53 protein-coding genes, 1 tRNA gene, 2 riboswitches and 1 other annotated feature (2 of these 57 cut by a window edge) are annotated in these 57,671 nt (G+C 47.6%); of the genes, 46 read left to right on the top strand and 8 right to left on the bottom strand.

Annotation, left to right across the window (positions count from 1 at the left end; translation table 11 throughout):
* From HQN90_RS25790 to HQN90_RS25780, 3 genes are all read left to right on the top strand, one after another.
* Positions 1–250, top strand: the 3' portion of a protein-coding gene (locus HQN90_RS25790) for a GerMN domain-containing protein (RefSeq protein WP_173224052.1). It extends 800 nt beyond the left edge of the window; 250 of the gene's 1,050 nt are visible here — the last part of the coding sequence; its start codon lies beyond the left edge, outside the window; its stop codon occupies positions 248–250.
* Between the two features lie 199 nt (positions 251–449).
* Positions 450–1,208, top strand: a complete 759-nt coding sequence (rph, locus tag HQN90_RS25785) for a ribonuclease PH (protein ID WP_079419178.1) — start codon at positions 450–452, stop codon at positions 1,206–1,208.
* Positions 1,192–1,845: an XTP/dITP diphosphatase gene (locus HQN90_RS25780; protein ID WP_173224050.1), complete on the top strand. Its 654-nt coding sequence runs from the start codon at positions 1,192–1,194 to the stop codon at positions 1,843–1,845. The genes rph and HQN90_RS25780 overlap by 17 nt, the downstream gene beginning before the upstream one ends.
* A 52-nt stretch (positions 1,846–1,897) precedes the next feature.
* Here the strand turns inward: HQN90_RS25780 and asnB are convergent, their stop codons facing one another.
* On the bottom strand, positions 1,898–3,742 hold the full coding sequence (gene asnB, locus HQN90_RS25775) for an asparagine synthase (glutamine-hydrolyzing) (protein WP_173224048.1): 1,845 nt from the start codon (positions 3,740–3,742) through the stop codon (positions 1,898–1,900).
* A 178-nt stretch (positions 3,743–3,920) separates the two neighbouring features.
* Between asnB and HQN90_RS25770 the strand changes: the two genes are divergently transcribed.
* The 10 genes from HQN90_RS25770 (at position 3,921) to HQN90_RS25730 (ending at position 12,651) form a co-directional block, all read left to right on the top strand.
* A complete protein-coding gene (locus tag HQN90_RS25770; RefSeq protein ID WP_079419172.1) occupies positions 3,921–4,277 on the top strand; it encodes a hypothetical protein in 357 nt (118 codons plus the stop codon).
* A gap of 46 nt (positions 4,278–4,323) precedes the next feature.
* Positions 4,324–4,437, top strand: a complete 114-nt coding sequence (locus HQN90_RS25765) for a DUF4023 family protein (protein ID WP_079419170.1) — start codon at positions 4,324–4,326, stop codon at positions 4,435–4,437.
* A 97-nt stretch (positions 4,438–4,534) separates the two neighbouring features.
* Positions 4,535–5,008 carry a MarR family transcriptional regulator gene (locus HQN90_RS25760; protein WP_173224046.1) on the top strand — a complete coding sequence of 158 codons (474 nt, stop codon included), beginning with the start codon at positions 4,535–4,537 and terminating at the stop codon, positions 5,006–5,008.
* Positions 5,009–5,164: 156 nt separating this feature from the next.
* Positions 5,165–6,403 carry an MFS transporter gene (locus HQN90_RS25755; protein WP_173224044.1) on the top strand — a complete coding sequence of 413 codons (1,239 nt, stop codon included), beginning with the start codon at positions 5,165–5,167 and terminating at the stop codon, positions 6,401–6,403.
* Between the two features lie 138 nt (positions 6,404–6,541).
* Positions 6,542–6,673 carry a hypothetical protein gene (locus HQN90_RS39400; protein WP_275942620.1) on the top strand — a complete coding sequence of 44 codons (132 nt, stop codon included), beginning with the start codon at positions 6,542–6,544 and terminating at the stop codon, positions 6,671–6,673.
* 120 nt (positions 6,674–6,793) lie between these two features.
* A riboswitch (cobalamin riboswitch) is annotated at positions 6,794–7,000 on the top strand.
* Positions 7,001–7,193: 193 nt separating this feature from the next.
* A complete protein-coding gene (locus HQN90_RS25750) occupies positions 7,194–8,780 on the top strand; it encodes an ABC transporter substrate-binding protein (protein ID WP_173224042.1) in 1,587 nt (528 codons plus the stop codon).
* Positions 8,777–9,745 carry a nickel ABC transporter permease gene (gene nikB / locus HQN90_RS25745; protein ID WP_173224040.1) on the top strand — a complete coding sequence of 323 codons (969 nt, stop codon included), beginning with the start codon at positions 8,777–8,779 and terminating at the stop codon, positions 9,743–9,745. Before HQN90_RS25750 ends, nikB begins: the two co-directional genes overlap by 4 nt.
* The gene (locus tag HQN90_RS25740; protein ID WP_173224038.1) at positions 9,738–11,528 is read left to right on the top strand and encodes an ABC transporter permease subunit; all 1,791 of its coding nucleotides are present in this window, start codon (positions 9,738–9,740) and stop codon (positions 11,526–11,528) included. Before nikB ends, HQN90_RS25740 begins: the two co-directional genes overlap by 8 nt.
* Complete coding sequence (locus tag HQN90_RS25735) at positions 11,515–12,273, top strand: ABC transporter ATP-binding protein (RefSeq protein WP_173224036.1); 759 nt, start codon at positions 11,515–11,517, stop codon at positions 12,271–12,273. Before HQN90_RS25740 ends, HQN90_RS25735 begins: the two co-directional genes overlap by 14 nt.
* Positions 12,274–12,285: 12 nt before the next feature.
* Positions 12,286–12,651 carry a (2Fe-2S) ferredoxin domain-containing protein gene (locus tag HQN90_RS25730; protein WP_173224034.1) on the top strand — a complete coding sequence of 122 codons (366 nt, stop codon included), beginning with the start codon at positions 12,286–12,288 and terminating at the stop codon, positions 12,649–12,651.
* Positions 12,652–13,273: 622 nt separating this feature from the next.
* Here HQN90_RS25730 and HQN90_RS25725 read toward each other — a convergent pair.
* From HQN90_RS25725 to HQN90_RS25710, 4 genes are read right to left on the bottom strand one after another with little or no spacing between them, the layout of a single operon-like run.
* On the bottom strand, positions 13,274–14,110 hold the full coding sequence (locus HQN90_RS25725) for an energy-coupling factor ABC transporter ATP-binding protein (protein ID WP_173224032.1): 837 nt from the start codon (positions 14,108–14,110) through the stop codon (positions 13,274–13,276).
* A complete protein-coding gene (cbiQ, locus tag HQN90_RS25720; RefSeq protein WP_173224030.1) occupies positions 14,107–14,910 on the bottom strand; it encodes a cobalt ECF transporter T component CbiQ in 804 nt (267 codons plus the stop codon). Before cbiQ ends, HQN90_RS25725 begins: the two co-directional genes overlap by 4 nt.
* On the bottom strand, positions 14,907–15,191 hold the full coding sequence (locus tag HQN90_RS25715) for an energy-coupling factor ABC transporter substrate-binding protein (protein WP_079419150.1): 285 nt from the start codon (positions 15,189–15,191) through the stop codon (positions 14,907–14,909). Before HQN90_RS25715 ends, cbiQ begins: the two co-directional genes overlap by 4 nt.
* Complete coding sequence (locus HQN90_RS25710) at positions 15,188–15,961, bottom strand: energy-coupling factor ABC transporter permease (protein WP_173224028.1); 774 nt, start codon at positions 15,959–15,961, stop codon at positions 15,188–15,190. The genes HQN90_RS25715 and HQN90_RS25710 overlap by 4 nt, the downstream gene beginning before the upstream one ends.
* A gap of 147 nt (positions 15,962–16,108) precedes the next feature.
* A riboswitch (cobalamin riboswitch) is annotated at positions 16,109–16,299 on the bottom strand.
* Between the two features lie 681 nt (positions 16,300–16,980).
* Between HQN90_RS25710 and HQN90_RS25705 the strand changes: the two genes are divergently transcribed.
* The 5 genes from HQN90_RS25705 to HQN90_RS25685 all read left to right on the top strand — a co-directional run bounded on the left by HQN90_RS25705 (position 16,981) and on the right by HQN90_RS25685 (position 19,631).
* Entirely contained in the window at positions 16,981–17,475 is a 495-nt protein-coding gene (locus HQN90_RS25705; RefSeq protein ID WP_173224026.1) for a hypothetical protein, read from the top strand.
* Positions 17,476–17,629: 154 nt separating this feature from the next.
* The gene (locus HQN90_RS25700) at positions 17,630–18,067 is read left to right on the top strand and encodes a hypothetical protein (protein WP_173224024.1); all 438 of its coding nucleotides are present in this window, start codon (positions 17,630–17,632) and stop codon (positions 18,065–18,067) included.
* 191 nt (positions 18,068–18,258) lie between these two features.
* Positions 18,259–18,462: a hypothetical protein gene (locus HQN90_RS25695; protein ID WP_173224022.1), complete on the top strand. Its 204-nt coding sequence runs from the start codon at positions 18,259–18,261 to the stop codon at positions 18,460–18,462.
* A 152-nt stretch (positions 18,463–18,614) separates the two neighbouring features.
* On the top strand, positions 18,615–18,866 hold the full coding sequence (locus HQN90_RS25690) for a hypothetical protein (RefSeq protein ID WP_173224020.1): 252 nt from the start codon (positions 18,615–18,617) through the stop codon (positions 18,864–18,866).
* A 492-nt stretch (positions 18,867–19,358) separates the two neighbouring features.
* On the top strand, positions 19,359–19,631 hold the full coding sequence (locus tag HQN90_RS25685) for a hypothetical protein (protein ID WP_173224018.1): 273 nt from the start codon (positions 19,359–19,361) through the stop codon (positions 19,629–19,631).
* Between the two features lie 124 nt (positions 19,632–19,755).
* On the opposite strand, the gene HQN90_RS25680 is transcribed toward HQN90_RS25685, so the two are convergent.
* Positions 19,756–19,829, bottom strand: a tRNA-Arg gene (locus tag HQN90_RS25680).
* Between the two features lie 180 nt (positions 19,830–20,009).
* On the opposite strand from HQN90_RS25680, the gene HQN90_RS25675 reads away from it, so the two are divergent.
* The 6 genes from HQN90_RS25675 to HQN90_RS25650 all read left to right on the top strand — a co-directional run bounded on the left by HQN90_RS25675 (position 20,010) and on the right by HQN90_RS25650 (position 26,646).
* Entirely contained in the window at positions 20,010–20,900 is an 891-nt protein-coding gene (locus tag HQN90_RS25675) for a hypothetical protein (RefSeq protein WP_173224016.1), read from the top strand.
* Between the two features lie 108 nt (positions 20,901–21,008).
* The gene (gene tig, locus HQN90_RS25670) at positions 21,009–22,310 is read left to right on the top strand and encodes a trigger factor (RefSeq protein WP_173224014.1); all 1,302 of its coding nucleotides are present in this window, start codon (positions 21,009–21,011) and stop codon (positions 22,308–22,310) included.
* Positions 22,311–22,508: 198 nt separating this feature from the next.
* Positions 22,509–23,099: an ATP-dependent Clp endopeptidase proteolytic subunit ClpP gene (clpP, locus tag HQN90_RS25665; protein ID WP_079419350.1), complete on the top strand. Its 591-nt coding sequence runs from the start codon at positions 22,509–22,511 to the stop codon at positions 23,097–23,099.
* 12 nt (positions 23,100–23,111) lie between these two features.
* Positions 23,112–24,380, top strand: a complete 1,269-nt coding sequence (clpX, locus tag HQN90_RS25660) for an ATP-dependent protease ATP-binding subunit ClpX (protein ID WP_079419134.1) — start codon at positions 23,112–23,114, stop codon at positions 24,378–24,380.
* A gap of 96 nt (positions 24,381–24,476) precedes the next feature.
* On the top strand, positions 24,477–25,574 hold the full coding sequence (gene ispG, locus HQN90_RS25655) for a flavodoxin-dependent (E)-4-hydroxy-3-methylbut-2-enyl-diphosphate synthase (protein ID WP_173224012.1): 1,098 nt from the start codon (positions 24,477–24,479) through the stop codon (positions 25,572–25,574).
* A gap of 280 nt (positions 25,575–25,854) precedes the next feature.
* Positions 25,855–26,646, top strand: a complete 792-nt coding sequence (locus HQN90_RS25650; protein WP_173224068.1) for a divergent polysaccharide deacetylase family protein — start codon at positions 25,855–25,857, stop codon at positions 26,644–26,646.
* Here the strand turns inward: HQN90_RS25650 and HQN90_RS25645 are convergent.
* Entirely contained in the window at positions 26,639–27,310 is a 672-nt protein-coding gene (locus HQN90_RS25645) for an N-acetylmuramoyl-L-alanine amidase family protein (RefSeq protein ID WP_246362840.1), read from the bottom strand. The two genes, HQN90_RS25650 and HQN90_RS25645, sit on opposite strands and share 8 nt — an antisense overlap.
* Before the next feature lie 179 nt (positions 27,311–27,489).
* On the opposite strand from HQN90_RS25645, the gene lonB reads away from it, so the two are divergent.
* The 16 genes from lonB to hemL all read left to right on the top strand — a co-directional run bounded on the left by lonB (position 27,490) and on the right by hemL (position 46,315).
* Complete coding sequence (gene lonB / locus HQN90_RS25640; protein WP_173224008.1) at positions 27,490–29,208, top strand: ATP-dependent protease LonB; 1,719 nt, start codon at positions 27,490–27,492, stop codon at positions 29,206–29,208.
* A 151-nt stretch (positions 29,209–29,359) separates the two neighbouring features.
* On the top strand, positions 29,360–31,705 hold the full coding sequence (lon, locus tag HQN90_RS25635; RefSeq protein ID WP_173224006.1) for an endopeptidase La: 2,346 nt from the start codon (positions 29,360–29,362) through the stop codon (positions 31,703–31,705).
* 23 nt (positions 31,706–31,728) lie between these two features.
* A complete protein-coding gene (yihA, locus tag HQN90_RS25630) occupies positions 31,729–32,373 on the top strand; it encodes a ribosome biogenesis GTP-binding protein YihA/YsxC (protein ID WP_173224004.1) in 645 nt (214 codons plus the stop codon).
* Positions 32,374–32,617: 244 nt separating this feature from the next.
* Positions 32,618–33,205, top strand: a complete 588-nt coding sequence (locus HQN90_RS25625) for a non-ribosomal peptide synthetase module (RefSeq protein WP_079419346.1) — start codon at positions 32,618–32,620, stop codon at positions 33,203–33,205.
* A 307-nt stretch (positions 33,206–33,512) separates the two neighbouring features.
* On the top strand, positions 33,513–33,920 hold the full coding sequence (speD, locus tag HQN90_RS25620; protein ID WP_079419122.1) for an adenosylmethionine decarboxylase: 408 nt from the start codon (positions 33,513–33,515) through the stop codon (positions 33,918–33,920).
* 118 nt (positions 33,921–34,038) lie between these two features.
* On the top strand, positions 34,039–34,575 hold the full coding sequence (locus HQN90_RS25615; RefSeq protein ID WP_173224002.1) for an S-adenosylmethionine decarboxylase: 537 nt from the start codon (positions 34,039–34,041) through the stop codon (positions 34,573–34,575).
* 158 nt (positions 34,576–34,733) lie between these two features.
* Positions 34,734–36,137: a glutamyl-tRNA reductase gene (gene hemA / locus HQN90_RS25610; protein ID WP_173224000.1), complete on the top strand. Its 1,404-nt coding sequence runs from the start codon at positions 34,734–34,736 to the stop codon at positions 36,135–36,137.
* Positions 36,138–36,170: 33 nt separating this feature from the next.
* Positions 36,171–37,001: a cytochrome C assembly family protein gene (locus HQN90_RS25605; protein WP_173223998.1), complete on the top strand. Its 831-nt coding sequence runs from the start codon at positions 36,171–36,173 to the stop codon at positions 36,999–37,001.
* Positions 37,002–37,005: 4 nt separating this feature from the next.
* On the top strand, positions 37,006–37,740 hold the full coding sequence (locus tag HQN90_RS25600; protein WP_173223989.1) for a precorrin-2 dehydrogenase/sirohydrochlorin ferrochelatase family protein: 735 nt from the start codon (positions 37,006–37,008) through the stop codon (positions 37,738–37,740).
* Between the two features lie 24 nt (positions 37,741–37,764).
* Positions 37,765–38,712, top strand: coding sequence for a hydroxymethylbilane synthase (gene hemC, locus HQN90_RS25595; RefSeq protein ID WP_173223987.1), 948 nt, complete (start codon positions 37,765–37,767; stop codon positions 38,710–38,712).
* 5 nt (positions 38,713–38,717) lie between these two features.
* Positions 38,718–40,247, top strand: coding sequence for a uroporphyrinogen-III C-methyltransferase (gene cobA / locus HQN90_RS25590; protein WP_173223985.1), 1,530 nt, complete (start codon positions 38,718–38,720; stop codon positions 40,245–40,247).
* Positions 40,248–40,267: 20 nt separating this feature from the next.
* The gene (hemB, locus tag HQN90_RS25585; RefSeq protein ID WP_173223983.1) at positions 40,268–41,263 is read left to right on the top strand and encodes a porphobilinogen synthase; all 996 of its coding nucleotides are present in this window, start codon (positions 40,268–40,270) and stop codon (positions 41,261–41,263) included.
* A gap of 213 nt (positions 41,264–41,476) precedes the next feature.
* The gene (gene hemE / locus HQN90_RS25580; protein WP_173223981.1) at positions 41,477–42,541 is read left to right on the top strand and encodes a uroporphyrinogen decarboxylase; all 1,065 of its coding nucleotides are present in this window, start codon (positions 41,477–41,479) and stop codon (positions 42,539–42,541) included.
* A 1-nt stretch (position 42,542) separates the two neighbouring features.
* Complete coding sequence (gene hemH, locus HQN90_RS25575; RefSeq protein WP_173223979.1) at positions 42,543–43,484, top strand: ferrochelatase; 942 nt, start codon at positions 42,543–42,545, stop codon at positions 43,482–43,484.
* Positions 43,481–44,935, top strand: a complete 1,455-nt coding sequence (gene hemG, locus HQN90_RS25570; protein WP_173223977.1) for a protoporphyrinogen oxidase — start codon at positions 43,481–43,483, stop codon at positions 44,933–44,935. Before hemH ends, hemG begins: the two co-directional genes overlap by 4 nt.
* Positions 44,936–45,016: 81 nt before the next feature.
* Positions 45,017–46,315 carry a glutamate-1-semialdehyde 2,1-aminomutase gene (gene hemL / locus HQN90_RS25565; RefSeq protein ID WP_173223975.1) on the top strand — a complete coding sequence of 433 codons (1,299 nt, stop codon included), beginning with the start codon at positions 45,017–45,019 and terminating at the stop codon, positions 46,313–46,315.
* A 49-nt stretch (positions 46,316–46,364) separates the two neighbouring features.
* Here the strand turns inward: hemL and HQN90_RS25560 are convergent, their stop codons facing one another.
* Positions 46,365–47,846: a phosphodiester glycosidase family protein gene (locus HQN90_RS25560; protein WP_173223973.1), complete on the bottom strand. Its 1,482-nt coding sequence runs from the start codon at positions 47,844–47,846 to the stop codon at positions 46,365–46,367.
* A gap of 269 nt (positions 47,847–48,115) precedes the next feature.
* On the opposite strand from HQN90_RS25560, the gene HQN90_RS25555 reads away from it, so the two are divergent.
* From HQN90_RS25555 to HQN90_RS25530, 6 genes are all read left to right on the top strand, one after another.
* A complete protein-coding gene (locus tag HQN90_RS25555) occupies positions 48,116–48,997 on the top strand; it encodes an RluA family pseudouridine synthase (RefSeq protein WP_173223971.1) in 882 nt (293 codons plus the stop codon).
* 122 nt (positions 48,998–49,119) lie between these two features.
* Positions 49,120–50,178, top strand: a complete 1,059-nt coding sequence (locus tag HQN90_RS25550) for a LysM peptidoglycan-binding domain-containing protein (RefSeq protein WP_420851080.1) — start codon at positions 49,120–49,122, stop codon at positions 50,176–50,178.
* A gap of 177 nt (positions 50,179–50,355) precedes the next feature.
* Positions 50,356–50,615, top strand: a binding site (T-box leader).
* A 98-nt stretch (positions 50,616–50,713) separates the two neighbouring features.
* Positions 50,714–53,386 carry a valine--tRNA ligase gene (locus HQN90_RS25545; protein ID WP_173223967.1) on the top strand — a complete coding sequence of 891 codons (2,673 nt, stop codon included), beginning with the start codon at positions 50,714–50,716 and terminating at the stop codon, positions 53,384–53,386.
* 61 nt (positions 53,387–53,447) lie between these two features.
* The gene (locus tag HQN90_RS25540; protein ID WP_411830156.1) at positions 53,448–54,833 is read left to right on the top strand and encodes a bifunctional folylpolyglutamate synthase/dihydrofolate synthase; all 1,386 of its coding nucleotides are present in this window, start codon (positions 53,448–53,450) and stop codon (positions 54,831–54,833) included.
* Between the two features lie 7 nt (positions 54,834–54,840).
* Positions 54,841–56,229, top strand: coding sequence for a UDP-N-acetylmuramate--L-alanine ligase (gene murC, locus HQN90_RS25535; protein ID WP_173223956.1), 1,389 nt, complete (start codon positions 54,841–54,843; stop codon positions 56,227–56,229).
* 159 nt (positions 56,230–56,388) lie between these two features.
* Positions 56,389–57,671: the 5' portion of an SPOR domain-containing protein gene (locus HQN90_RS25530; protein WP_173223955.1), read on the top strand. Its footprint extends 64 nt past the window's final position; 1,283 of the gene's 1,347 nt are visible here — the first part of the coding sequence; it begins with the start codon at positions 56,389–56,391; its stop codon lies beyond the right edge, outside the window.

Here is a 57,671-nt window from a genome sequence, read left to right as displayed (position 1 = left end):
GGAAGTGAAAAGCATTAAACCGACAGCGGAGGGCTTGATCACCGTTGATTTCTCCAATAAGCTTCTAGGGGCAGATCAGAAGGCATCTGCCGATGCGCTGCAGTCCGTCATCTTATCTTTAACCGAGAACACAGGTTATAAGCAAGTTCAAATAAAAGTGGATGGCGCTGTGAAGATTACGTCGACAGACAATCAAAATTACAGCAAACCCGTAGCAAGACCTGCACATATTAACCCAACGAAGCTGTAAGCAGCTCAGCCTTGTGAAAGACCTCTATGCCTGTACCCTTGTCATTGACAAGGGCTTGCATAGGGGTTTTTTACTATATACAAACATACTTTGGGTTATTATAGTTCAAGTCTGAGGATGCTTTTCCTCGGCTACTTTGTTACAATGGGGCGTAAGGTACAAAGCTTCTGATGGAAGCAACAGGAGGAGAACAACAGTTATGAGAATTGGCGGAAGAACGAATCAAGACCTGCGAACTATGAAAATCACCCCTCATTATATAAAACACGCAGAAGGCTCGGTGCTTATTGAGGTCGGGGATACCAAAGTCATTTGTACGGCGACGGTGGAAGAACGCGTTCCCCCTTTCATGAAAGGGCAAGGCAAAGGATGGGTAACGGCTGAATATTCGATGCTTCCGCGGGCAACGCAAGTGCGCAACCAACGCGAAGCGGCCAAAGGCAAGCTTGGAGGCCGTACGATGGAGATTCAGCGTCTAATAGGGCGCGCCTTGCGTTCCGTTGTGAATCTGGAGGCTCTCGGCGAGAGATCCATTACACTGGATTGTGATGTGATTCAAGCGGACGGCGGTACGCGTACAACGTCGATTACGGGCGCTTTTGTTGCTATGGCTTTTGCTATCAATAAACTGGCCACCGATAAAAATTTGGCGAAGTTTCCTATTAACGATTTCCTCGCCTCTGTCAGCGTAGGCGTAATTGGCGAAACACCGCGACTGGATCTGAATTATGAAGAGGATTCACAAGCGAAGGTCGATATGAACGTCGTGATGACCGGTAATGGTCAATTCGTTGAAATTCAAGGGACGGGCGAGGATGCGCCATTTTCCCGCAAGGAATTGGATGAGCTGCTTGCTCTAGCTGAGACAGGCATTCGCACCATGATTGAAGAGCAAAGCAAGGTACTGGGGCCGATCGCTGATCGTATTCGAGGTGTACAACATGCGGCTACAAAGTAACATTGTCGTAATAGCTACGCGCAACGAAGGGAAAGTGAAAGAATTTGCCAAGCTGTTTGGGGCAAAGGGCTATAAAGTTCGCAGCTTAGCGGACTATACGGAGCTTCCTGAAATCGTTGAGAGCGGGAAAACTTTTGCAGAGAATGCACGCATTAAAGCGCAAATTATTTCGGCGCATCTTCATGTGCCCGTTCTGGCGGATGATTCCGGCTTATGCGTCAAGGCGCTGGGCGGGGACCCAGGTGTCTATTCGGCCAGATATGCAGGCGAGGATGCAACGGATGAGGACAATAATGCGAAGCTGCTTCAGGCATTGAGTGACATTGCGCCATCTGATGAACTGGCTTCCCCATTAGGAACAGGGCATCCGCCACTCCTTAGCGAGGCTTCCTTCGTCTGCGCGCTCGCTTTAATTGATCCTGTGGCGAATGAAATTATCGAAGCAGAAGATGCTTGCCGCGGCTTCATTATCGGGGAAGAGCGGGGCGAAAGCGGCTTCGGCTATGATCCGTTATTCTATATTCCGGAGATGGGAAGAACGATGGCGGAACTGACGATGGAAGAGAAAAATGCCATCAGTCATCGAGCTAAAGCACTGCGGCTATTTTTGGATCGGCTGCCTAACCAAACGGACTAAATACAGCAAAAGACCTGCTTCCATTGATCAATGGAGCAGGTCTTTATTTGCTTTAACGAATGGAAATTTTATAGGTGCGCAGCCAGGTATCTACTTGAGCCAAATAGGCGAATAGCTGGGGTCCTGTCATTAACTGTCCAAACCAAGGCAGATCGAAATCATTGTTATCTGAGCTGGCAAGTGCCCGGATTTTCTTCACATCAATGAACGGCAGCAGAGGGGAGCTGGAGTCGTCAAGAATTTCCAAAACCCACTTCCGCACAGCTGCCAAATAATTCGGATTATGTGTCTTCGGATAAGGGCTCTTTTTGCGAGTCAGCACGTCATCCGGCAGAACACCTTTGAGTGCCTTGCGGAGGATGCCTTTCTCCCGGTCGCCGGACGTTTTGATTTCCCAGGGGATATTCCACACATACTCAACAAGTCGGTGGTCACAGAAAGGAACGCGAACTTCCAACCCAACCGCCATACTCATGCGATCCTTGCGATCCAGAAGGGTTGGCATGAAGCGTGTGATGTTCAGATAGGACATTTCCCTCATCCGGTTTTCCTGCTGGGTTTCCCCGGCTAAGCGAGGCACTTCGCTCAAGGCTTGTTGATATCGGTTGCTGACATATTCGACGGGTTTGATCCAATCGACGAGATCGGGAGCCAACAAGTCAACACGATTATTCAGCTTAAGCGACCATGGGAACGTGTTGGCAGACAATGCTTCTTCATTATGAAACCAAGGGTATCCTCCGAAAATTTCATCGGCGGCTTCGCCGGAGATGGCTACCGTGGCGTGCTTTTTAATTTCACGGCAAAACAAATAAAGAGAGCCATCGACGTCAGCCATCCCCGGAGTATCGCGGGCAAAGACGGCTGTTTTCAATGATTCCACAAGTTCCGGCGTGTCGAACTCGATATAGTGGTGCTCAGTGCCAAGGTGCTCAGTCATTCTTTTGATCCAAGGCGCATCGGAATTCGGTTGGAAGATGTTTGCCTTAAAATGCTTGTCATTATCTTTGTAATCGACAGAAAAGGTATGCAGTGGGCCTTGCCCGCTTTCCTTATAGTGCGTCGCTGCCAATGACGTGAGTGCGCTGGAATCGAGTCCGCCCGAAAGCAAGGTGCAGATCGGCACATCGGAGGCTAGCTGACGTTGTGACGTATCACTCAGCAATTGCTGTACTTGCGAAGCGGTTGCGGCGATGTCATCTGGGTGCGGCTTGCTTTCCAGCTTCCAATAGGTTCGGATTGACAAGCCGTTTCGGTCGAAAACCGCGCATTGACCAGGCTTGAGCTCTGACATGTTGCGGTAAACACCGTGGCCTGGCGTACGTGCAGGGCCAACAGCGAAGATTTCCGCCAATCCCTCCGCGCCGACCTCCGCTTTGAAATCCGGATGCGCGAGAATAGATTTCGGCTCTGAACCGAATAAAAGTACCCCGTTCTGATGAGAATAAAAGAGCGGTTTTACGCCTAGCCGATCTCGGACCAAATACAAAGACTGTTCCTGATCATTCCAAGCCGCGAAAGCGAAAATGCCATTCAGACGGTCGACACAAGCTCGCCCCCATTCCATAAAGGCAACCAGCAGCACCTCTGTATCGCAGGTCGTGCGGAATTGATGTCCTCGGAGCTCGAGCTCCTTTTTCAGTTCAGGAGCGTTATAAAGCTCACCATTATATACGATCGTATAGGTGTAGTCTCCTTGTTTCCGCACCATCGGCTGAGCGCCGTTTTCCGGATCCATGACGCTCAAACGGCGATGGCCGAGAGCGCAATGCTGTGAGATCCAGGTGCCTGAGGCATCGGGTCCACGCAAATGGAGCGTTTCCGTCATATTTTCTAGAATGGACGGGTACCCGGTCAAGTCTTTCCGCCAATCTATCCAACCCGTTATTCCGCACATAGACGTTCCTTCCTTTCTTTATGAAGAGAGCATGATGATAAAGGGTATGCAAATTCAGGATATATAATGTCTGTCCTGAGGCGGAGGGAAGGCTGCTGCAGTTTGATTTTTGTGTTTTGTTAACAGGACTGTTACAATATAGCCAATTCTTATATTTTAAATGATGAAGGTGATGACGATGAAAAAGAAACATTCCAAAGCACAAATCGACTACTTGGCGTCAAGAGAACATTTTCTGCAAATTAGCAATCAAGCAGATAAACGAATTACCGAGTTGAGAGAAGCAGGTAAAGAAGTAGGCCAAGAAGAGATGGAAGAGATCGTTGAGCGTGTTGGCTTGCATCGCGCGTACAATGAGCTTACGCAAGCTGAGAACGTTTTGATTAATTGGACGCAAACAGCGATCAGAACCGAACCTGAGTTTATGCAGAACCGCATCAATTTCGAGGAATTGTACGAACGAGTGAAAACGGATGCGGAAGCAAGGGGCGCCATTCTTAATTTGGCTATGCGTTTAAATTTAGAGCTTGTGTGACATTCTATAAAGGTAGTGCCATTCTTTCTTCAGGAGGCGAGTGCTCATGGATAGCCATTTCATTAGCAAGCTGCATGACAAGCAGAGGAAAGCCGAGAAGAACTTCAGGACACAAGGTGATAATCAGCCCGGTAGTAATTTGCCGCACAAGAAACACTAAGGTCGAGTGGCACCAAACAAGAGCCTGTAGGGAAATTGCCTACAGGTTTTTGCTTGCCCTTATATCATTTATAAATTTCCGGGTGGGAGGACAGGCCATGAACAAAGAAGATCAGGTCATGATAGGGTTCAGAGAATTGTATAACAAGCTGGTTTGGCTTAATAAGGATAAGATGGAAGACAGTCTTAAGGGGTATAAGCCTTCTGAAGTACATTGCATCGAATACATTGAAAAAAATGCAGATTCCAACGTGACAAAACTTGCGGAGTCCTTTTATATGACTCGCGGTGCCATAAGTAAATTAACTCAGAAGCTCATAAAAAAAGGCCTTATCATAAGCTATCAGAAGTCGGAGAACAAGAAAGAAATTTATTTTCGGCTTACTGAGCAAGGGAAAGTCATTTATAAAATCCATGAGGACCTGCACAAAGAGTTTCAAGAGCGGGATAAAGCCGTATTTGAGCAAGTAACCGAGGGACAATTTGACAGTATGCTTAGCTTCGTGGATAAGTATAATAGGCATTTGGATGCAGAAATACAGAAACAAGGTGTACATATGAAGTCGGAATAAATTTGAATAGTGAAAATGAAACCACAAGCAGCCGGGCTCTATTGAGAACAGGCTGCATTTTTATTATTGTTATTTTGTTGACAAGGAAACAAAATTATATTAGTATGAATATGTTTCCAAGGAATCAAAACAACAATTTTTGAGGGGAGAATTTAAGTGTTCAAATTTAGATCAAACAATGAACAGAACACAGAACAAACCATAGATAAACACGCTTTACTATTCGGTCTTATCTCTGTGTTTCTTTGCGGAATAGGCTTCAGTATCATAGCACCTGTCGTCCCATTCTTAGTGCAGCCTTATACAAGCAATCCGGGAGAACAGGCAATAGTTGTTACGGTGCTGACCTCTGTTTATGCATTCTGCGTGTTTTTTGCCGCCCCCGTACTTGGAGCTTTGAGCGACAAATATGGCCGTCGTCCATTGCTCTTAGTATGCCTTTTTGGTTCGGCCATCGGGTACTTTGTTTTTGGCATAGGAGGAGCTCTATGGGTACTATTTGCTGGGCGCATCATAGAGGGTATAACAGGAGGGAGCATAGGCACAATCTTTGCCTATTTTGCAGACATCATTCCTCCGCAGCAGAGAACCAAATACTTTGGATGGGTGAGCGCGGTTGTAGGTGTAGGCACCGTCATTGGCCCGACGCTAGGCGGATTACTTGCCAAGTTTGGCTATTCTGTACCCATGTATTTCGGAGCAGTGATCACTTTATTGAATGTTGTTTATGGATACTTTTTTATGCCTGAGAGCCTTGCCAAGAGTAATAGGCTGAAAGATATTACCTTTGTAAGACTGAATCCATTTACACAGCTTGCAAACCTGCTTTCCATGAAAAACTTAAATAGGCTGCTTGTCTCAGCGTTCTTGCTTTGGATACCGAATGGATCCTTACAGGCCGTTTTTTCCCAATTTACAATGGATACTTTCAGTTGGAAGCCTGCACTAATCGGACTTATGTTTTCAATTATGGGTGTCCAAGACATCATTTCACAAGGTTTCATCATGCCAAAGCTTTTGAAAAAACGAAGTGATAAACAGATAGCCATACTTGGAATGGTTTCGGAGATCATAGGCTACAGTCTTATTGCGTTATCTTCATTGTTCTCCTTCTATCCACTTTTAATAGCTGGAATGTTTATATTTGGTTTTGGTGATTCGATCTTTGGGCCTTCCTTCAATGGAATGCTCTCCAAGTCAGTCGATGCCAGTGAACAAGGAAGGATTCAAGGAGGCAGCCAATCCATTCAGGCTTTAGCAAGAATGATTGGGCCTATCATTGGTGGTCAAATTTATGTATCAATTGGTCATGCCGCACCAGCTTTTATGGGTATGATCCTTATAGCGGCGGCAATACCAGTTTTATATAAGAGAACGCAGATAGTAAATATGTAGATCCTGACTGTACATTGAATGACAATGCCAGGCTTGTTTGTCCGCTGATCGTGGGATTTCTTTCGCACCGCATATTTAGGCAAGCCATTCCTCATACTAGTAGGGTAATCATCTCACTTACAGGAGGAATCAGGAGCCATGAGCAAGAAGAAAAACATGACAGAGAAGAATCAAAGTGCGATCGACAACTCCAAGCAAGCTGCTCAAGTTCAGTCCAATTTGACCTCAACTGAGCCTGGGCATCATCAACCCAATCGGCCTTCCGTTTAAGGCATAAGCTTGGACAATTTAATCCATGAAGCTCGCCTCAACCTCTTGGTTGGGGCTTTTTTCCTTGTATGAATGTGGACATTGGGTTAAGATGGTTGTTGAGCTCGGACGAGCTCCGACAAATTCATAATGGGAATAGGTGCTTACTTCTTGCGTGTACAAGTGCAGGGATAAGCTTAAAAGGGAAGATCGGTTTAAAGCCGACGCGGTCCCGCCACTGTAACAGAGGAGTCAATGTCTGAATGCCACTGATCGAATTCGATTGGGAAGGTTGACGTTTGATGAGGATACTGAAGCCAGGAGACCTGCCTATTTCTACAGCACAGTTAGGTACCTACGGGAGATAGGGAGGTGTTAGATGAGCTATTCGCATACCATCGATAGGCGTCTTTCCCTTTTTTTACAAAGAGGGGAGGCGCCTTTTTTAATTGACAAAAGCAACAAAGTTAGGAATAATGTTTAATTGTAATAATTACGATTAAATGAAAAGTAAATAATTTCTCGGGAGGTCTATTTTACTATGCTTAAAAGTAATAAACGCAAATATCGGATGATTGCCTCATTCCTTATCTTAATTGTGATTTTCGTTCTGTCTGCCTGTTCCAAATCAACCGGAACGTCGAATGTATCGACAAATTCACCAACCTCATCGACGGCTGCAGTGCCTGCCAAAGAGCAAGTGCTCAAATATGTGACGCTCAATATGCCGCGATCCCTTGATCCTGTACATATTGATGCTCAGCGGATTACGTCGGATGGGATTGCTGAACCGCTTGTCTATCAGAATGATGATGGCTCTATTCGTCCTTGGTTAGCTAAATCGTGGAAAAATATAGAACCAACGTTGTGGGAAGTAGAGCTGCAGCCGAATGTTAAATTCTGGAGCGGGGCCGTGATGGATGCGGCTGCTGTGAAAGCTGCTCTGGAACGTCATCAGAAGCTGAACAAGCGTGGTCCTTCTCAACTCGGCGGTGTGCAGTTCCTTGTGAAGGATGCCACACATTTGCAGATCCAAACGCCGAAGCCAGATCCTTCCTTCATTTTTAAATTAGCGGCTTTTGCTATTCATAACGCGGCTCAAGCGGATTTAATCGGAGATAAATTCAATAAAGAGCCTGATTTAACCGGTTTTATGAAGCCTATTCAGTTCACGCCAGGCGAATTGCTGATTGCAGAAGCTTTCCCGGGATACTGGGGCGATAAGCCTAAGCTTCAGCGCTTGGAGTCCAGACTAGGCACAGATGGTCAAGCCCGCTTGCTTGCGCTTAAGAATGGCGATGCGGACGGCGACATGAATGTTGAAGTAGATCAACGGGTTTCCTATGAAAAGGACAGCAAGTTCCAAACGTACTTTCCTGTCGGCAGCACCTCTAATCTATGGTTGAATATTAAAAAAGTACCTTCGCTGCAAGATCCAAAGGTGCGTCAAGCGATCAATCTGGCTGTGAATCGCAAGGAGCTTATTGATGGTGTAAACCGCGGGTTCGCATCCAAAGCGACCGGGCACTTCCCGGCGGGTCTTCCCTATGCCATTGAAACAAGTTCAGACATGGATAAAGCCAAGTCCGTCCAATTGCTGGATGAAGCAGGCTGGAAAGCTGGTTCAGACGGCATCCGGGCAAAAGAGGGTCAAAAGCTGCAATACAAGCTGCTGACGTACTCCGTCTTCCAGCCTTTAGCCGTTGCACTGCAATCACAGCTCAAAGAAGTGGGGATTTCCATTGAACTAAATGTTGTAGAAACAACAGCTTCTAATCAAATGATGTTGGACGGCAATTTTGAGCTTGCCACCTATTGTTCCTGCGGCAGTGCGACAGGAGATATCGGAGGACAGCTCAACTCCTATTACCACACGGGAATTGCCTCCAACTACGGCGGTTACACAAACCCTGAAGTCGATAAACTGCTGGATGGTTTAGTTTCCGAGTTTGATGGCAAGAAGCAAGCGGAGCTGGCTAAACAAATTCAAACCCAAGTGCAGCAGGACGTTCCGATTGTCTATTTGTACAATAGTACGCGTTGGGGTGCTGCTTACAATAAAAAGGTACAGGGCGTAGATGACAACCTCAAGACAAGAATTACACCGGCCATGTATATCGCTCAATGAAATTAGCTCGTTATCTTTGTATCCGATTGGCGTTGACGGTTCCGGTACTTCTTGGCGTAACCCTGCTAGTATTTTCGCTTGTGCGATTTATTCCCGGGGACCCAGCCCGGACAATGCTGCTCAGCATGTTTGATCCAGGTGCGAATCTTTCTGATTTAGAAAAAGATGCGAGTGTGCTGAACAAAAGCCTAGGGCTGGATCAGCCCTTCTGGATTCAGTACGGAAATTGGCTGGTCCAGATTGCTGGGGGCAATCTGGGTGTCTCCTTTCGAAGCAAAACGCCAATCTGGGATGAGTTCATGAACCGGTTTCCGGCAACGCTCGAATTATCCATGGCCGCGCTTGTGGTTATGGTCCTAATTTCAGTCCCCTCCGGCTTGGCTGGAGCGGTGTTTCACCGCAAGGGATTGGATCATCTGAGCCGTTTTATTGCTTTAATCGGTATTTCGGTGCCTTCCTTTTTCTTAGGTCTTGTCTTTATGTATACCTTCTCCGTGAAATTTGGCTGGCTGCCCACAATGGGGCGAGGTGATTTCAAGCATCTTATTCTTCCAGCGTTGACACTGGGTATCGGACTTTCGTCCATTACGGCGCGCTTGCTGCGAACGAGCATGCTGCAAGCTTTCTCTCAGCGCTATATGCTGCTGGCCGAGGCCAAAGGTCTTTCGCGCTTCCAAATGATAGGAAAGCATGCGCTTCCGAATGCGCTTTTACCTGTTTTGACTTCATTTGGCGTCGTACTGGGCGGATTAATTGGCGGTTCTGTAATTGTCGAAACGATTTATGCTTGGCCTGGGATAGGCCGATATGCCGTTGATGCGATAACTGGCCGCGATTATCCGGTTATTCAAGCTTTCGTGCTCTTCATGGCGGTTGTATATATTTCATTAAATCTACTTGTCGATTTGGCCTACCGTTGGCTGGATCCCCGGGTCAGAGTCGAGCAGGAGGGACAGCGTGGATAATCGTTTTCGCCAAAGATTAGTGGCTGCGCTGAGAAAAGACCCGCTAGCGCTTGCACTGCTTGCGCTCCTTGCGGGGATCGTGGTCTTCTCTCTGGGCGCTCCTTGGTTTGCTGTCCATGATCCACTCAAAGTGAATTATGCGACATCGCTCCTCCCTCCATCCGGTGAACACTGGCTTGGAACAGACAATTATGGAAGAGATGTATGGACAAGATTGATGTACGGAGGGCTGCATTCCATTGGTGCCTCTGTTCTCGCGGTAGGTATCGTCATATCCTTGAGCCTGTTGATCGGACTTGCTGCCGGGTATTTCGGCGGGTGGGTGGACACCGTTATGACCCGTATCATGGATGTGCTTTTTTCCTTTCCGCAAATGGTGCTGGCCATAACGCTTGCTACTTTGCTTGGGGCAGGGTTGCCAAGCCTGCTTATTGCCGTGGCTGCTGTATCTTGGCCTTCTTATGCTCGTATGATTCGCAGCTACGTGCTGGCGATACGGGATGATGGTTATGTCATGGCAGCAAGAGCTATGGGGATTCCAGCATGGAGAATTATCGGGACACACATTCTCGGAGCCCTAGCAGGTCCTATACTTGTCCTCGTGACGCTGGATATGGGCAGCATTATGCTCAGCATTGCTTCCATGTCGTTCTTAGGCCTAGGTATCAGGCCTCCGCAGCCTGAATGGGGAGCCATGCTGAATGAAGGCAGAGCCTATTTGGAAGAAGCGCCATGGTTGTTCCTTGCGCCAGGGATGGCGATCCTGCTTACCGTTCTGGCAGCTAACTATTTGGGAGATACGCTAAAGGATGCGCTTGAACCTCGAAAACCAAGCGTTCCGCTGCTGTTTGGTCGATCACGGCTGCCGAAGACATTCGCTCATGAGCAGAAGTCCGCTGTCCTGGAAGGCGGGGAGCCTGATGGAGCTATCCTTGAAGTGCGAGAGCTTAGCATTTCGGTTCGAGAGAAGGGAGATCGTTCCAGTAGACCTATTCTCCAAAATGTGAATCTCCGTCTTTACCCAGGCGAATGCCTGGGGCTTGTTGGAGAGAGCGGGTCGGGGAAAAGTACGTTGGCTCTTGCCGCACTTGGCCTGCTGAGACATCCGTTTCATCAGCAAGGCGGGGCTCTTCATCTATTTGGCGAAGATACGACCGCTTATGCATGGAAAGATTGGCGCCGCGTACGCGGTCGACGAATCGCTTATATTACACAGGTTCCGATGGATTCCTTGAATCCTGTCTTGCGCATCGGTGAACAGCTGCGCGAATGTTTGCTTACAAGCGGAAGCCCTTGGACGAGGGCGGCAGCCAAGGAGCGAGCCTTGCAGCTTCTGGAGCAAATGGGCTTATCCGCTGAAACATACACCTGCTACCCGCACGAGCTAAGCGGAGGGATGCGTCAGCGTGTTGTCATTGCCATGGCGATGATGCATCAGCCGGATATCATCGTGGCTGATGAGCCTACAACAGCGCTTGATGTGAGTACACAAGCGAGAATTATGGAGCTGCTTCAGGAGCAGCGAAAGAAGCATAAGGCTGCGCTGATCTTTATTTCTCATGACTTACGCCTTGTAGCTCAAGTAGCAGACCGGCTATGTGTCATGCGCGGCGGCGAAGTTGTGGAGAGCGGGAGCGTTCAGCAGATTTTCACGAACCCTGCCCATGCGTATACCCAGCAATTGCTGGCTGCTATTCCGAAGCTGCCGTCCTCTTCTGCTTGGTCTGAGGAGACAGACAAACGCATCGCAGAAAGCCGAGGTGCTGTTCATGCTGGTCATTGATCGCATCTCAAAAACGTATGCGAAGAAAAAAGTGCTGCAGCAGATTTCTTTTACTATTTTGCCTGGTGAAAGTGTTGGCTTAATCGGGATGTCTGGATCGGGGAAAAGCACATTAGTGCGATGTGTGATGGATTTAGAACGGCCAGATGCGGGGGAAATGCTGTGGCGTGGCGCTTCTCTTGCGAATAAGAACGTTCGGCGAGCTTCCAGAAAATCGATTCAAGTCGTATTTCAAGATCCGAGGAACAGTTTGAATCCCGCATGGACGATGAAGAAGAGCCTAAAGGAAGCCTATTTGCAGTTTCATAGGCAGCCTTCCCAGCAAGAGGACGTGGATCGGCAGCTAGGAGAGCTGCTTCAGGCCGTTGGGCTAAGCGGAGAGTATCTCAGTCGTTATCCCCATGAACTAAGCACTGGACAATGTCAGCGAGTTTGCATAGCTAGAGCGCTTGTGGCAAGCCCCGAGCTTATCATTCTGGATGAATGTCTATCTGCGCTTGATGTCTCGGTTCAAGCTCAAGTGATCGAGCTGCTCCGAGATTTGCGCAAGCAGCGTCAAGTTGGCTATTTATTTATATCTCATGATATTGCTGTTGTGACTGCACTCTGCGATCGTCTGCTTGTGCTGCATGAAGGCATTGTGGTGGAACAAGGCAGGACGGCAGATGTCATTGCTAATCCACAGCACGCCTATACCCAATCACTGTTGGCTGATGTGCCCCAATATCCGTATTTTACTGAATGAAAGGAGATTGTTATGAGTACTTGGGATTTATCTACCGTGAAACATCACGTATTAATTTGTAATGGCGGTTCCTGCATGAAGCAATTAGGCGATGAGACGACTTTGGCTATCCGTGATGAAATTGCGCAGCACAAAGCGGAGGGTCTCATTCACACGACGCGAACAAGATGCAACGGCCGCTGTGAGGACGCCTGCGTAGTTACTGTGTATCCGCAAGGAATTTGGTACAAAGAGATGACACCGGAGCTGGGAAGAAGACTTGTGCGGGAGCATTTGCTCGAGGGCAAGCCTTTGGAAGATCAGATGATTTACAGCTATGAGGCGAGTTTTGTTCCGACTGGAAAAGGCCGGACAGGCGTAAGTCGGATCAAGCAGTAAGTCGGAGAGAGAGCTGATTTGTTCTGCCCTGCGCCTCTTGGGAGCGTTGGTTTCCACTGGGCGAGACGCGGCAAGGCGAGGCACGGAACGGCACGTCACGAGGTGAGGCGATGCAAAGCAAAGGCAAGGCAAGGCAAGGCAAGGCAAGGCAAGGCAAGGCAAGGCAAGGCGGCGGACGGAGTGGCTCACGGAGTCAAAAACCTGCGAAAATGCAGGCTTTTTCAGCCGAATCGTCCGAAAAAAGGAAATTCCTGCGATTATGCAGGAATTTCTGGTTTTTTCATCCAGAAAGCCGAAATAGGCCGCAAAAGCATGTATAATTGCAGGAATGTATCAATTTTCGGCTAAACCCAGCCCCAAAAGATGCATAATCGCAGGTTTATAAAACTACAACCGCACCTTCACGAATGTCCGCACCTTTGTCAGCGGTTTTGTGATTCAAGCCTTCTGAAATACAAAGGAGCTTTCCTCAAGTTTTTTACTTGTAGGAAAGCTCCTTTGCTGCATTCATCCCATTTCAAGGAGGGAATTATTTCTCCTTTGCCCCTTGTTTTCATTCTGCAATCTGGTTGATCCGGAACTGTTTCGGCTCAAGCACCCTCCGTACGCATTCGAACCATTTTTATGCCAAACATTCTTGCAACAGAATTTTAAAATCCTCTACATTCCTCGGCGCAGTTCTACCTTGGCGGCTTGTCTCAGGCAAAGCTTCCCACAGATCCAGCAGCATGGGCTTATCCAAGCCAAGAGACTGGATTGCTTGCGTGTTGCTGAAAATCTCGGCAGGCGTACCTGCCATCACACATTGTCCTTGGTCGAGGACAAGAATCCAATCTGCCCAAGCATAGGCCAGATTCATGTCATGCGTAGCCATCACGAGCGTAATCCCTCGGCGATGTATGCGATCAAGCTCTTCGATAAGCTGCTGCTCGGAAATACGATCCAAATAAGCTGTAGGCTCATCCAGAAGCAGGAGCTTAGGTTCAAGTACGAGCACACCTGCCAAAGCGACGCGTTTCTTCTGGCCAAGGCTCAGATGATGAATCGGAGTATGGGCCAAGTGTTCAATACGCATTGTGCGCAGGATCGCTTCTGCGCGGAGCTTGATCTCAGGCTCTGGAATCCCTGCATTCCGCAGCCCATAGGTGACATCTTCATAAGGGGTATTTAAGATAAGCTGCTGCTCCGGATCTTGAAAAACAAGTCCAATATCCTGGCGCAATTGCTTGAGTTCTTTGCGGTTGTACGTCAGCGGCGTGTTATTCCATAGAACCTGGCCGGAGGCAGGCGAATGAATGCCAATCGCGTGCAGGAATAAAGTTGATTTGCCGGAGCCGTTGTGACCGCATAAGGCAGTTTTTTTTCCTTCCGGGATCGCGAGCTTTAGTTTGTTTAAGGCTTTGGCCTTCGTTCCGGGATAGCTGAAGCTGATATCTAAAGTTTCAAAAATCGAATTCATAGGGCGATCCTCCAATGCAGCCAAATTTCCAGGAGCAGCAGCAGTATGAAGCCTGCGATGCTTTCCGCTTTGTACCGAACAGGTACGGGCTTAGCTTGGTAGGGGGCCATGTGAATGTCTTCGGTGAAGCCTCTGGAAACAAGTCCATTGGACAAGGATCTATATTGCTGCATCGTTTTGATAAACATTTGAACAATCAGGGTAGCTGTATCCTTTAATCGGTTCTGGAAGCCGCTTTGGCCGCCCCTTGCTTGCTGAGCAACATACATATCTTGGGCCGTTTCAAAAAGGATAAATAATATCCGGTACATAATCAGCATAATTTCGAGGACGAGCATCGGGACCCGTATTTTCTTCAAGACTTGAAGCAGTTCCGCAAAAGGAGTGCTGCAAATGATAAAGGCCATACAAGAAAGGCAGGCGACGATGCGCACGAACAACTTCCCGACGAGCAAGAGACCTGATGAAGTCACGAAAAAATGCCAGTTCATAAAGGTGAAGCCTGCCGCTTCATGGAGTACGGGAGAGGTTGCTTGCCAAGGGCGAATTTCAACGATTAAGGCAGGTATGCTTCCAATGAAGAACAAGCAAGCAATGGCAATTAGCGATAAGTAGAAGCGAATCGGAATACGCGCATAACCCACAGTCCATACGGTTAACCAAATGGCTAGAAGGAACTGAACGGCTGGGTGAGCGACGTAGGTGAACAACAGCATAATCGTAGCAAATGCACATTTCCACATAGGGGAAAGATCGCGTAAGCCATTGCCGTAAGCAAGTGTATCAATCCGTTTAATCATTGGGATTTGGATTTAGAAGCTTTTCCTTTGAATAGTCCAAAAGCATACCCGATGAAGCCCGCACCAAGTGCCGCTTGGAGGGCAAATAGCATGCTTTCTGTCTCCGCAGGCAGTTCAAAGAAAGAAGAGAACCAAGGCTGATAGGAAGGTTGGATACTTTGAATTAATTTTTCAGCTGCATCATCAGCTCCGCCAAATTCACCTTTGACGAAGATTAAGGGCAATACGGCTAATAAGACGATGGCAACCAGCATGAGAATATTTGTTGTGCGATTTTTCATTGTTCAGATGCTCCTTTCATCTTATGTTGCAGGATTGTCAGTTCTTTGGGGCTATAAGCTTGCAGCCAATTCCAGATTAATACGGTTAAAATACCTTCGCTAATCGCGAGCGGGATTTGGGTAATGGCAAAAATGCCGCCAAATTTCAAGAAGGAAGCGATGAACCCGCCTTGTTCAGCCGGGAAGGCAAGCGCTAACTGAATCGAAGTTACGACATAGGTGGATAAGTCGGCCAAAGCGGCAGCTAGGAAGATAGACCATTTCTGCTTTCCGGTCGTTTTCATCATGAACCGATAGATGAAATAGCCGACGACGGGTCCGGATAGCGCCATGGAGAACGCGTTGGCACCGAGCGTCGTAAGTCCGCCGTGGGCGAGCAGCACCGCTTGGAACAGCAGAACAATAGAGCCAAGGACGCTCATGGGCAGAGGACCGAGCATGACAGCTCCGAGGCCTGTGCCTGTTGGGTGCGAGCTGCTGCCCGTCACCGATGGAATCTTCAGTGCGGAGAGCACGAAGGTGAATGCTCCGGCAAGTCCGAGCATGATTTTGAGCTCGGGATTTTCTTTTGTGATTTTAATCAGTGAGCGCAGACCAAGGAAGAAGAAGGGCAGAAAGGCAACCCACCAGAAGATAGCCCATCCCACCGGGAGGAATCCCTCCATAATATGCATGGCATGAGCAGACTGGGGTTCATTAATAAATAAATACAAGGCAAACCCCAGCACAAGCAGCAGAAAGCTCGAAAGTTTTTTCTTTTTCGTGAACATGTTGGTTGTAAATCTCCTTTGCTTTTAAAATGAGGTACAAAAAAAAGACCAATCCTCTTGGATCGGTCGTGGGTACGTGCGAATAAACGACAAATAAAAGACATTGTCGAATGACTTGACGTACACCGCTCCTTTCCGCGAAGGTGTGTGGGTACATAGATGAAGGTAGGTCTCCTGGCTCTCGGATCGTCGTTTTCTTTCGGCCTTCCCTGATGACATATCAAGTGACATTAATAGAAAGAAACTCCCCGAATACAGTGGCGGGACCGCTCGGGATTTGCACCCGATTCCCTGTTACCCCTTGCTGCATGCAAGGGCACCTCATCTATTCGAATTATGTAATTGAGATGATTATAGCACAAAAAGAAAGATTCGTAGCAAGAAAGCAAATTCTTAAGACGCCCAAAGATAAGTTCTTTTACTGCAAGTGAGACATTGGGTTTTTTATGGAACTAAAAAAGAATCCTTAGACGATAAATGGCGAGTCTCCTTGTTGCAATGAGTAATTTAATATTCGACAAATTCTCTTGTATTTCAAAATCAATGTAGATTCACTCTTGACCCTTGTGGGTTTCTCGTTCGGGATTGGCAACGAGTATGGAAAAGGCCGGGGAACATTTCGCCGTGAGTGAAGCCTTTATCATCACTCGTTTTTTCTTTGTTCATTTCAAATAATGCAACAGCTAGCAAGGTTTCTGCGGTAAACAGTAACTCGAAATGAGCATGGTGATGCGCCTCGGATTCGGAGTGGCACTTTTCAAAAGCCAGTTCTTGCTTCGCTGTACGAAAAAACACTTCAATGCACCAGTGTTTCACATAAGTCTGCACAGCTTCCTTTGGTGCGTGATCGAAGAACCAGGACAAAACGAGAGTTGTTTAGCGTAAGGATGAGCACAGGAAGTGTCATCTAAATTCAAATCTCCTTCCTGCAGCCTTGTTTGCCCATCTTGCTGAAGGCGTTCGATTTGCTTTTTCCCAAACGGGTTTCCACGCAAATGAAGTGGTGAAAAAGCGGCTCAATGCTCGCCACTACGACACGCGCTGATGGATCGGTTGAGGCTAGAAGTTATGATGCGAACGGTCAAATGACTGCTCTTACAGATCAAACGGCTAGCGGACAGTGGATTAGCCACTATGATGCTGCGGGCAACGTATTGACCGAACAGAACAGCGCAGCTACCGTCGCCTCGGCCACATACGGAGCTACACGTACACCTCTCCCCTACGGTACGATGACTTACACGGCTGATAATCGTCTAGCTACGTATAACGGTCAGAATGTTATCCATGACTCGGATGGGAATATGATTACCGGACCGCTAGGAGGTCAGCTGCAAGGTTATCAGTATGATGCTAGAAACCGCTTGATCTCAGCAGGCGGAGTAAGCTACGCTTATAACAGTGAGAACGTACGAATTGGCATGACTGTGAATGGTGTAACAACGAAGTATGTGGTCAATCCGCATGCCAATCTCTCGCAGGTTTTAATGGAAAAAGATGAACTACTATATTGAGAGTGATATTCTGTACGAGAAATTTGGTAATAGTCTCAAAGCCAACCCTGAATTTAGGAAAATACTTTCTGAAACACCGGGATTTAAAGGATTAAAGCCAAACAAAGAGGGATTTTCAATTAAATTTAAGCCATCGAGTAATTAGGAGGTTAAAATGGAGTTTTCAGACAAAGTACATGGCGCTTACTCTAAGGTATACATCCAGTATAAGGGCACTTTGCAAGACTTAGGTTCAAAATTAGAGGATGGGCTGAATATACCTGCTTTAAGATATGAAAATATGGAAGATGAACCATATGATTTAGTAGGTTATGCCGAAGTATTTGGTTTTGAGGTTCAATTACAAGAATTGAAGAATAACGGTAAGTGGCCAGAATATCAATATTCCTTTGAAGCTACTACTACTGATTCCTTCCAAGAGATACTTAATGACCATATGCTTAATATCTCATCTTGGATGGCACGCTACATTGCACTAATGTGTGAAGTTACAACTATGGCAGAAAATGCAGATAAAGAATCAGGCCAATCATTTTATATGAATAAGAACACCTCCAAAAGAGAAAGCAGTTTCGTCGAAGCGAATAAATGAGTTACTAGCCATAAAGAGGAGTCCATCCTCTCTATGGCTTATCCAGTGCCGATTAAAACGATCATTCAACCAATACCACACATGACCCAGTAATGCTATTAACTAGTTTTTGCCCGCCGCTGCATCGCTAACGACGCAAACAACCGTCTTTGGCGCTTCAAAGCGCCGGAAAACCCGAAGGATCAAAGCCTATGCCTGTGGCAACCTTCACAGCCTTATGCAGGGATATCGGCAGGGAAGATCAAGCAGGCACTTATCGGGTATATCACTATGACCGTCGAGGCAGCACGATCGCTTTGACCGACAACAGCGGCCAAGTGACGGATCAATACGCGTACGCGCCTTATGGAGAAGCGATTCTTGAGCAAGGGGATACGCCTAATCCGTTCCGCTAGCAGGAACTCATCGGTATAGTGATATTGATTTAATTAATCATGAGTTGTTTGAATCGAGATTTGAAGGGATATTCAAAACAAACTATAGGACAGCACATGACAAAACCATAGAATCAGGTTGCCCGTGGAATCCATAAGAGGAGGAGAAAATTTTGGCTTCGTACGTACTGTTGCTCAAAGAAATGGAAAATGAAGAAAGAGTAGTATACAAATTTGGACCAAATGAAGATATGATGGGCAAAATAGAACTTAACAAAATAACGAGGAAGTTTGCTGAGATAGAGCCTATCCCTGATATTAGTATTTCCAATAAATTTTATTTCGATAGGGCTGCTCAAAGGATATCAGTATGTTTTATTCGGGAAAATGGGCGTTTCCCCGATAGAACAACATTTGAATCTTAATATCAATTTACCTTGATTGGCTTCATGCCTTTCAAGGTTTCTTTTTTCATGGCAACTCTAACAGTCAACTGATCTCTCTGACGGATCAAACAGCGAGCGGACAATGGATTATCCACTACATCTACACCTATGATGCTGCGGGCAACGTATTGACCGAACAGAACAGCGCAGCTACCGTCGCCTCGGTCACATACGGAGCTACACGTACACCTATCCCCTACGGTACGTGGGAACCCAGTATCCTATGTCGATCCGTTTGGCCTAAGCCGTGATGGAGATAACCCAATCCTTCTGCATCAGCGGTGTTTGAAGAATTTATTCATGCAACTCAGTACAGAACTGGAAGAGCAAACGGCACAAACATTATTCAAATGGAGATTGAGGCCAAGGAAATTGATTAACTTTACAAAGGCATATGGAATACCGAATTCTGAGACTAGAGATACAATTCAACTGCTCAGAGAATACAGATAAATATTGGGAGAATAAAAGGTGGTGAAGCGTATGTTTTCTATAAATGTTGAGTTTTCAATGTACGTAAAGAGTGCCAATGTTGTTGTAATAACTGGAATATGTCTTGGCGAACTCACAGGGAATTTACTGGTAGATGCAAACAACACTTCAAATGAATATGTGATTAATAATGTTGTGCATATGGGCTATAAAAATCCACAAATGAATAAAGACACTATTTCTTTAAACCTTAAACCAAACGGGTATGAGGCAGAAGAGTTAGTAGGTAAATGCTTAATAAGCCCTGATTAATTTTCTAAGAACCCTGATTGGCTTATGGTGCTACCCATTCATCTGTGATTGTCAATTTCCTCAATTTTATTTTTCTAAACAAAAAAAAGACCGCGATATCTCGCGGTCTCTTCCATTACTATGACGTCCCAGGAGGGATTCGAACCCCCGACCGCACGCTTAGAAGGCGTGTGCTCTATCCAGCTGAGCTACTGAGACATAAACCTCTTCTTACCTAGCGGAATGAATCCGTTTAGCGAAGCGAGAGTTAATATATCATATCGTTTTATAGGAAGTCAACCCTTGATTCATAATTATTTTGCAATCACTCTGACAATCAAGTAAACTGTCACCAGCGAGACCATGATTTCTGAGGTGATTCCCATAACGGACCGATCTATGAACAATCTATTTCTTTTTCCGAAAACAGAACAGTATTATGAAGATGAGTTGACACGTTTCCTGCGGACAGAGCAGTATACGGATGCCCTGCAGTTGTTAACTTTTCTGCTGCAATTTCCGAATGTGGACGAAAGTAAAACGGAACAGTGGGAAGCGCTGCGCCATTGGCTCTATACGATGTTTCCAGAGACGATGTTTCCGACGACAACGCAGCAGGAAGAGGACGAAGAAGAGGAGAAGGACTTACTAAGACAATACATAAGAGAAAAGACGACGGACGAAGGCTATGCCCTTAAATTGCTGAACCTGTTGAAAGAAGGGACCTTGGAGGAGCAGGTCAGCGCGCTGGAGCAGCTTGGCTTCCTTGATCAACCAGGTCTGGGTCAATCGGTGAGGGAATGGCTCAATGAAAGACCGCGGCATCCACACATTCAGTTTAAAGCTCTGCAAGCGCTCAAGCACATGGGTGAGAACGGGATTGTTGAGTTTCCTAAGAATGGGAAGACCATCGCCGTCGATATTGAGGAGACACCGCTGTGTCCCGAAGAATTTCCATTGCGAATTCGTGATATGATTCGCAGAGTTGGGGACATTAGTGAAACAAGCCAGCCTGATTTTGTTTATTTTGCCAGACAAACGTGGCAGGAGTTTCTGGCCTACGCTTACGGCACAGCCATCTACACGGATCTCGTTAGCGCCGAAGAAGGGGCGGTAGATGTATGGGCTTCTGCGCTGCACGCTATACTGCAAGAGAAATTATTTGGCACGGTAAACCGCGAAGAAATACTAGATAACTATGGGATTGTGGATTCAATGACGCTGCAATGGAAGCGGGCACACCTAGTGCTGCAAGCGTTTGTGCAGCAGTTTAGTCCCGATCCGTCGTAGCTTCTAAAGGCCGCCTTGAAATGAAATTGTTATATGTTATAATAGAATGGTTATAATGAGCGTACGTGAAAATATGTCATCGTACATTTTTGGAGGGGAAAGCATAAAATGAAAGCAAGTTGGGAAAAAATAGAGAAGAACGTAGGCGTTCTTGAAGTGGAAGTTGGCGCAGAGCGCGTCGCAGATGCTTTGGATAAAGCATTTAAAAAGGTATCAGCGAAAGTAAATGTTCCAGGATTCCGTAAAGGGAAAGTTCCTCGTTCTATCTTTGAAGCTAAATTCGGTGTTGAAAGCTTATATCAAGATGCTTTAGATATCATTTTGCCTGAAGTCTATGTTGAAGCGATTGAAGAGGTTAAAATCGAGCCTGTTGATCGTCCAGAAGTAGACGTTGAGCAATTCGGTAAAGGCCAAATCCTGAAGTTCAAAGCTAAAGTAACCGTTAAGCCTGAAGTTACGCTTGGCGATTACAAAGGCATTGAAGTTGAAGCGGTTAGTGCAACAGTAACAGAAGAAGAACTGAACGAAGAGCTTGCACGCTTGCAACAACGTCACGCTGAATTGGTTGTTCTTGAAGAAGGACAAGCAGCTAACGGCGACGTCGTTGTCCTTGATTTCGAAGGATTCGTTGATGGTGAAGCATTCGAAGGCGGCAAAGCGGAGAAGTATTCCCTTGAGCTTGGATCGAACTCCTTCATCCCAGGATTCGAAGAGCAGCTAGTTGGTCTTGGCAAAGGTGAAGAAAAGGAAGTTAACGTTAGCTTCCCAGAAAACTACCACTCCGAAGACCTTAAAGGTAAAGCAGCTGTGTTTAAAGTGTTGATTCACGACATCAAACGCAAAAACTTGCCAGAGCTTGACGATGAATTCGCGAAAGATGTTAGCGAGTACGATACACTTGTCGAGTACAAAGAAGAATTGCAAAAACGTCTTCAAGAGCGCAAGGAAAAAGATTCAGAGGCTGCTCTTGAAACAGCAGTTGTGGAAAAAGCAGCAGCGAATGCTGATGTTGAAATTCCAGCTTCCATGGTAGAAGCAGAGCTTGATGTTATGGTGAAAGAATTCGAAAGACGTCTTCGTTCCCAAGGCATGACGCTTGAAATTTACTTCCAGTTCTCCGGTCAAAACGAGAGCGTGCTGAAAGATCAAATGAGAGAAGATGCTGAGAAGCGTGTTCGCAACAACCTTGTTCTTGAAGCAATTGCAGCTGCAGAAAAAATCGAAGTTTCCGACGAAGAAGTTGACGCGGAACTTGGCAAATATGCAGATTCCTACCAAAAAACAACTGCTGAACTTCGTGAGCTGTTTGCTTCCAACGGCAGCCTTGAAGGTTTGAGCAACGATCTTGTTATGAGAAAAACGGTAGACTTCTTGCTTGAAAATAGCAAGCATGTTTCCGCAGCAGTATAAATAAGGTTAGTAAAGGCACGTACGTAAGCAACGTGCCTTTCTTTTACCCTATTTTAGCTCCAAACTGCCCAATAACATAAGAAATGCCCACTTACATAGCAGTTCTCTGAAAAAATGACTTTGCCGCTCAAACGTGTTAAACTGTTACTGAATCCCAATTTGGAGAATATGGCTATGGCCGTAAAAGGAGTTGGTACAATGAGTCTTATTCCTATGGTTGTTGAACAAGAGGCTCGTGGGGAACGTTCTTACGATATCTACTCGCGTCTGCTTAAGGACCGCATTATATTCATCGGGACCGCAATTGATGACGATGTGGCTAATTTGGTCATTGCCCAGCTGCTCTTTTTATCCGCACAGGACCCTGATAAGGATATCCACTTATATATCAACTCACCAGGTGGGTCTGTAACGGCAGGTATGGGTATTTTTGATACCATGCAATTCATTAAACCTGATGTATCTACGATTTGCGTAGGTATGGCTGCAAGTATGGGCTCTTTGCTGTTAACAGCAGGTGCCAAAGGCAAGCGATACGCGCTGCCGAATGCAGAAGTTATGATTCACCAACCGCTCGGCGGTGTTAGAGGTCAAGCGACCGATATCAAGATTCACGCGGATTGGATTATCAAGACGAAACAAAAACTCAACCAGATTTATGTGGACCGTACGGGACAGCCGCTTGATAAGATCGAAAGAGACACCGACCGGGATAACTTTATGAGCGCTGATGAAGCGAAGGCATACGGGTTAATCGACGAGGTTATCACTCGAAACGACTTGAAATAAAGGAGTGATCCCATGTTTAAATTTAACGATGAAAAAGGCCAACTCAAATGTTCCTTTTGTGGAAAATCCCAGGATCAAGTTCGCAAACTTGTTGCAGGTCCGGGAGTTTACATTTGTGATGAATGTATAGAGCTTTGCACGGAGATTGTGGAAGAAGAATTAGGTCATGAAGAAGAGCTTGATCTGAAGGATGTTCCGAAACCAAAGGAAATTCGCAACATTTTGGATCAGTATGTCATTGGTCAAGAACAAGCGAAAAAATCGTTGGCTGTAGCGGTTTACAATCACTACAAACGTATCAATTCGCAAAACAAATTGGAAGATGTTGAACTTCAAAAAAGTAACATCGTCCTTCTAGGACCAACAGGTAGCGGTAAAACGTTGCTGGCACAAACACTAGCCAAAATTCTGAACGTACCTTTCGCGATCGCAGATGCCACTTCATTGACAGAAGCGGGATATGTAGGGGAAGACGTTGAGAATATTTTGCTCAAATTGATTCAAGCTGCTGATTATGATGTAGAGAAAGCTGAGCGCGGCATTATCTACATTGATGAGATTGATAAAGTTGCACGCAAATCCGAGAACCCATCGATCACAAGAGATGTTTCTGGTGAAGGCGTACAGCAAGCTTTATTGAAAATTCTTGAAGGTACGGTAGCGTCCGTTCCTCCGCAAGGTGGACGTAAGCATCCGCATCAAGAATTCATTCAAATCGATACGACGAATATTTTGTTTATTTGCGGCGGAGCTTTTGACGGTCTGGAGCAAATTATCAAACGTAGAATCGGTAAAAAAGTGATCGGTTTTAGCACTGACGGTGCTAAAGTTGATTTGAAACCAGGCGAGTACTTATCCATGGTACTTCCAGAGGATCTTTTGAGATTCGGATTAATTCCGGAATTCGTAGGTCGTTTGCCAGTTATTTCCACACTAGAGCCGCTAGATGAAGCAGCCCTTGTGCGTATTCTTTCCGAGCCTAAGAATGCGCTTGTGAAACAATACCAGAAGATGCTGGAAATGGATAACGTTTCACTCGAATTCGATGCTGAGGCGTTAGACGCTATTGCCAAAGAAGCGATTAAACGGAATACTGGGGCGCGTGGATTGAGAGCTATCATCGAGAGCATTATGCTTGATGTGATGTTCGAGGTTCCTTCAAGAACGGATGTATCCACTTGTGTGGTGTCCAAGGAAACGGTCCAGAACAAGATTACTCCTGTTTTGACGACCAAAGAGGGCGCTCCTGCCTCAGGTAAGAAAAAAGAGGAAAGTGCGTAACCCATAATTTCATAAACGAACACACAGCCTCCAATCCGATTTCCTTCAAGGAAATTGGAGCGGAGGATGTTTGGTGTCATGGGGAGAGAAACCATAATGTTCCATAGAAGAGATACACGTGCCGTCCGAGTGGGCGATTTGACCATCGGTGGCAGCAATGAAGTCATCATGCAAAGCATGTGCACAACGAAGACGGCGGATGTGAAAGCAACCGTTGCCGAAATTCTTCGCTTGGAAGAGGCAGGCTGTCAACTCGTTCGTGTCACGGTTAACAATAAGGAAGCAGCAGAGGCAATTAAAGAGATCAAGAAGCAAATTCATATTCCGCTCGTTTCTGATATTCATTTTGACTATCGGTTGGCGCTTGCTGCCATTGAGAATGGGATTGACAAAGTACGGATTAATCCAGGCAATATCGGTCGCCGCGAGAAAGTGGAAGCGGTCGTTAAGGCTTGTAAGGAACGTGGAATTCCGATTCGGATCGGCGTAAATGCGGGCTCCTTGGAGAATCATCTCCTTGAGAAGTATGGATACCCAACCCCGGAAGCCATGGTAGAGAGTGCTTTGTTTCACATCAATATTCTGGAAGAGCTTGATTTCCATGATATTATCGTGTCCCTCAAAGCTTCTGATGTGCCAATGGCTATAGCGGCTTATTCGCAAGCTGCCCAAGCCTTTAATTACCCTCTTCACCTCGGAATTACAGAGGCTGGCACCTTATTTACAGGAGCTGTAAAAAGTGCGGCAGGGATTGGTACGCTTCTCAACATGGGAATCGGGAACACGCTTCGCATTTCGCTTAGCGCAGACCCGGTTGAAGAGATTAAGGTTGCTCGTGAGCTGCTCAAAACATTTGGATTAATTACGAATGCGGCAACGCTCGTATCCTGTCCGACCTGCGGTCGTTTGGATATTGATCTATTCTCGATTGCTAACGAGGTTGAAGAGTACATCTCCAAAATCAAGGTGCCAATCAAGGTATCTGTGTTGGGCTGTGCCGTTAACGGTCCAGGTGAAGCGCGTGAAGCGGATATCGGGATCGCAGGTGCTCGCGGCGAAGGCATGTTGTTCCGTTACGGAGAAATGATTCGTAAAGTGCCAGAAGCAGAACTGCTCGCTGAACTCAAAAAAGAAATTGATATCATTGTTGATTCATATGAAAAGACAGGTGTCATTCCTGGCCGCAAACACTAATCGCCATCATGACAAGGCGAGATCAGACCATCAGGGTAAATCCTGATGGTCTTTGTGTTTTTGTCTCCGAGAACTGACTTTCTGAGATAAGGAACTAATACTCAAACAGGAACCCGCAGGATACTAACTTGCGTAGGTTCCTTTTGCTTTTTATAGACCTGAGAGCGCATATTTGTGGGCCAAGAGAAGCATAATGAGTGAAACTGGAAAGCTTGCTCAATTTACTTAAGTTTTACTAATGAGGAGAATGACTATGAATGTGAAAAGCAAATATGCTTCTATGCGAGTAATTACTTTGGCGAGTGTCATTGGCGTTGGCCTGCTTTTGCTGCCTATACAAACAGGGGCATCTGATGGGATGAAGCCGGCTAAGCCCGCTGCCGAAATGACCATGAAGAAGGTTGCCATCGTCATTGATGATTTTGGCAACAATATGGAGGGAACCAAGGAGATGATGGATCTCCCTATCCCTTTTACCGTCGCTGTTATGCCATTTCTGCCATCAAGCAAACAAGATGCGCAGTTGGCCCACGATAAGGGCCATGAGGTCATCCTGCACCTGCCTATGGAGCCAGTGAGGGGCAAGAAGAGTTGGCTGGGACCGGGAGCCATTACAACGGATCTGAGCGACGAAGAGGTTCACAAGCGGATTGTAGCAGCCATTGAAGATATTCCTTATGTGATAGGAATCAATAATCATATGGGTTCTAAGGTGACGGCTGATGAAAGAATCATGAAAATTCTCGTTGATATTTGCAAAGAAAGGAATCTCATGCTTTTGGACAGCCGCACAACGCCCAAAAGTGTCATCGGGAAGCTGGCAGGACCGCAAGGAGTCCCTTTCTCCGAGAATCAGCTGTTCTTTGATGATTTATATACGTACAGCCATATCAGCAAACAAATGACCAGGCTCAAAAAGCTGATTCATGAGAGAGATACGGTTATTGCTATCGGTCATGTCGGGCCGCCGGGCAAAAAAACCGCGCAAGTGATTAAAGAGGCAATCCCGTCCATTCAAAAGGAAGCCACCTTTGTTTCGATATCGCAAACAATGAAACGCAGCACTAATTAGGCTTAGGCTGTGTCATGGCAAAATATCGTTCCACGGCCTGCGTGATCGCCTCGGCAAGCTTTGCTTGATGATGTGCGGATGTCAGCAGCTTGCGATCCGTTTTGTTGGAGAGGAAGCCAAGCTCAACAATGACCGTGGGACATTTTGTGTTTTTAAGGACGTAGTACTTCTTGCCGAGAATAGGCAATTCTTCCATCCCATACACACGGTTGAGCGATTCTTGCAAGAGCTGAGCAATGAGAATACTTTCGGATTGATTCTGATAAATGACGATTGGGCCTCGGCTAGTGGGCTTTCTAGACCAATTGATATGAAGGCTCAACATCATTTTGGGCTTGACTGTGTTGGCGATGCCGGAGCGTTGAGCTAGATCTTTGCGATGTCTGCCGCCGTATGACCATTTGTTGTCTTCGCTTAATGCGTAGTCCTTGGTTCGGTTGATGACGACACGATAACCTTTTTTCGTAAGAAGCTTATATGTTTTTTTTGAAATTGCTAAGTTCAGGTCTTTCTCTTCATATTTACCAACTAATGTTCCACTGTCAATCCCGCCATGCCCTACGTCAATGAGAACGTCAGCGCTTGGCATTAGCGGATCGCTCGCAGAAGCGTATGCCTCTAGGTTTGCCGTACAAAGGCAAAGGGAAAGTAGAATAAGCAACATTTGCTTCAAGACGCCACATCCTTTTGCGTGAATATCTACTCTTATCCTTCTTCCGCAAGGGGGGGATCATACATCCTGCAAAAGTTTGCATGGATTGGATTAACCTTCTTTTACACGGGAATAATGGATGTTATCGTAGAACCGTTTTGTCGAAGCAAATCTCTAAGGAGGGTAAAAAAATGAGTTTAAGTATCATTCTAATGGTAATCCAAGTGTTTTTTGCTGTTGTTATCGGGTTGTATTTCTGGAATTTGCTGCGCAATCAACAGACGAACCGTTCTGCTGTCGATAGAGAATCCAGAAAAGAATTGGAGAAGCTGAGAAAGCTGAGATCCATTTCCTTAACGAAGCCTTTATCGGAAAAAACAAGACCTTCCTCGATGCAGGATATCGTTGGGCAGGTTGAAGGACTGAAAGCCCTGAAAGCTGCCTTGTGCGGTCCGAATCCGCAGCATGTGATCATTTATGGCCCTCCAGGTGTAGGGAAAACCGCTGCGGCCCGTGTCGTCTTGGAAGAGGCGAAGAGAAATCAGGAATCGCCTTTCCGGCCGGATTCGAAATTCACTGAAATTGATGCAACAACGGCCCGATTTGATGAAAGAGGTATCGCTGATCCATTGATCGGTTCTGTTCATGATCCTATTTATCAGGGAGCAGGCGCGATGGGTGTCGCTGGAATTCCCCAGCCTAAACCGGGAGCTGTGACGAAAGCGCATGGCGGTATTTTGTTTATCGATGAGATCGGTGAATTGCATCCCACCCAAATGAACAAATTATTAAAAGTGCTGGAGGATCGCAAAGTCTTTCTCGAGAGTGCGTACTATAGCTCCGAAGATACGAATATTCCAGGCTATATTCACGATATATTTCAGAATGGACTTCCTGCGGACTTCCGTTTGGTCGGGGCTACGACTCGCACGCCTAGCGAGATTCCTCCTGCCATTCGTTCGCGTTGTTTGGAAATCTTTTTCCGTCCGCTTCTTCCTAACGAGGTGGGTGAAATTGCGCGGAAGGCGCTCGACAAGATTGGATTTAAGAAATGTGAGGCAGCCATTCAAGTTGTCATGAAATATGCAACCAATGGCCGTGAAGCTGTGAATGTCATTCAACTGGCCGCGGGAATTGCTTTGACGGATAAGCGGGATGAGATTACAGCGGCAGACATTGAATGGGTTGTTAATTCATCGCAAATTCCGCCAAGACCCGAGCGCAAAGTTCCTGCCCAGCCTCAAATTGGATTCGTGAACGGGTTAGCGGTGTATGGCCCCAATTTGGGTACCCTGCTTGAGATTGAAGTAACAGCCATTCCTGTTGCTGCAGCGGGAACAGGCAAGTTCAACATTACCGGTGTTGTGGATGAAGAGGAAATGGGGGGAGGCTCGCGTACTATCCGCCGGAAAAGTATGGCCCGAGGGTCAGTGGAGAACGTGTTGACCGTCCTTCGCAAGCTTGGATTCAACACATCGGATTATGATCTGCATATTAATTTCCCTGGCGGCGTGCCGATCGACGGTCCATCTGCCGGTATTTCGATGGCAACGGCGATTGCGTCTGCGCTACATAAAATTCCTGTCGATAATAAACTGGCGATGACGGGAGAAATGAGCATCCACGGAAAGGTGAAACCGGTTGGCGGTGTTGTAGCTAAGGTGGAAGCAGCTTTCCAAGCCGGTGCAACGAAAGTCATCATTCCCAAGGAAAACTGGCAGGAGCTATTCACCGATTTGCCTGGTGTAGAGGTTATTGCGGCGGACTCCATTGAAGAAGTGCTGAGTGTTGCGCTTGGCATTGAGCTTCATGACAACGTCATACCGCTGCCTTTCGCAACGGAGAGAGGCGTTTCCGCTGCATCGCTGCCGATCTTGCATGCTAATTCCCAGCATACGATTGATTCTTAAAGAGGATATTCGAAATACCTTACACCATGCGTCAGGTGCTGATTGGTATTTTGTTTGCAGTTTTGTTAAAATGTAAAGGGCAACAAAGGGATACAAAAATGAGAGACTTTGATCTTGGAATCAAAGATCCATATATATGGAGGTGCAGAGGATGGGACCCGGAAAAATCAAGGTGCGCAGATTGCCGCTATTGCCTCTAAGGGGACTGCTGGTTTACCCGAGCATGGTGCTACATCTGGATGTAGGGCGGGAAAAATCGGTTAAAGCACTCGAGCGGGCAATGGTGGATGACAGCATGATTCTCCTCTGCTCTCAATCTGAGATCAACATCGAAGAACCTTCCAAAGAGGATATTTATCGCATCGGAACCATTGCCAAGGTGCGACAGATGCTGAAGCTGCCAAATGGAACAATCCGTGTGTTAGTGGAAGGCGTGTTGCGTGCTGAGATTGTAGAGTACCTTGCGAATGATGAATATTACGAAGTCACAGCCAAAGAGTTGCCAGAGCAGGAGATCACAGATCCAGAGATCGATGCGCTCATGCGAACGGTGCTGAACCAATTCGAGAATTACATTAATTTATCGAAAAAGGTTACACCGGAAACGCTGGCCGCGGTTTCAGATATTGATGAACCAGGGCGTTTAGCCGATGTTATATGCAGTCATTTATCGCTCAAAATTAAAGATAAGCAAGACATTTTGGAGACGGTCGATGTGCGAGAGCGTCTCGAGAAAATGCTCAATATCTTGAATAATGAGCGAGAAGTGCTGGAATTGGAACGCAAGATCAGTCAGCGTGTGAAGAAGCAAATGGAGAAAACTCAGAAGGAGTACTACCTTCGTGAGCAAATGAAAGCCATCCAGAAGGAGCTTGGCGATAAGGAAGGCCGGGCTGGCGAAGTCGATGAGCTTCGCAGCCAGTTGGCCGAAGCTAATCTGCCGGATAAGGTTCGCGAGAAGGTTGAGAAAGAAATCGACCGTCTCGAGAAAATGCCTGCGACTTCTGCGGAAGGCGGCGTTATTCGCAACTATATCGATTGGCTGCTGGCCCTTCCTTGGAGCAAGCAAACGGACGATGATTTGGATCTGATCAAAGCGGAAGAAATTTTGAACGAGGATCATTTCGGCCTTGAGAAGCCCAAAGAGCGCGTGCTGGAATATTTGGCGGTTCAGAAGCTAGTCAAAAAGCTGAAGGGGCCAATCCTTTGTCTGGTGGGGCCTCCGGGGGTTGGGAAAACCTCCATTGCCCGCTCTATCGCAAGATCCATGGGCCGGCAATTTATCCGAATCTCGCTTGGCGGAGTCAGAGATGAAGCCGAGATTCGCGGCCATCGCCGCACGTATGTGGGAGCGATGCCTGGGCGGATCATCCAAGGAATGAAAAATGCAGGAGCCAACAATCCGGTATTTTTGCTGGATGAGATCGATAAAATGGCCATGGATTTCCGCGGCGATCCGGCATCGGCCTTGTTGGAAGTTCTTGATCCCGAGCAGAACAGCACTTTTAGTGATCATTTCATTGAAGTTCCATTTGACTTATCCAATGTGATGTTCGTGACGACGGCGAATGCTGTGCACAACATTCCACGCCCTCTTTTAGATCGGATGGAGGTTCTCTATATTCCCGGCTACACGGAAATTGAGAAGCTGCAGATTGCGAAGAAGTACCTATTGCCGAAGCAGAAGCGCGACCATGGACTTGAAGAAGAGCAACTGGTTGTGGATGAAGCGGCATTAATGAAAATTGTACGCGAGTATACGCGTGAGGCTGGTGTTCGCAACCTGGAACAACAAGTCGCTGGCGTGAATCGCAAAGCAGCGAAGAAGATCGTATCAGACCCTGCAACACCTGTACATGTTACGGAAGAGAACCTGAAGGACTATCTAGGGCCTATGAAGTTCCGTTACAGCGTCGCGGAGGAGAAAGACCAGATTGGTTCTGTGACGGGTCTTGCTTGGACAGAAGTCGGCGGAGAGACCTTGGTCATCGAGGTTACGGTGATGCCTGGAACAGGCAAATTGACTTTGACAGGCAAACTCGGTGATGTGATGAAGGAATCCGCGCAAGCTGCTTTCAGTTACACTCGCTCACGTTCCGATGTTCTGGGCATAGCGCCTGATTTCCATGAGAAAAACGATATTCATATTCATATCCCGGAAGGCGCCATTCCTAAGGATGGTCCATCGGCTGGTATTACGATGGCTACGGCTTTGATTTCGGCGTTGACGAATATTCCGGTCTCGCGCATAGTGGCGATGACTGGCGAGATTACGCTTCGCGGCCGCGTGCTGCCGATCGGCGGCTTGAAAGAAAAAGCGCTCGCCGCACATCGGGCCGGCATTCGTACGATCCTGCTGCCTCAGGATAATGAGAAGGATATTATCGAAATTCCAGAAAGTGTCCGCGCAGAGATGACCTTCATTCCAGTAAGCCATATGGATCAAGTGCTGGAACATGCGCTTGTCAAGAACAGGCCTCCCGCTCACGTTGGATAACCATAGAAAGTAGCTGAACATTCATGAAAGTCAATCAAGCTGAGTTTATTATCAGCGCGGTTGGACCTAGCCAATATCCAGAGGATGCCTTGCCAGAGATTGCTCTGGCAGGGCGTTCTAATGTCGGGAAATCCTCACTCATTAACTGTTTGATCTCCCGCAAGAATTTGGCTAGAACCAGCTCGCAGCCCGGTAAAACCCAAACGTTAAACTATTATAAAATTAATCAGGACTTATATTTTGTCGATCTTCCCGGTTATGGTTATGCCAAAGTATCCAAAACGAAGCGTGAGCAATGGGGCAAATTCATTGAAAGCTATTTGATGAATCGGGAAACCCTGCGCCTCGTCATGCAATTAGTGGACTTGCGTCACCCTCCTTCCAAAGATGATCAGGCGATGTATGAATGGCTGAGGCATAATGATGTTCCTGTCATTGTCATAGCAACCAAAGCGGACAAGATTCCGAAGAGCAGATGGTCGAAGCACATCAAGATCGTGCGTGAGACACTGGGAATGGATAAAGGCGTCCAGCCTTTGATGTTCTCCTCGGAGCTTGGACTTGGCAAAGACGAGCTATGGGGCATTTTGGAACAAGCTATCGCATATGGCGAGCCCACGGCTGAAGAAGAAGTAATTGAAGTTGCAAACGAAGAACAACCGTCCTGATTCAGAGGGCGGTTTTTTGTGTAAGGAGGAGTATGACGTTAAAAGAGTGAGAAAATCTAGAAGAAGTTCGCGGGATAGTGAGGTTTTCTGGTGAAAATTTGCTGGCATTCCGTATTTCCTTGGTTTTTTCAGAATATTTGGCTGATTATCATGAATTGCACGCAGGAATATTAAGTGCGCATGTAGTATAATAATAAGCAAGGTAAGAGTTAATGGCTTGAAAACAAAGAATCGAGGGATTTTTATGGCACAAAGGTTAGCGACTGAATATGTCAAAACCTGCCTCCAGTTAACAGAAGCCGAGATGTTCAGGTTTTTTCAAATGTTCGTGGATCATCAAGTGACACTGCAAGTGAAAGTTTTGGAAAATGGCAACCAAGAGGTTGTTTTTCAAGATGGAGCAGGTCAAGAAATCATCCTTTCATTTGAAAAGAAATCGGGCCTATATGAATGTACAGGATCCTGCAGATTAAGCAATACTCTAATGGCTAATTTAATGCGCAAAGCGGTTTCTGAGTTTAAAGGGAGCGCCACAGTAAACCGGATTTATCCAAGCTATACGATGGTTTACTATTATGAACGTGGAACAGTCGTCAAGATTGAGGAAGTCAAAGGACAATTAGTAACGGTCATTTATGAGTACAGAGACACAATTGGCCTCATGCAGCAAATGTTCCAGAAGAGAGAAGTTGAGCAAGAGATCGAGATGATTTATGATCAAATCAACCATCTTCTTGATATGCGCAATACGCTGCAAGAGCCTGAAGAACATCAGCAGATTGATACTCGCCTCAATGAACTGACACATCGTTTGTTTATACTGGAGGCTTAACCACACATATACTCTAAAATCTTAAGACCCAGGCTTGGGTCTTTTTTGTTTGGGCGAACCGGAAGTGCCTTTTCAACATACATTAGATGTGGCATCCATTCGAAAGAAGGGCACTGGCAAAAAAAACTATTGCATTTCTCGTCGATAGATGTTATTTTTATTCTCGTTGAAAACAATATAGGAACCAGGATTCACTCAGGACATTGAATGTTGCGAGAGATAATACCCTCGGGAAGTGAATGACGTAGGTCCTAGCGGATGAAATTTTTTTTCAGACATTTTATTCCTAGGAAGGGGGAACCGAAAGATGGAAACAGAATACTCAACTTTCGGAAGACACGTTGCTGTAGATACTTGGGGGGTAGATTTCGAACTTCTGAACAATGCAGATTGGCTGCAAGCTCAGATGGTAGAAGCTGCCGAGGTATGCGGAGCAACCGTACTATCTGTACAATCCAAGCAATTTGAACCACAAGGAGCAACTGTACTTGTTATGTTGTCCGAGAGTCATCTCTCCATTCATACTTATCCTGAGAGAGGTTTTGCCGCGCTTGACTGTTATACTTGCGGTGAGACAGTGGACCCTCAATTAGCAATTGATTTCATGGTATCCGTATTGAAACCAGAAACATTCTATGCGAAGAAACTAGTTCGCGGAATGGGTGAATTGAAAGTAGAAACTCCTGAAATTAAGCAAGCAGAGCTTGTTAAATAAGAGTCTGCACATAACAATAACGATAACCACGGAGAAATCCGTGGTTATTTGTTTGTCCTCCTGCCCATACACTGTTATTGCGACACATGTCTAGGTAACAGGGAAGCGGGGGATTGGTTTGAAACCGAGAACAATCAGGAAAACGGTGATCTACAGCATCGTGCTTTTTCTCATAATTTGGCCTTTGTATCAACTTGTACATACGCTGGGTTCTCCTAAAGAGGAGCACGATGCCACACATCTGTTATATCAAGTATCGTTATTTCAGATGGAGCTTTTGAAGAGCTATGTGGAGGAAGCCGGTCAAAGCAAAACAACAAATGACTTGGAGGCAAGCAAGCAGGCCTTGTATTCGGCTGGGTACACGCATGAACGCCTTGTACTGGCAGCAGGCGGCAATGACTATCTGACTCCGCTCGATAGCATGGTTCAGCTCACACAGTACCTGCAGCGACTTCAGGTGGGCGGGGAGCGGCCGTTCAAGCCGGACGAATTGCAGACGTTGAAGGAAGCAGGACAGAAATACAAGAGCATGTACGAGATTTATGAAAAGCTGATGGCCTCCAATGGGGATATCATTTCCTCGCAAAATACGAAGCTGGCTGAGCTGGATCGTGATCTAACCCAATTTTTACGCAAGAAAATGCTGCAATAAACAGGTTGTTAACCCTGTGAAGGTATATAGGAGACGAATGCTGTGAAAACTAACGAGCAGAAAGAAGCATTCATAAATTATACAAAAAATTTGTCGGAATGCCGGTTTTGCTATGCTATAATGGTTCATAGAAATAGATCGAAAGGCAGGTGGTACCTTTGCATATCATCGCAGTCGGCTTGAATTATCGGACAGCCCCAGTAGAAATTCGAGAGAAATTCGCTTTCTCCGAATCCGATTTACCGAAGGCAATAGCAGAATTGAAAGAAACGAAAAGCATCTTGGAATGTGTAATTGTCGCCACCTGCAATCGTACTGAAATCTATGCTGTCGTGGATCGACCGCAGTTGTGCAGTCACTATTTGACACATTTCATTTCAAGATGGTTCCAAGTGGAAAAGGATCAGTTCCAAAAACATTTATATACGTACGAAAATGAAAAAGCCATCGATCATTTGTTCCGAGTCACAAGCGGGTTGGATTCCATGGTTATCGGCGAGACCCAAATCCTCGGACAGGTCAGAGATGCTTTTTTATCATCTCAGAAAATGAAAGCTACCGGTGCTTATTTCAATACCTTATTTAAGCAATCGGTAACTCTCGCCAAAAAAGCGCATTCCGAAACAGGCATCAGCAATAACCCGGTTTCAGTCAGCTATGCTGCGGTAGAGTTGGGCAAACGGATATTTGGCTCTTACGTGAACAAAACAGTTATGATTATTGGCGCCGGCAAAATGAGCGAGTTAACCGTGAAGCATCTGTATGCGAATGGGGCTAACAAAGTTATCGTTGTCAATCGAACATTTGAACGAGCTGTGGAATTGGCAGAGAAGTTCAATGGCATTCCATGTACTGTGGATAATATGCTGGGACATTTGCCCGAAGTCGATATTATTATCAGCTCAACGGGAGCACCGGGCTATGTGCTGACCAAGAATGACCTGCAATCCCATGTGCAAAAGAGAAAATCACGTCCGCTCTTCATGATGGACATTGCGGTGCCGCGCGATTTGGATCCGCAAATCAGCGATTTGCCAAACGTGTTCCTCTATGACATTGATGATCTGGAGCACATTGTTGACAAGCATTTGCAAGAAAGAAAAAAAGAAGCAGCGAAGATTGAAACGATGATCGAAACAGAAATTGGCGTTTTTGAACAATGGACCAAAACGTTAGGTGTCAGCCCGGTTATCAATGCGCTGCAAGCCAAAGCAAGTTTGATTCATGAAGAGACGATGGACAGCATGCTCAAAAAGCTGCCTGAACTGGACGAACGTGAAATTAAAGTCATTCGCAAATTAACGAAAAGCATCGTTAATCAAGTGCTGCGCGATCCGATTCTCCGCATTAAGGAAATGGCAGGAGAACGTCATGGCGATGAGGCCTTGGAGCTATTTACGAAATTGTTCGCCCTCGAAGAGACACTCGAACAGCAAGAGCAAGCCAATCAGTTAGCAGAAGAGCAAGAAGCTGGGCAAAAAGCGCTGGAAGCCAAGCAGCTGCTGGAAGAGAAGTTGTCCGTGCGTGGCCTGCAAACCGCAGATGTTCTAGCACAATCTTGAGAAAAAAGGCGCTAATCGCCTAGGAGAGGTGCCATGGTCACACGTAGCTGGTTGTTTGATGCGATGATTTACATGTATGCCCTGAGCCTATTGTTTTACTTTTCGGACTTCGCCAATGCGAACCGAAGTGCAAAACGGATGGGGACGGGGCTGCTTTTGTTTGTATGGGTTCTACAAACCGCCTATTTAGCGATTAACTTATATGGGCATTTAACCGAGTGGGCGTTCGCCCGAACCGATGTCCTTTTTATGTTCTCATGGTTGATTGTCACCATTTCATTGTTGATCAATCGCTTTTTCCGAATTGAATTGTTTGTATTTTTTGTCAATGTGCTTGGATTTGCCATTCTGGCCTTGAATGTATTTGGAAATCCGCATGTAACGCCAATTCGTGCCAGCTGGGACATTAACGATGAGCTATTATTTATACATATCACCCTGGCCATTGGCAGTTACGCCGCTTTTTCAATAGCCGCCATTTTCTCAGGCATGTACGTTTTTCTCCATAATATGTTGAAAGCTAAGAAGTTTTCCCAAACGGTCATGAGATTGCCGTCTCTGGAGAAAATTGATCATTATGCCTACTTTTCCGTTATTATCGGAGCCCCATTGCTGCTTATGGCGTTAAGTCTTGGCGTCGTTTGGGTGGTTCTGCAAGGGAATCAGAGCTTGCTGTATGATCCGAAAGTGATTAATTCTTTTTTTGTACTTGCTGCTTATGCGTTTTATTTATTCCAGAGGAAGTCCATGCGTATTTCGGGTTACAAGCTGGCAGCATGGAACCTTGCGGCTTTCCTGATTGTTGTCCTGAATTTCGTCGTTTCGAACTTCTTCTCGGGCTTCCACGACTGGATATGGAGCTGAATCTATGAATCATCCGTATCCGATTATGGTTAATTTGTCCGCTCGTCAGTGTCTCGTAGTCGGCGGCGGTCCTATTGCGGAACGCAAAGTGCATGCTTTGCTGCAAGCAGGGGCTATAGTGACAGTGGTCAGTCCGGAATTCACTGAGGGTCTTGCGGAGTTGGATAACCAACTCAACGTAGTTCTGCTCAGGCAGACGTTCGCTGAAGAGCTGATCAGGGGCGTAGCCTCTGGGAATTCAGGTTATACCTTGGTCGTGGCGGCAACGAATGATGCTGCGGTCAATGCGCAAGTAGGCGAGCTGGCGTCACAAGAAGGGAAGCTGGTCAATGTTGTAGATCAGCCTCGCTTGAGCTCTTTCATCGTGCCTTCCGTCGTTCGCAGAGGCAAGTTGGTGATCGCTGTTTCAACCGGAGGAGCTAGCCCATCGGCAGCGCGGAAAATTGTTCGGGAGTTAGACGAGCTTTATGGCGAGGAATATGAAACCTATTTGGAATTTCTGAGCGACTTGCGCTTGTTTATTCAAAGCAGGGTGCCGGACAAGCAAGCTAGACAACGCATGTTTAAAGACATGCTGGAATGGAATGTGCTGGCCAAAATTCGCGAGGGTACTTTCGCGTCTTGGAAGGAAGCGCTCTATGCGGCATTAGTGAATGATATAGGGTCGAATGGACAAACAGCTGAAGCTCGGATAGACCTAGCGGCTTGGTCAGTAATCAGTAATCAAGATTTCCGATAGAGAGTAACAGGAGGGCGGATAGAGATGAGAACTATCATTGTAGGAACAAGACAAAGCGCACTGGCTCTAACGCAAACAGGACAAGTTGTGGAGCTTTTGAAACAGCTTGCGGCTGAACACGGGATCGCTTGTGAATTCGAGATTAAGAAAATAGTGACCAAAGGCGATCGCATTTTGGATGTGACGTTATCCAAGGTAGGCGGCAAGGGATTGTTCGTGAAGGAAATCGAACAGGCGCTTACAGACGGCGATATTGATATGGCCGTCCACAGCATGAAGGATATGCCCTTCGAGCTTCCCGAAGGGCTGGTGGTTGGAGCGATACCGAAGCGAGAAGATGCGCGCGACGCGCTCATTACTCGCGGGTTTAGCTCCCTGGACGAGCTGCCGCAAGGTGCGCTCGTAGGTACAAGCTCGCTGCGCCGTGCCAGCCAGCTGCAGCACTACCGCCCGGACCTGCGCATCGAGTCGGTCCGCGGAAATATTGATTCGAGGCTGCGCAAGCTCGAAGAAGAGAACTTCGATGCGATTATGCTGGCCGCTGCCGGTTTGCACCGGGTCGGCTGGCAGGATCGCATCAGTGCGTACTTGCCGCCCGAGATCTGCCTCCCTGCCGTAGGGCAGGGGGCGCTGTGCATCGAGTGCCGGGGCGGCGACGCCTTCATACTGGACTTGCTGGGCAAGTTCCAGCATGAGCCTACTGCGCTCGCGGTGCGAGCAGAGCGGGCCTTCCTCGGCAGACTCAATGGAGGCTGCCAGGTGCCGCTCGGCGCCTACGCGAGCGTAAGCGAAGAGAGCAGCGGGTCAGAAGGACCGCTGCTCACGCTGACGGGCATGGTCGGGACGCCGGATGGCGCGACCATGCTGAAGGAATCCGCTTCCGGGCGTGACCCGGAAGCGCTCGGCAAGCTGATCGCGGATAAGCTGATCGCGCAAGGAGCTGAAACGATCCTCGCTGAGGTAAGGGAGTGACCCCTATGGGCAAAGGCAGAGTTTTTCTCGTTGGCGCCGGTCCTGGTGACCCTAAATTGATTTCGATTCGCGGCATGGAAGCTATTCAGAAAGCGGATGTCATCGTCTATGATAGATTGGCGAACCCTCGGCTGCTCAAGCATCGCAGAGAGGACGCTGAGCTGATCTTCGTTGGCAAGCTGCCGGATAAACATATATTAAAACAAGAAGAAATCAATCAATTGCTCGTAGATTTGGCGCTGCAAGGGAAAATCGTCACACGGCTCAAGGGGGGCGATCCCAGTGTCTTCGGAAGGGTTGGCGAAGAAGCTGAACTGCTGGCGGACAACGGGGTGACTTTCGATATTATCCCGGGGATTACTTCCTCGATTGCGGTACCGGCCTATGCGGGCATTCCGGTTACGCATCGTGACTTTACTTCATCTTTTGCCATTATTACGGGGCATGAATACCCGAACAAAACATACTCCAGCTTGGATTGGGAGCATCTCGCCAAAGCGATTGGCACCATGGTTTTCTTGATGGGGGTAGCGAATCTGGAGCAAATTTGCCGCGAATTGATTCGCTGCGGGAAGCCGCCTGAGATGCCTGTTGCCTTAGTTCGCTGGGGCACATGGGCAGATCAAGCGACCATTACGGGAACACTGGCTGACATCACCGAGAAAGTCAGAGAGGCCAATTTCAAATCACCGGCGGTTATTATCGTCGGTGAGGTGGTCAAGCTTCGCGAGAAGCTGGCTTGGGTAGAGAAAAAACCGCTATTTGGACGCCGAGTGCTCGTTACGAGAGCTAGAAGCCAAGCCAGCGAGCTTGTGGATTTGATTGATGATCTGGGTGGCGAAGCCGTCGAGTTCCCTGTCATTCGCTTGCAGTCGCCAAGCCGCCCTGAGGCGCTGGATGCGCTGGATCAAGCGCTGGACAGGCTGCAGCAGTTCGACTGGATTGTTCTGACCAGCGTCAATGGGGTTGAGTATTTCTTCAAGAGACTCCGCGAGAAACGGATAGACATTCGCAAGATGGGGAATGCTCGCATTGCCGCGGTTGGTCCTAAGACCGCAGAAGCGCTTGCAGAGCGAGGCATCTTGGCTGATGTACTTCCAGCCAAGTTTCATGGTGAAGGCATCTTAGAGGCCATTCAACTGGATCTGAAGGCCGGTCAGCACGTTTTGCTGCCAACCGCAGATCTGGCGCGTGATTATTTGCCTGCGAAGCTCAAAGAGCTAGGTCTTCAGGTCACAGAGGTCGATGTGTACGAGAATGTACTGACGGCCGATGATGGCGACGAAATCATTCATCTTTTGCAGAATCAAAGTATTCATATTATTACTTTTACGAGTTCATCGACTGTAACCAATTTAATTGAGGCTTTGCGCAAGCTGGGCGCGGAAGATCCTCTAGCCTTGCTGCAAGGCGTTGAAATCGCCTGTATCGGACCGAAGACGGCCCAAACGGTTAGTCAATTTGGGCTGCCGATTACGTATATGGCTGAAGAGGCGACTGTTGCTTCACTTGTTCAAAGCATAACTGGTCATTAAGAAGGAGGCGGAATTTCATCATGAGTTTTCCAATTGTTCGCAACCGCCGTTTGCGCGGTAACGCTGCTATTCGTAATTTGGTTCGTGAAAATCAAGTGACGGTGAATGACGTTGTACAACCTATTTTTGTCACCCATGGAACGAACGTCAAATCAGAGATTGCTTCTATGCCAGGTGTGTACCATTTTTCATTGGACAGAGTGCATGAAGAAATTGAAGAAATTACGAAGCTGGGCATCCAAGCCATCCTGCTATTCGGTATTCCGGATTTCAAGGATCCAACAGGGACCTCGGCTTTCATGGATGAGGGGATTGTTCAGCAGGCGGCTCGTCGTATTAAAGAATTAAACCCGAATTTGCTAATAATTGCTGATACGTGTTTATGTCAGTTCACAGATACGGGGCATTGCGGTGTGATTCATCATCACCCACTGACTGGAGCTGCCGATGTTGCCAATGACCCTTCGCTGGAGCTCTTGGTACGCACAGCGGTTTCGCAAGCCAAAGCGGGAGCAGACATCATCGCGCCATCGAACATGATGGATGGTTATGTACATGCTATTCGTGCAGGCCTGGATGAAGCAGGCTTCGAAAATACGCCAATTATGGCCTATTCCGTGAAATATGCTTCAGCTTATTATGGGCCTTTCCGAGATGCTGCGGATTCAACGCCGCAATTCGGAGATCGGAAAACATATCAAATGGATCCTGCGAATGGACGCGAAGCGCTGCGGGAAGCTGAAAGCGACGTCGCTGAAGGCGCTGATTTCTTGATGGTGAAGCCAGCTCTAGCTTACATGGATGTTATCCGCATGTTGAAAGACAATTTCGATCTGCCCGTGGTTGCCTACAATGTGAGTGCGGAATACGCCATGGTCAAAGCGGCTGCACAGCAAGGGTGGGTCAATGAAGAGGCGATCGTTATGGAATCGATGGTAAGCTTCAAACGTGCAGGTGCCGATATTATCCTGACGTACTTTGCCAAGGACATTGCCCGTTATTTGTCAAATAAGTAATCCTAGGATTCGAACCATTCACCCCAGAAGGTCTAAGCGAGCAGTTTCTTCAGGAAATTGACAAGCCTGCGGCTTTAGGGGAGGGTGGTTCTTTTGTCATACTTTTGTCGCAAAACGCAAGCTTACCTCAGTTGTGACAGGGGTATAATTAGGGCATAATGAATGAGAATAGATGGAAACCTAAAGTTTCACGGAAAAAGAGGAAGGTGCCTCATGAGCTACAACGACAATTTTATTAAAGCCTGCCGCAAGGAACAGGTGGATACGCTGCCTGTTTGGTATATGCGCCAAGCTGGACGCTATGACCCGGATTATCGCAAAATCAAAGAAAAATATTCACTGCTCGAAATTTGTCAGCAACCGGAGCTTGCTGCTGAAGTAACGATGATGCCCATTAAGAAGCTGGGTGTGGATGCAGCCATTTTATATTCCGACATTATGAATCCTGTTGCCTCACTCGGAATCGATTTTGACATTGTGAAAGATGTAGGTCCCGTCATTCATACTCCGGTTCGCACTGCACAAGATGTGGAGCGGCTTCGTCCGATTGATGTGGAGAAAGATTTATCGCATATTATCCAGACGATTCGTATTTTGGACAAGGAGCTTGAGGTTCCTTTAATCTCATTTGCTGGAGCGCCATTCACGATTGCCAGCTACTTGATAGAAGGCAGACCGTCCAAAAGCTATATCCGTACGAAGCAGCTCATGTACTCGGAACCGGCTGTTTGGTTTGCCCTGATGGATAAGCTTGGGGATATGGTGAGTACCTATTTGCGTGCGCATATCGCTGCCGGCGCCAAAGCCGTTCAAGTATTTGACAGCTGGGTTGGCGCGCTTTCTCCTGCCGATTTTGAAGTGTATGTCTTGCCGACGATGATGCGGATCTTCCAAGAGCTTTCCGATTTAAAAGAGCCTAAGATCTACTTCCCAGGTGTGAGCTCAGGTGAATTGCTTCCTTACCTCAGAGGGATTCAAGCGGATGTTATTGGTTTGGATTGGCGAGTTCCTATTTCGATAGGCCGAGAACGAGTAGGTGAGCAATACGCTGTGCAAGGCAACTTGGATCCCTATATTTTAACAGCCCCAATGTCGGTCATTGAGAAGCAGGCGAAAGCGATTATCGATGAGGGAATTCAGAAGCCGGGTTATATTTTCAACTTGGGTCATGGGTTGTTCCCTGAAGCGTCGCTGGAGAAGTTGAAGGAGCTGACAACGTTCATTCATACGTATTCCCGTTCGGTCTTAACTCAGCAAGCAGAAAAGAGTGGTGTTTAAGATGACAAAACGTCGGATTGGCGTATTAGTGATGTCTTACGGTACGCCGGAAAGCTTAGATCAAGTAGAAGCATACTACACCCATATTAGACGCGGTCACCCGCCAACGCCTGAGCAGCTGCATGAATTAACAGCACGCTATGAGGCTATCGTGGGAGGGTTTTTCCCTTTGCGCGAAAATACGAATAAACAAGTCAAAGGACTTGAGCAAACGCTGCGCAGCGAGCATCCTGAGGTGGAATTTGTGTGCTATCAGGGTCTGAAGCATGCTCAGCCATACGTAGAAGACGGCGTGGAGCAAATGGTGAAGGACGGCATTACGGAAGCCATAGGCGTCGTTCTGGCTCCCCATTATTCAACGATGAGTGTCGGCGGATACGTGAAAAGAGCGAAGGACAAGGCAGATGCGCTTGGTCTAAAAATTGATTTCGTGCTGGACTATCATCTCCATACCAAGCTTGTGGACGCGCTAAGCATACGCGTAAACAATGCGTTGGAGAAATTTACGGATGTAGATCGCAATGAAGTGCGCGTTATTTTCACTGCACACAGCTTGCCGGAGAAAATCCTTGAATTAAAGGATCCTTACCCGGATCAATTGCTGGCTACCTCCAAAGTAATTGCCGAACGCGTAGGTCTCACGAATTGGCAGTTTGGCTGGCAAAGCGCTGGACAAACGGCGATGCCTTGGCTCGGACCAGACATCCTCGATGTCCTGCGCACGATCACGAAAGAAGAAGGCGTGAAGAACGTTCTGCTCTGTCCGATCGGATTTGTGTCGGATCATCTGGAAGTTCTTTACGATATTGATATCGAAGCACAGACTTTGGCCAAAGAGCTGGGGCTGCATTTGGAGCGAACGGAATCTTTGAATACAGATCCCCTTTACATGGAAACATTGAGTGATGTTGTCTATACCAAATGGGAAGAGGCTGCGAAATGAGTACCGACATTCCTCACTACATGATTGTTGGCGGGGGGATCACGGGGCTAAGCGCTGCTTTTTATCTAAAGAAACGATTGGAATCAGAGGGGCGAGCGTTTCGCCTTTCTGTCGTTGAAAAGGGTGCAGCCTTCGGAGGAAAAATTTCGACGATTGAACGAGACGGCTTCGTCATTGAGAAGGGACCGGATTCTTTCCTTGCGCGCAAACGTCCGATTATTGATTTGGCCTATGATCTTGGACTTGAACATGAGCTGACCGGAACGAACCCAGCAGCCAAGAAAACGTATATCGTTCGCCAAGGGAAGCTGCATCGCATGCCGCCCGGCTTAGTGCTGGGTATCCCGACGCAAATGACGCCATTCATGAAAACAGGACTCATTTCTCCAGTCGGCAAGGTAAGAGCTGCAATGGATTTGATGCTGCCAAAGCGTGAGGTGACGTCAGATGAATCGCTTGGACATTTTCTCCAGCGGCGGTTGGGGAAAGAAGTGTTGGAACGCATCGTAGAACCGCTGTTAGCGGGGATTTATGCGGGCGACACGTTTAAACTGAGTCTTAAAGCGACATTTCCCCAATTTCGATCGATGGAACAGAACCATCGAAGCTTAATTCTGGGGATGATAGCGAGTCGGAAACATGTCGCCGAGGAGAGCGCTCATCTGCCTTCAGCCGTGCGTAATTCTGTTTTTGTGACGTTCAAGAAAGGGCTTCAAACGCTTGTGTCAGGTTTAGTGGAAGCGCTGGAATCTATTGATTTACGCAGTGGGGTCGGCGTAGCCAAGCTTAAGCAAAGAGGGCAGCAAACCGAGGTCATTTTCGAGGATGGACACAAGGAGCTTGTTGACGGCGTCATTCTGACAACGCCTACCTATCAAGCTGCTCCTCTATTGGCCGATTTGCCCGCAGCAAGCGAGCTTAAGAAGATTGACTACATTTCTGTTGCCAATGTGATTATGGCCTTTGATCGCAAGGATATCCCTTTTGAGCTTGATGCATCGGGCTTTCTGGTGCCTAGGAGTGAGGGATTGACGATTACCGCCTGCACCCTAACCTCGGCTAAGTGGCTGCATACGGCTCCGGCAGGGAAAGTGGTGCTGCGCTGTTATATCGGCCGTTCCGGCGAGCAATCGTGGCCAAGCTGGTCAGATGAGGAGCTCGTGAGCAAAGCGCGTCATGATCTTCGTGAGCTGCTTGGGTTAACGGCAGAGCCGATCTTTACGGAAGTCACGCGCCTTCTAAACTCGATGCCGCAGTACCCAGTTGGACATTTGGAGCAGGTCGCTCAGTTTCGTGAGGAGCTTGCTGCCTTCATGCCAAATGTGTTTATAACAGGGGCCGGATTCCATGGTGTTGGACTGCCAGACTGTATTCGGCAAGGGAAGGAAGCTGCTTGGCAGCTTGCTGACTTCACGGGGAATGAGCTTAAGAAAGCTGCAGTTGCCCGCTGATCTAACGAAGCTTGGCTAAATCCAGCTTGAATTCAGAAGGCGAGATCGTTAACATAGAACGCTTAACGGGGGTATGAAATTATGGGAAATTCGAGCAGAATCGACACGCGCTCATCGGCAGCTTTTCAAGAAGCCAAGAAGGTGATTCCAGGCGGCGTAAATAGTCCCGTGCGGGCCTTTAAATCGGTCGGCTTAACGCCAATGTTTATGGAAAAAGGATCAGGTTCTCGTGTCACCGATATTGATGGCAATACTTTTATTGACTACGTCGGGTCATGGGGACCATTAATTGTGGGTCATTCCCATCCGGTCGTGCTGGAAGCAATTAAAGCTACAGCGGAGAAGGGGACAAGCTTCGGCGCACCGACGCTTCTGGAAACAGAGATGGCTAAGCTGGTCATTGAACGCGTCCCATCCATTGATATGGTTCGGATGGTGAACTCGGGCACGGAAGCGACGATGAGCGCTCTGCGATTGGCCCGCGGCTATACGAAGCGCGATAAGATTGTGAAATTCGAAGGAAGCTACCACGGACATGCGGATGCCTTATTAATTAAAGCAGGCTCTGGCGTGGCTACGCTGGGTTTGCCTGATTCTCCAGGTGTACCGGCTAGTGTGGCATCTAATACGATAACTGTTCCTTATAATGATTTGGCTTCTGTCCAGCTGGTGTTTGAGAAATTCGGCGAAGAAATTGCCGCTCTGATCGTTGAACCGATTGCCGGGAATATGGGCGTTGTTCCTCCCGCGGCAGGTTTCCTTGAGGGCTTGCGAGCTATTACCCTTAAGTACGGCTCATTGCTCATTTTTGATGAGGTAATGACGGGTTTCCGGGTGCATAAGAATTGTGCGCAGGGCTTATATGGGGTTACACCGGATCTAACTTGTTTGGGCAAAGTCATCGGTGGGGGGCTTCCTGTCGGCGCTTACGGCGGTCGTTTGGACATTATGGAACATATGGCGCCTGCTGGTCCCATTTATCAAGCAGGAACCTTATCAGGCAATCCTCTTGCCATGGCAGCAGGGTACGCGACATTATCCCTGCTTGGAGAACCCCATGTGTATGAGGAGCTGGAACGCAAATCAGCGAAGCTGGAAGCGGGCTTTGCCCGCAATGCCTCGGATCTGGGTGTGGCGAGCACGATCAATCGTGTGGGCTCAATGATTTGCCCATTCTTCACAGAGCAAAAGGTTACGAACTATGAGTCGGCCAAAACGTCGGATCTGGCGAAGTTTAATGCCTATTTTGGCCATTTGCTGGATCTTGGAGTTTCCGTAGCCCCTTCACAATTTGAAGGCATGTTTGTTTCTACGGTCCACTCCGACGAAGATATTGAGGCAACGATCGAAGCGCACCGCACTGCCTTGCAGCGTTTATAAAAGTAAAAGACCTGGCCGCTATATGGCCAGGTCTTTTGCTATGTAAAGACTAGTTAGTTTTTACTGGTGTTGAAGGTGTAGGTGATGGTGTAGGCGCTGTATTGCTTGAGTTTGCAGGTGGTACGGGTGCCATGCTCGGAACAGGTGTCGCGCTTGGCTTAGCAGTTGGGGAAGCTCCTGCTGAGGAGCCTCCTGTACCTGCTGTATTGCCTCCGCCGGCCCCAGGACTTGGCGTTGGCGTCGGACTAGTGGAAGCGGAAGGAGACGTTTCCGGCTTCGGAGATGTGCCCGGTTTACCGGTGCCTGCATCCGTTCCTTCAGGACTAGGCACTGCGCCATTCTTGCCTGGCTCGCCGCTGGATTCAGGCTTGTGTGACCCTGTTGGCGTTGGAGTAGTCGTTGTTGTAGGCTTCGGTGTTGCTTTCGGCGGATTGGCTTTCTTCTCTGCCTGTTCCTTCAAGAAATCAGGATGGTCATAAGCGCCACCTGGATCAATCGTTTTAAGGCCTTCCCAAACATTCTTGACCTTTACTTCATCAGGATGATCGAAAACCAAGAAAGCAGATGGCAGACGACGTTCGCCGTACCGGCTGGATGGCTTCGTAATCAATTCATCGTTGTAAACCATTTCGGAGGAAGCTCCTCCGTCCAGGAAGCCGGCATTAATAACGCCATCCTCTAAGAAAATATCTTGAACTTCTTTCAGTGTTGCTCCCACACTGCTAGTTTGTCGGCCGTCGATTACGATGAAGATAACCGTGCCATCGGCCTTTTGTCCAACTGCTGTACGAGGGGCGCGTCCCCAGCCTCCGTCACCGCTGGTAATGAGCGGCTTGCCGTTGGCAATAACACGAGGATAGAAGGACACGGCGTCCGAAACACCAAGCTTCAGCAGTTCATTAATCGTATATTTCCCGATGATCAGTGTGCCTTCTTTGGTAAATCCGACAATTTGCTGCGCGATGCTGCCTTCTTGGTCGGTATACAGAATTTCGCCGCCGGACATAATAACACCAATTGGCGCAAATCCGTTTCCAAGTCCGTCAGGATCATTAAATCCACCGCCGTTAACGCCCGCAACTGCTCCGGTACGCTGAACCATCGCCGTAATTCGCTCGCCTTCTCCTTGCTTGGCGGGAACGACGACACGGATCGTACGTGGATCATACACATACATTTTCTTGCCTTTCCAGAATTGTCCGGATATATCTTCTACTTTCACTAGACTTTCTAGTGGACGATTAGTATTGAATTGAACGGCCTTCAAATCTTGCTTTTCAACAGAGTTTACCTCGGTTAAATTTTGCATTTCAAGCACCATCTGATCTCTTCGCTGAGCGCCTACGAAAATCCAAGCCCAATCACGATGCTGCGTGGTAATAACTGTTTTGGCCAGATATTCACGAATATACTCGCCTGGCGGTGTTAGAAATAAAAAGCTTGAACTGAGAAACGTACAGACGGCAATAATGAGCAAAATGCGCTTCAACCAACTATAATTGCGGAAATGATCTAATATTGAACTACTCAAAGATGTTCCTCTCCTGCTCTATTAATCTATTTTGAAGTATAAATGTCGAAAAAAATCAATACTAGATTTATATTATCATATTTTCACATGCAATTGTTATTGGTAATTGTTAAAATAAAGTGTACATAATACCTATTCGTGTAAGGAGTTTTTCAAACGATGAAACGCTATTACTTTTTTGATTTTCCAATAGATCTTATGGCTGTTGTTTTTGTGTTTCTGCTTTTGCTTGTGGTTATCCTTCTGGCTTTTCGCAAAGGGACACGCTCATGATGGTGGGGAAACGCAGCGGAGAATGGCTTGAACTGCCGTTGCCAAATGCGAGTTGGAAGCCACTTAAGCCTGGCGCTATCGAAGAATTGGCTGCTTTCCTGCCGGTTCCGCGCAAGTTTTTTCTGCGATTAGCTTCACAGGGGCTTATTCGCGTTCAAGAGGAGATGGTCCGAATACGCCTATTCCCCTCCGAAGAGCCCTCTTCTAAACCAGAGCGCTTGGCGATCGAAATCCTCTATGAGGATGATTACTGCTTGGTCGTGAATAAACCTGCGGGCATGTCCGTGCACCCCGCAGAAGCTGGGCAGGGCGGCACATTGGCCTCAGCTGTGGCCTATTATTATGCCTCGACAGGCCAAGCTTGTGCGATTCGGCACATACACCGTTTAGATCAAGATACGACCGGCGCTGTCCTTTATGCCAAAAATGAGTGGGCCCATGTCCTGCTCGATGAGGCGATGCGGGATAAACGGATTGATCGACGTTATGTCGCTGTAGCCGAGGGAGTATTCCGTTCCAAGCAAGGAACGATTGATGAAGCTATTGGCAAGGATCGCCACCAATCCGGTAAACGCAGAGTGACGCCTAGCGGGGATCAAGCGGTCACCCACTATAAGGTGCTTCAACAGATGAAGAAAGCTGCATTGGTTGAATTGGAACTGGATACGGGCAGAACTCACCAAATCCGTGTCCATCTCAGTCATCTGGGGCATCCGCTCATGGGAGATTCCTTATACGGCGGTTCGTCTCGTTTATTTCATCGCCAAGCCCTGCATGGAGAACGGCTTTCATTCGATCACCCGATCACTCAAAAGCAGATTGAAGTCCATGCGCCGCTGCCGCAAGATTTGCAGCAGCTGATCAAGGAAGTGACTTAGCTCAAAAATGTAGTCATGCCTGGCCCTTCCCGTCCATATACTTTTAGAGACAAACAAGTAAATGGCCAAACAATCCGTCTGCAGCTCCAGCAGCGGGTTAGATGGAAGGGAGGATTCGTTCGGTGTCTGAACAACAACCAGGTTTAAGATTCGATATCTATGAACGCGTTCATTTGCAGGAAGATTTGGCGGGGATCCAAGAGCTGAACGATGTGGAATTGCTGCCTCATATTCAAGTGCTTACGCTGGATGATCAGGCCATCCTGAAAGGGAATTTGCTGCTTACTGGCAATTATGCCAGTGAAGAGGGAGGAACGCCTCGATCCCTGGAGCACTTGATTCCGGTCGAAATCACGTTGCCCTTGAATCGTATTCATCGCGTAGAAGATATTCAGGTTGAGATTGAGAACTTTGATATTGATCTCTTGTCGGCCAGAAGCCTGAATGTGACCGGCGTTCTTTCGTTGCAGGGCGTGGAGATTGTATCGGTTCCGCTGGAAAGCTGGCGTGACGAAGAGGAAGTAACATTCACGCATGAAGTCGGGATCCCACGGAACGAGCCGCCAGTGTCAGTCCCTGCTCCTGCAGAGGTCTATGAGGAGCCTGCTGAGCCAGCACCAATGCAATGGTACGAAGAGCCGCCTGCGGTTCAGCCTGTGCCTGAATCAGAGGATCTTGGACCTATTGCAGCTGTGCCAACAATGCCTGCTATTCAGGAAGAAGAGCAGCAGGATGATGGTGAAACGGTCATTCAAATCGAACAAACAGAATTGAAGGTGACTCCCCATCCCGAGAGTACGGTGGTTACGGAAGAGAAGAAAGATCTCAAAGTCGCGTTCGGCAAAAAAGCGAATGAGGCGACCGATCTCAATCCTTACGGGATCAAATCGCTTCTTTCCAAAGCAGGCTCATACCTCACGGATAAGCGAAAAGCGGAAGAAGAGGCGCAAGCTGCGCTTGCTGAGGAGGCGAGAATAGATGCGGTTGAATGGAGACGCTTGTTCCTTCAAAGCCATACAAGCTCGCAAGAATTCAGAAAGCTGAAAATGTGCATCGTTCAAAGGGAAGATACGCTGGAGTCGATTGCCAAACGTTATCAGCTGAATCCGCGGGAGCTTCAACTTTTGAATCGTCTGAATGATCAGGATATCTCCGTTGGTCAAGTTATTTATTTACCCTGATAAATAACCGGATACATAGGCAAGAGCTTCTGGCCGCTTCTTCGGCCAGTGGCTCTTTTTTTTCGTAACATCCTTCAGAACGGAGCATAATTTACTCATAAACGGTAATACTGGAATGATATATTGACTCTATTTCAAATGTTCGTTATCATATGATGTAAACCATTTTGAGTAATATTGGAAACGTTGATAGGGAGTAGTAGGCGGTAAGCCCTTCAGAGAGTGGAACTGGTAGCGCTGAAAGGTTCCATAGGAAGCAACCGAACGAAGTCGCCCTGGAGTTGTGAATGTGATGGCAGCTATCCGTCTATGCGGTATAACTGACTTAGCATTCGCCGGCCGCAGCCGTTATCTGTTTGAGAGCCACGCGCTTTATTTAGTTGAAGCTGCGCGGAATAAAGGTGGTACCACGGAAGCGCAAGCCTTTCGTCCTTTGCGGGCGGAGGGCTTTTTTTGTTTGAATTTAGCCGGTTTACAAGGTATGACAGGCGCTTGAAGCCTATCGAACAGAGATTCTAGTAATGGAGGTAGTCCGATGACTGAAGCTAATGAAACCAAAGAGCAATTACAAATGCCAACTACGTATGATCCCAAAGAAGCCGAGCGCAAGTGGTACGATTACTGGATTAAGAATGAGTTTTTTAAAGCGGGCAACCGTCCGGATGCCCAAACATACACGATTGTTATCCCGCCTCCGAATGTTACAGGGATGCTGCATATCGGGCATGCGCTTGATTTCACCCTTCAAGATATTTTAGTACGGACGAAGCGTATGCAAGGCTTTGACACGCTTTGGCTGCCTGGCTCTGACCATGCAGGCATTGCCACGCAAACAAAGGTGGAGCAGAAGCTTCGTGAAGATGGCCAAACCCGCTATGATCTCGGACGCGAGAAGTTTCTGGAGAAAGTGTGGGAGTGGAAGGAGCAATACGCGAACACCATTCGTGAGCAATGGGCCAAAATGGGCTTCTCGCTCGATTATTCCCGCGAGCGCTTTACTCTGGATGAAGGCCTGTCACAAGCAGTTCGCGAAGTGTTCGTAAGCTTGTATGAGAAAGGTCTTATCTACCGCGGTAATTATATTATTAACTGGGATCCAGCAGCACGTACTGCGCTTTCTGACATTGAAGTTGAATACAAAGAGGTGCAAGGCGCCCTCTATCATTTATCTTATCAAACGGCAGACGGGACAGATTCTATCGTTGTGGCGACGACGCGACCAGAAACGATGCTGGGCGATACCGCTGTTGCGGTTCATCCCAAAGATGAGCGCTATAAGCACCTGATCGGCAAAACGCTGCTGCTTCCGATTGTAAATCGCGAAATTCCGATCATTGCCGACGACTACGTAGAAAAAGAGTTCGGCAGCGGTGCTGTGAAAATCACCCCTGCGCATGATCCGAACGATTTCGAGGTAGGCAAACGCCATGATCTCCCGCAAATTCTCGTAATGGATGAAACCGGCACGATGAATGCGAATGCAGGCCCGTACCAAGGGCTGGATCGATTTGAATGCCGCAAGAGAATCGTTGCTGATTTGAAGGAGCAAGGTGTTCTGATTAAAATCGAAGAGCACGTTCACCAAGTAGGTCACAGTGAGCGCAGCGGTGCAGTCATTGAGCCGTACCTGTCGACCCAATGGTTCGTGAAGATGCAGCCGCTTGCTGAGAAAGCGATTGATGCGCAAAAATCAGGCAATGGCGTTAATTTTGTTCCGGATCGTTTCGAGAAAATCTATTTGAATTGGATCGAAAATGTACGTGATTGGTGTATTTCCCGCCAATTGTGGTGGGGACATCGGATTCCGGCCTGGCACTGCGCAGATTGCGGTCAAATCACCGTAACACGTGAGGATGCGACAGTTTGCTCGCACTGCCAAAGCACGAACCTCAATCAAGACAACGATGTGTTGGATACGTGGTTTAGCTCTGCCTTATGGCCGTTTTCAACTTTGGGCTGGCCGAACGAAGAAGCCGAGGATTTGAAACGCTTCTATCCGACGAATGTGCTCGTAACCGGCTATGATATCATCTATTTCTGGGTATCTCGCATGATCTTTACGGGACTTGAATTTACGAAGCAAAATCCGTTCAAAGATGTTTTGATGCATGGACTTGTTCGTGATTCGGAAGGCCGCAAAATGTCTAAATCCTTAGGCAACGGTGTGGACCCGTTAGAAGTGATCGAGAAATACGGCGCAGATGCTATGCGCTATATGATCTCAACTAGCAGCACGCCAGGTCAGGATCTTCGTTTCCGCTGGGAACGTGTTGAGCAAGCGCGCAATTTTGCCAATAAGATCTGGAATGCTTCCCGCTTTGCCCTTATGAATCTGGAAGGCGTTGCAGCCTCTGATATTGATTTGACAGGTCAGCTGGGTACGGCGGATCGTTGGATTCTGCACCGTCTGAACGAGACAGTTCGCGAAGTAACCCGTTTGATCGACAGCTACGAGTTCGGTGAAACTGGCCGAGTGCTGTATAACTTCATCTGGGATGACCTGTGCGATTGGTACATTGAATTCAGCAAGCTGAGCTTGTACGGAGCAGACGCAGCGGCGAAGAAACAGACACAATCCGTTCTGGCGTATGTTCTCGATCAAACGCAGCGCCTGATCCACCCGTTCATGCCGTTTATCTCCGAAGAAATTTGGCAGCATTTGCCTCATGAAGGTGAAACGATTACGCTTGCCGCATGGCCGCAAGAAAACGCTGCTTTCGAATCACCGGATGCTGTTCGCGAGATGGAGCTTCTGATGGATGCGATTCGTTCTGTTCGTAATATCCGAGCAGAAGTGAACGTGCCTATGAGTAAAAAGGTTGAACTGCTGGTGAAGCCGGCGACCAGTGAATCGCTGAGTATTCTACGTAACAACGAGGAGTACCTCAAACGCTTCTGTAATACGTCCCTGCTTCAAATCGACGCCGATATGGCAGCGCCGGAGAAAGCGATGACGTCCATTATTACAGGCGCAGAGCTGTTCTTGCCTCTGGCAGGTTTAATTGATATCGCGCAGGAGCTTGCCCGCTTGGATAAAGAGCTGCAATCCTTGCATGGTGAAGTTGAGCGTATTGAGAAGAAGCTGGGCAATGAGGGCTTTGTGGCCAAGGCGCCTGCGAAGGTGATTGAGGAAGAAAAGGCTAAACTTGCTGATTATGCGGATAAACGGGATAAAGTGATTGCTCGATTAGCGGAATTAAAAGGGTAATACTGGTAAAATGGTTAGTTGCCTAGTTACACAGACAAGGTGATTCATATAGTAAATGAGGATGAGAACGATGAACGAATTAAAAGACACCCCTTCGGCTGAATTTCAAACAGCGCAAGAAGCGATTGCGTGGATTGTTGGCCGGATGGAGAAGCTTGGCATCAAACCGGGACTTCAGCGAATGCAATTGCTGATGGAAAAGCTCGGTCATCCCGAACGCAGGTTGAAGTTCATCCATGTGGCGGGGACGAATGGCAAAGGTTCTACATGTGCGTATTTATCATCTGTTTTGCAGGCATGCGGCTACGATGTGGGGACGTTTACGTCTCCTTACTTGGAGAAGTATACCAATCGGATGCAGGTGAATGGTGCGGATATTGAGGATGAGGTTCTGCTGCGTCTAGTGAATGAGATGAAGCCCATCGTAGACGAAATCGCCGAGACGGAGCTTGGGGCTCCGTCGATGTTTGAAATCTCGACCGCACTGGCAATTATGTTTTTTGGCAAAGTTGCTTATCCGGATTATGTGGTATGGGAAACAGGACTAGGGGGAAGGCTGGATAGCACGAATATCGTGAATCCCGTTGTTACCGTTATTACGAATGTGGGTCATGATCACATGGATATCTTGGGAGATACGCTCGATCTGGTAGCTGCTGAGAAAGCCGGCATTATCAAAGCGGGCGTACCGGTCATTACTGCAGTGGGTCCTGAACAAGGATGGCATGTCATCGAAGAAACGGCCAAAGCGAAGAAGGCTACGCTGTATTCGCTTGGACATCAATTCAATTATGCCAATGTATCAAGTAAGCTGGACCATCAATCCTTTGATTTCAGCGGACCTTTTCGCCGAATCGAAGGCGTGCCGATCTCTCTGAATGGGGAGCATCAGTTGACGAATGCGGCGGTTGCTGTGATGACTTTGGAAGTGCTTCGTCAATATTATGCTTGCATCGTAGATGATGAGGATCTGTTCAAGGGGCTTCAGGGAACACGCTGGCCAGGGCGGCTTGAAATGATTTCGAACGAGCCGCGCATTCTGTTGGACGGCGCGCATAACCCGGAAGGAGCCGCTTCGCTGGCTGCCGCCCTTCAAAGTGTATATTCGTACCGCAAGCTGCATCTGATGATGGGAATGCTTTCGACAAAGAATCATACAGGCTATCTCAGGCATATACTACCATTGGTGGATACTCTTATTCTTACGGAACCTGATTTTCATAAAAAAGGTGATGCTTCCAAGCTTGCCGAGCTTGCCAGAGATCTGCTTCGGGAAATGGATCGCACGGTAGAGATTGTCGTGGAGCACGATTGGAAGCAAGCATTAGAAGTCCTTACAAGCAGAACTGAGCAGGATGATCTGGCGGTCGTATCCGGCACGCTGTATTTAATCTCTGATGTTCGTTCTTGGATTACCTATCAAACCGATTCTGAAAAAGGATGGTGAGAACGGCGTGAGTCAAGCAGAACACGTACATTTTATTGGCATCGGCGGATACGGCATGAGTGCAATTGCCAAAGTCATGCTTGAAATGGGATACCGAATTTCCGGTTCCGATCTAGCACAGCAAGAACTTACAGAAAAGCTAATCGCCAAAGGCGCAAAAGTTTTCATAGGACATGAAGCGGGCAATGTTTCCGGCGCTGATTTGGTTGTGTACTCGACAGCTCTATCCAAAGATAATGTGGAGATGCAGGCTGCGGAGGAATTGAATATTCCGGTCATTCATCGCTCACAGATGCTCGCAAGGCTTATGAACGAACGCAAGGGCATTGCCGTTGCAGGCGCTCATGGCAAAACAACAACATCGTCTATGATTGCGCTGGTCATGGAGATTTGCGGAGCGGACCCGACGTATATTATTGGCGGAGAAATCATGAATGTGGGCAGCAACGCCAAAGCAGGCAAGGGTGAATTTGTCGTTGCCGAAGCGGATGAGAGCGATGGGACATTCCTTCAATATCATCCGACTCTCGCACTAGTCAATAATATCGAAGCGGATCATTTGGAGAATTACAACGGTGATTTCGAGAATTTGAAAAAGGCGTACAAACAATTCCTCAGTCAAGTAAGACCTGGAGGGAAAGCAATTGTTTGCCAGGATGATACCTTCCTGAGGGAAATGATTCCAGCCATTCAGAGCGAAGTCATTACGTATGGCATAGATAGCGAGGCCGACTATGTAGCGCATGATATTACGCTTGGTGACCGCAAAGTTACATTTGCCGTAAGGTTCAAGGGCGCAGATTTGGGTTTGGTGAGTTTGTCCGTACCAGGCAAGCATAACGTGTATAATGCGCTTGCCACGGTAATCACTTGTCTGGAAGCGGGATTGCCATTCGAGCAGATTGTGGATGCGATTCAAGAGTTTCGCGGGGCAAAACGTAGATTTCAAGTGTTAGGCGAGGTAGAGGACATCTTGGTCATCGATGACTATGCTCATCATCCTACGGAAATTCAGGCTACAATATCAGCTGCCAAAGCAACAGGGAAGCGAATTATTGCTGTTTTCCAACCGCAACGATACACGCGAACCTATTATTTGTTTGAGCAGTTCAGTCGCTCCTTCGATGAAGCTGACGAGGTGATCATCACCGATATCTACTCACCGGCAGGCGAACAGCGAATCGAAGGCGTGGATTCCGTCAAGCTGGTTGAACTGATCAGAAGCAACAGCAACCCGAATGTCCGGCATATTGCAACGAGGGAAGAGGTTCTATCCGATCTGATTCAGCGTGTGCAACCCGGCGATCTCGTGCTAACGATGGGCGCGGGTGACATCTGGAAAGCGGCGGATGGACTAGCAAAGTCGCTGCGCAAGAAATACGAAACGAATACCTAGCTTAAAGATCGCTGTAAGCCAATTTGGCTGGAGGCGGTCTTTTTTTGCTGAAAGGAACATAATTCGATTCTCTCAATCATAATCTAGTAACAGAAGATTTGGACAAGACAACGTGGCGTTAAAGCCCGTTCCAAATACATTTACGAGGGAGTGAAGAGAATGAGCAAAGCTAGAATAACCTACCGTTTCGATCCAAAAGAACCCATAGAATCAGCCCGCAAAGCCTCGCGCGTACCTGATCAGGATGAGAAAGTCATCCCGCTCTATCAGGAAGAGTTTAAAGTAGTCACGCATCCAAGAGAAGAACGTGCGCCGGATCCGGTAACTTCCTATCAGCAGGCTGAGAGAGAGCAAGTCGAACAAATGTTCGAGCCGCACGCATTAAATACCTTTACAACTGATTTTGGGAATTGGACCAGTCAGATTGAAACAGAGAGTGACCGCGTGGAACGAATTATTCGTGAATCCCAGGAGGCCAGAGATCGCCAGGAAGACAGAGAACTGCCTCCGGAAAGACAGGAGTCGATGCCGGAGCGAAATCGCGACGAGTGGTCAAGCTGGACCTCGAAGGGGCCCTATGTGGAGCCAGAGACCGGTACGCGATATGCCAAACCTTCGGGCGCGCCTTGGATTCGTATTGCAACGTCAGTGGCTGGTGCTGTTGTGACCGGGATCGCATTTGGTTTTTTTGTTCTTTCGATGTTTTCATCCAATAACGATGTCAACGACACTGCGGCAGCTAAAAATACAATTGCCTTGCCGTCGCCTAAGGCGCAGGCAGCGGTTCCGTCGAAAGCACCGACGGGAGCTGCCAAGACGACTCCGGAGCAGGCGACAGCCGTTGCTGCAGCTGCTGGGGTCGTTACACCGGTGCAAATTCCCGCCAAATCGTATACGTTTCTGCAAAATGGCGTGTTCAGCAGCTTGCAGGGCGCTCAAGCCACGCAGGATACTTTGAAAAAGAAAGGCTTGGCTTCTGCACTGGATTCTTTGGATAAGCTGACCGTATTTGTGGGTTTTGCCAAAACGAAGGATGATGCGCTCGCACTACGTGAGAAGGTGCAGGCTGCGGATAAATCGATTGAGGTGTATATCAAAAGCTTAGATATCCCCGCAGCAACAGGCATCCGTTGGGGCGGACAAAAACCGGAATCCGTTCCTTCTTTTCTGGCCGAAGGGGACAAACTGGTGAATGCAATAACGGGACTCACCGTTGTGCATTTGGCAGAGACGAAACCAACCGCGCTGGCAGAAGCTTCCGTGCAGACGATTCATGCTTCCCATCAACAGCTAACCACCTTGTCGACAGCGATGAACGAAGGGCTGACGGATGACTCGAAATTGGTTGTGCAAAAGATGACAGCAGCAATCAACAGCGCGGTCTTGTCGATGGACGAGTATAAGAAAAGCCCTTCCACGGCGATGCTGTGGCAAGCTCAGTC

This window comes from Paenibacillus alba (genome assembly GCF_013204855.1).
Taxonomy (GTDB): domain Bacteria; phylum Bacillota; class Bacilli; order Paenibacillales; family NBRC-103111; genus Paenibacillus_E; species Paenibacillus_E alba.
Note: the sequence above shows the minus strand (reverse complement) of the source record. Positions and strands in the feature narration are given on the sequence as shown.

What these genes read in the sequence shown, in the direction of transcription:
- HQN90_RS25715 (WP_079419150.1), bottom strand. Translation starts at nt 15,191, where the DNA reads ATGAAAAATCGCACAACAAATATTCTCATGCTGGTTGCCATCGTCTTA.
- HQN90_RS25700 (WP_173224024.1), top strand. Translation starts at nt 17,630, where the DNA reads ATGGAGTTTTCAGACAAAGTACATGGCGCTTACTCTAAGGTATACATC.
- HQN90_RS25555 (WP_173223971.1), top strand. Translation starts at nt 48,116, where the DNA reads ATGATGGTGGGGAAACGCAGCGGAGAATGGCTTGAACTGCCGTTGCCA.
- HQN90_RS25725 (WP_173224032.1), bottom strand. Translation starts at nt 14,110, where the DNA reads ATGAATTCGATTTTTGAAACTTTAGATATCAGCTTCAGCTATCCCGGA.
- HQN90_RS25600 (WP_173223989.1), top strand. Translation starts at nt 37,006, where the DNA reads ATGAATCATCCGTATCCGATTATGGTTAATTTGTCCGCTCGTCAGTGT.
- HQN90_RS25760 (WP_173224046.1), top strand. Translation starts at nt 4,535, where the DNA reads ATGAACAAAGAAGATCAGGTCATGATAGGGTTCAGAGAATTGTATAAC.
- yihA (WP_173224004.1), top strand. Translation starts at nt 31,729, where the DNA reads ATGAAAGTCAATCAAGCTGAGTTTATTATCAGCGCGGTTGGACCTAGC.
- cobA (WP_173223985.1), top strand. Translation starts at nt 38,718, where the DNA reads ATGGGCAAAGGCAGAGTTTTTCTCGTTGGCGCCGGTCCTGGTGACCCT.
- HQN90_RS25675 (WP_173224016.1), top strand. Translation starts at nt 20,010, where the DNA reads ATGAACAATCTATTTCTTTTTCCGAAAACAGAACAGTATTATGAAGAT.
- HQN90_RS25540 (WP_411830156.1), top strand. Translation starts at nt 53,448, where the DNA reads ATGAGAACGATGAACGAATTAAAAGACACCCCTTCGGCTGAATTTCAA.
- hemC (WP_173223987.1), top strand. Translation starts at nt 37,765, where the DNA reads ATGAGAACTATCATTGTAGGAACAAGACAAAGCGCACTGGCTCTAACG.
- HQN90_RS25695 (WP_173224022.1), top strand. Translation starts at nt 18,259, where the DNA reads ATGCCTGTGGCAACCTTCACAGCCTTATGCAGGGATATCGGCAGGGAA.
- HQN90_RS25780 (WP_173224050.1), top strand. Translation starts at nt 1,192, where the DNA reads ATGCGGCTACAAAGTAACATTGTCGTAATAGCTACGCGCAACGAAGGG.
- hemG (WP_173223977.1), top strand. Translation starts at nt 43,481, where the DNA reads ATGAGTACCGACATTCCTCACTACATGATTGTTGGCGGGGGGATCACG.
- HQN90_RS25770 (WP_079419172.1), top strand. Translation starts at nt 3,921, where the DNA reads ATGAAAAAGAAACATTCCAAAGCACAAATCGACTACTTGGCGTCAAGA.
- HQN90_RS25645 (WP_246362840.1), bottom strand. Translation starts at nt 27,310, where the DNA reads ATGTTGCTTATTCTACTTTCCCTTTGCCTTTGTACGGCAAACCTAGAG.
- HQN90_RS25730 (WP_173224034.1), top strand. Translation starts at nt 12,286, where the DNA reads ATGAGTACTTGGGATTTATCTACCGTGAAACATCACGTATTAATTTGT.
- hemB (WP_173223983.1), top strand. Translation starts at nt 40,268, where the DNA reads ATGAGTTTTCCAATTGTTCGCAACCGCCGTTTGCGCGGTAACGCTGCT.
- speD (WP_079419122.1), top strand. Translation starts at nt 33,513, where the DNA reads ATGGAAACAGAATACTCAACTTTCGGAAGACACGTTGCTGTAGATACT.
- HQN90_RS25735 (WP_173224036.1), top strand. Translation starts at nt 11,515, where the DNA reads ATGCTGGTCATTGATCGCATCTCAAAAACGTATGCGAAGAAAAAAGTG.
- HQN90_RS39400 (WP_275942620.1), top strand. Translation starts at nt 6,542, where the DNA reads ATGAGCAAGAAGAAAAACATGACAGAGAAGAATCAAAGTGCGATCGAC.
- tig (WP_173224014.1), top strand. Translation starts at nt 21,009, where the DNA reads ATGAAAGCAAGTTGGGAAAAAATAGAGAAGAACGTAGGCGTTCTTGAA.
- HQN90_RS25705 (WP_173224026.1), top strand. Translation starts at nt 16,981, where the DNA reads ATGCTCGCCACTACGACACGCGCTGATGGATCGGTTGAGGCTAGAAGT.
- hemL (WP_173223975.1), top strand. Translation starts at nt 45,017, where the DNA reads ATGGGAAATTCGAGCAGAATCGACACGCGCTCATCGGCAGCTTTTCAA.
- nikB (WP_173224040.1), top strand. Translation starts at nt 8,777, where the DNA reads ATGAAATTAGCTCGTTATCTTTGTATCCGATTGGCGTTGACGGTTCCG.
- cbiQ (WP_173224030.1), bottom strand. Translation starts at nt 14,910, where the DNA reads ATGATTAAACGGATTGATACACTTGCTTACGGCAATGGCTTACGCGAT.
- lon (WP_173224006.1), top strand. Translation starts at nt 29,360, where the DNA reads ATGGGACCCGGAAAAATCAAGGTGCGCAGATTGCCGCTATTGCCTCTA.
- rph (WP_079419178.1), top strand. Translation starts at nt 450, where the DNA reads ATGAGAATTGGCGGAAGAACGAATCAAGACCTGCGAACTATGAAAATC.
- HQN90_RS25605 (WP_173223998.1), top strand. Translation starts at nt 36,171, where the DNA reads ATGGTCACACGTAGCTGGTTGTTTGATGCGATGATTTACATGTATGCC.
- lonB (WP_173224008.1), top strand. Translation starts at nt 27,490, where the DNA reads ATGAGTTTAAGTATCATTCTAATGGTAATCCAAGTGTTTTTTGCTGTT.
- hemH (WP_173223979.1), top strand. Translation starts at nt 42,543, where the DNA reads ATGACAAAACGTCGGATTGGCGTATTAGTGATGTCTTACGGTACGCCG.
- asnB (WP_173224048.1), bottom strand. Translation starts at nt 3,742, where the DNA reads ATGTGCGGAATAACGGGTTGGATAGATTGGCGGAAAGACTTGACCGGG.
- HQN90_RS25710 (WP_173224028.1), bottom strand. Translation starts at nt 15,961, where the DNA reads ATGTTCACGAAAAAGAAAAAACTTTCGAGCTTTCTGCTGCTTGTGCTG.
- HQN90_RS25625 (WP_079419346.1), top strand. Translation starts at nt 32,618, where the DNA reads ATGGCACAAAGGTTAGCGACTGAATATGTCAAAACCTGCCTCCAGTTA.
- clpX (WP_079419134.1), top strand. Translation starts at nt 23,112, where the DNA reads ATGTTTAAATTTAACGATGAAAAAGGCCAACTCAAATGTTCCTTTTGT.
- ispG (WP_173224012.1), top strand. Translation starts at nt 24,477, where the DNA reads ATGTTCCATAGAAGAGATACACGTGCCGTCCGAGTGGGCGATTTGACC.
- HQN90_RS25650 (WP_173224068.1), top strand. Translation starts at nt 25,855, where the DNA reads ATGCGAGTAATTACTTTGGCGAGTGTCATTGGCGTTGGCCTGCTTTTG.
- HQN90_RS25765 (WP_079419170.1), top strand. Translation starts at nt 4,324, where the DNA reads ATGGATAGCCATTTCATTAGCAAGCTGCATGACAAGCAGAGGAAAGCC.
- hemE (WP_173223981.1), top strand. Translation starts at nt 41,477, where the DNA reads ATGAGCTACAACGACAATTTTATTAAAGCCTGCCGCAAGGAACAGGTG.
- HQN90_RS25750 (WP_173224042.1), top strand. Translation starts at nt 7,194, where the DNA reads ATGCTTAAAAGTAATAAACGCAAATATCGGATGATTGCCTCATTCCTT.
- clpP (WP_079419350.1), top strand. Translation starts at nt 22,509, where the DNA reads ATGAGTCTTATTCCTATGGTTGTTGAACAAGAGGCTCGTGGGGAACGT.
- HQN90_RS25545 (WP_173223967.1), top strand. Translation starts at nt 50,714, where the DNA reads ATGACTGAAGCTAATGAAACCAAAGAGCAATTACAAATGCCAACTACG.